Here is a 57,671-nt window from a genome sequence, read left to right as displayed (position 1 = left end):
ACACTATTTTTTTAAAAAAATTAAAATATTTGTAATTTTAGTCTATTTTAAGCATATTTAAGCACACTGAAAAATAATTTATTAAATTTTTCAAATAAACTTATCTAAAATTATTTAAAAATACTTCTTTAGATGTTCTTCAATTCAAACAAGGCCTTAATTTTTTATTCATAACATTAACTACTCAATCTATTTCTTGTTGAGTAACATTATTAAAATCCGTTCCCTTAATATACCGTTTTCTAAATTCACGGTTCATTCTTTCAATTAATGGTTTTTGTTTTGGTGAACCCGGATCACAAAAATAAATATTAGAACCAGTAATCTTTTCTATTTCTTCAAACTTACTAAATTCTTTTCCTCTATCAGTTATTATTCCTTTAATTTTTCCAACCAAACCATTAATTTTAACTAATTATTCAAGTTTTTCTAAAACCTCATTAGCAGTATGTTCTTATAATTTCATTGCAAAATAATTTTTACTATTTTGTTCAACTAATACCAAACAACTAAATTGATAGTCTTTTCCAACTACGGTATCCATTTCAAAAAAACCAACATTAGATTTTTTATTTTCAATATCTCAAATTGATTTAAATTTATTTAATTTACCACGATTATCAGGTCTTTTCTTTGTTATATTTCTTCTGCCACCATTTAATAAATTTTTCTTTAACAAACCCAAAAGACCTAAATAAATTCATTTATAAAAATTTTTAAGACAGGAAGGAAATTTGACACCAAACTTTATTAAAAATCGATGAATAATTTCCGCTGGTGAATCACCAAAAATATTAAATCGTAAATTTAAAAATTCTTGTTGTTCTTCTGTAAATGTAGGTAGTTTTTTAATAGACCTTTTTCGCTTTTGTTTATAATCTTTTTGTGCTTCAACTGGCATATATAATAGACTGCACCCAAAAAAGTAAGTAAAGAAAAAAAAGTTTAGCAAAGACTTTTTTTTCTTTACTTACTTTTTTGGGTGCAGTCTAGAATATCATATTAGTTTAGCAACTATTTCAAAATGAGTAAATCAATTTCAACAAAATAAAGAAATTCTAAAAGAACGAAAAAAGCGAAAAGATTTTGAATTAAATAAGTTTAAAAAACCCTTAGAACGTGAAAAATATTTATTAAAAAAAGAAAATGAAAGAATAAAAGCTGAGAATGAGGTTTTAAAAAAGCTTGTTGCTCTTCCAAAGATAAAAACAAAAACAAACATTAGAAAACAAATTGCTTTTATTAAATCAGAATTGCAAGTTTCAAAAATTACTTTATCATGATATTTAAAAGAATTAAGAATTTCATATGATACTTGAAATAAATATTCAAAAAATTGTGATGAATATCAACCAAATATTGATTATTCAATATATGAAATAATTAAAGCAATTCATAGAGAAAATAGTATTAAAGGACACAGACAAATTAAATTATCTTTGGAAGAGCAAAAAATTAATGTGTCGAATTCAACAGTTTATCGTTATATGAAATTAGCTAATAGAATTTCTAGTGTAAGAATTAAAACAAGAAAAAAAAATAATCATTTCTTAAAAATGACAAATGAACATATTCGACATAAATATCTATTAAAACGTAATTTTAAAGCTGAAAAAAATAATCAAAAGTGATCAATTGATATTACGTATGTTAAAACAATCACAGAATGAGTATATTTATTTGCAATAAAGGATTTATTTAGTAATTTAATAGTAAATTATTCTTTAACAACAACTCCAACAGTAAATTGAGTAAATAATTGTATCAAAGAAGCAATTATTAAAAGAAAAATAATCAAAGGTGAATTAACTATTAATTCTGATCAAGGTATTCATTTCACTTCAAAAGCTTATGAAAAATTATTAAAAAAACACGGTATAAATATAAGTATGTCAAGAAGAGGCAATTGTTTAGATAATTCACCGATTGAAAATTTATTTTCAATTCTTAAAACCGAGAACTCAGAATTATCACACTGTAAAAATATTTTAGAAGTAAAAAATATTGTAGATAATTATATAATTCATTATAATGAAAAAAGAAAAATTTTAAATTTAAAAATGCCACCACTTCAATATGAAATGAAAGCATTTTTTAATTAAAATTCTCAGTTATCTGAAACTGTGCAGGTATAAATTCCTATTTGTATTTTTTCTTTATGAATTAATTTGCAATGATTATCATAGTATCGCAAGAAGTCTATTATTTAACACAACACCCAAAACAGCTTGATATAATCGTCAAAAATTAATGCAATCAAAACAATTAGAAAATACTCAATTAAAATTTAAAAAATTAAATGGCCAAATACAAATCGATGAAACATTTATTAAAGAAATCCATAAAGGTAATTTTAAAGATAAATTTGATAAACGAAAAACTCATCTTGATCCATTTTCCACTAACACTAAATGTTGTATTCAAATGGCGGTTGATACTAATAATAATATTTTTGTTCAATCCACTAATACCAAACGATTACAAAAACAGTGAATTATTGAAAATATGAATACAAAATTAATTAACAAAAATTCCATTATTATTTCTGATATGCAACCATTATATTTATTAGTAGCAAAACAAACAAGTTCTACTTTATATGCCACTAAAACTAGGACAAATCCTGATGCCAGTTATCGAAAATTAAATAAAATTAGTAAATTACAAGCAAGTCTTAAAGAAGCCTTAATTCATTATCGTGGTTTAGGTTTTACTAACATTCAAAATTATTTAAATCTCTGAAAATGAAAATACCAACACAAAGATTTAACACCAAACCAACAAGCAACGGTATTATATTTTAACATCTAAAAAAGTTAAAGAACAATAATAATATTCCATCAAATTCGTTTTCAAATTGTTATATTGATGATTTTTTTGACTTTATTGACTTTATCAAGAGTTTTCTACAAAATTAAAGGATAAATTTTAAAATTTATCCTTACTTTTTTATTATGTCTTAATTGTTTCTGTGAGCTTTATTTATTGCGCAATTTGACCTTTATGCTTTAATGTTTTTAAAGTTCTTGTTGCAACACGTAATGTTTTAACTTCACCATTAACAACAATCCTTACTTTTTGTAAATTAATATTTCATTTACGACGGGTTGCATTTAAAGCGTGTGATCTTTTATTTCCTGATAAAGCTCTTTTACCAGTAATTTCACATTTTCTTGCCATAATTTCACTCCTTTATATCTACATACTATAAAATAATAACTAATTTTTAAATTAAAAGCAAGTAGAAATGTAATTTTTTATTTAAATTAAAAATGGGATAAAATCCCCATTTTCGATGGATTCGTCCCATTTTAATGTTATCTTGAATTTATTTCATCTTCGATTGCAAGATTTTATTGGTCTTGTTCTGTAATATTTTTTATTTGTTTATTAATTGCAATAATGCTATTTTTTTGTGAATTTGTTAATTTTGGTTTAGGAGGTAATTTTGGGGTCGTAATTTGACTTGGTCCTGCTTGTGGTTCTAAATTTGATAATTCTTGCGGATGAAATTTTGCACGTGGGGATTTTGAAATTGGATTTATCTTTGCTTTAGGAAGATATCATTGAGTATTTTTCTTTGAGTCAGCGATTGCTTGATCAGTATATCAGTATTTATTTCAAAATTATGAAACTTAGTTTCTAAATTTTGGTATGTTCCTTGTGCTGTTGTAATAATTTCTTGTCCATTTGGAATAATTTCCTCATTTTTATGTTGAAAATGGGGTAATACCACTTCAGCATATAATTGCTGAGCAATATTTTTAGTGTCTGATAATTCTTATAAATTTATTGTTTCGGTTAGTTTTTTATCTTTTTTCTTTATTTTGATATATTTGTTTTTTAATTTATCAAAGTCTTTCTTTAATTTTGTAGAAAACTCTTGATGAAGTCAAAAACCCTTATAAAATATAGAAATTTGCAATAAATACATTGGATTGGCAACCCTTTTTAGGACACTTTTTATATGGACTGTTGTTTTATAAATTCAACAGGTGTTAAATAATTTAAACTACCGTGAATTCGAATATTGTTATATCAATGCTCAAAGTCAAATAATTTGTATTTTAATTGGGTTAAATTTATAAATTTTTGCCCCTTGATAAATTCCGTTTTAAAACTTTTGTAAGTTGTTTCAGCCACAGCATTATCGTATGGACAGCCTTTATTGCTTAATGATCGTTTGATGTTAAAAGTATTTAAGATATTATCAATGATTTTATTTTTAAATTCATTACCCCGGTCAGTATGAAATAACGTAATTTGATTTAATGGTCTTGTAATTGAATAAAAGGCTTTTTGTCCTAGTTGGGCTGTTTTGTTTGTCCCGGCACTATAGCCAATTATTTCACGATTAAACAAGTCAATTAATAAACAAATATAATGTCATTTAGCACCAACTTGAACATATGTTAAATCACTAATAACAACTTCATTTGGTTGTTTATTATTAAATTCACGGTTTAAAACGTTGCTAATTTCGTCGTTATTAACCATTGACTTATGATTACGATATTTTAATTTGGTGTATTTAGATACTAACTGATTTTTAATCATAATTTGGCGAACTTTTCTTCGCGATAAGATAATATCTTTTCTGGTTAAAATAGCTTTAATTTTACGAGCTCCATAAATTTTGCGACTAGCATTAAATGCACTGATAAATTCTTGTTCATAATTATTAACATCAACCGTAGCGTATTTATTAATTTGATAGTAATATGTTGATTTTGCTATCTTTAATATTTGACCCATTTTTCGCACGAAATATTTTTCTTTATTATTGTTAATAATTTCTATTTTTTGCCGATTATCAGTGCTGCTTGCTTTAAAATGTCGTTTTCCATTCGTAATTGGATTAATTCTTTCCGCAAGGCAATCAGTTCATTTTCTTCAGCAGTGCGATTATCTTTTGCTTTAAAAGATCCAGAATTATTTAATTTTTCAATTCACTGATATACGGCTGATTTTGACATCCCATATTTCTTAAAAATTTCAAGAATGGTTTTACCATTTTGATAAAGTAAAACAATTTGTTTTTTAAATTCATCGGTGTATGAATTTATTCCCATTTTTATATTCCTACTTTCTTCATAATTATATTTTATTTGAAAGTCCACATAAATATGGTCCAACTTATTGTAACCTATTCACATTTTATCAAAAACCCAATAAAATCCTGATTTTATTAAAGTATCAAGAGTTTTCGACAAAATTAAAAGAATTTTATGAAAAAGTCAAAAAAGAAGCAGAATTAATTAAAAAACAAACGCTTAAATTAAATTAGACTGCACCCTGTTTAGTAAGTATTAATAAAAAGGTTTACAAACTTTCATTTATTATATCTTTTTCTTTTTGGTTTGAATATCATTTATTTCATTTTTTAACATCATTAATATATTCATTATGAGATTTATAATTTTTATTATGGATTGTTCCTTTTTTAAGTAATGAATGAAAACTTTCAATAATAATGTTGTCTGCACAATGATAATTTTTACCCATTGAAATTATAATTTTGTTATCTAAACATTTACTATTATAATCTTTAGATGTATATTGATATCCGTGATCTGAATGAATTATTGTTTTATTTAGATCTTTTTTTATTTGCCAAATTGTAAAGTTAAGTGCAACTAAATTATTTTTCTAACCAAATATTCGATTGGCGAAAGATAATTTAGTATTTTTCTTGGTCTTTGGTTTAAAGACAATATAAATTTATGAACTGCATTTTTAGTAGTATTTGAAAAATTAAATTTTTTAGGAAATTTTTCTCTAATTAAACCATTACTATTTTCATTAGTACCTCTTTGTCAGGGTGAATATGCATTAGCAAAATAAATTTTCACATTTAAATTTTTTTCAAGTTGTTGTCAATTAGCAAATTCTTTACCACGATCAAATGTTATAGTCTTAACAAGATTATTTGGAAGAATTGATAAATAATGGCTAATATTTTCGTTAATAACTTTAGTAGTTCTATTTTCAACTAATATTGCTAAAGTAAATCTTGATGTTCTTTCAACTAAAGTTATTAAACATGATTTACTTTTACCTCGTGATGATACTACGGTATCACCTTCTCAATGACCAAGAGTTACGCGATTATTAACATTAGCATTTCTTTCTTTAATTGATTTACCATTAAATTTACCCCGATTTTCTTGATATTTTCGTTTCTTACCTTTTCTTCTTAAATTTTTATTAGTAACTTTTTCAAGTAATCCAGAATAAATTCAATTGTAAATTGTTTTAAAACTAATAATTCATTCTTTATGAAAATTTTTAATTCTGCCATAAATTTGTTCGGGTGATCAACCTAATAATAATTTTTGTTGTACATATTTTACTAATTCTCTATTTTTAAACTTATGAAAATAAATATGTGATTGTTTTCTATTTTCTGCTTTATTTTGTGCAATTAATGAAAAATAATGATTATTATCTTTATTTATATTAACTTCTCGAATAATAGTACTAATACTTCGATTAAGATTTTTAGCTATTTCACTAATTTTTATTTTAAACTTCAATTGATTCTCAATATAAATTCTTTCATCTATGCCAAGATGTTTATATCCCATATAAAAACTCCTTGCTTTATTTTTTCTAAAATAAACTTAGCATCATAAAATTTTTATATGAGATTTTTTGCAATTTTATTTACTTGCACTTACAAGTATAATTCAGCTATTTTTTTAATTTTATTAATTGCAGCATTTAAATTATCAATTACAATTTTGTTATTATTAAATTTTTATCATTTTACATCAATAATTTCTTTAGTATATCCATCAATTATTGTTGATTGATAATGTTTTTTACCATTTCAAATTAAATAAGTTACATCAGTAAATAAAATTGAAAATCTTTCTTTAATATCATTAAAATTACGATTTACTAAATCAGGATATTTAATTATATTTTTATTTCTATTTTGTTTTATTAATATTTTTCTACGCATACGCTTTACATATTCAGCTTGAATATTATTTTCTTTCATAATTCGTAATACTTTCTTAGCATTATAAACAATGCCATAATCTTCTTTTAAATATTTGATAATTCGACGATAACCAAATTGTTTTAAATTTTCTTCATAGACTTTTACAATATTTTTTAATGATTCACTATCCTTACCATTACTTGAATAATTTTTGGTTGTATGTATTATTTAAGGGTTTTAATTAATACCTTAGAAATTGTGGAATAATATACCACTTACTTATCTAGATTATATTACTTTTAATTTTATTGTCAATATATTTTTCTATTTTTTTAAATTTGGATTGCGGGTAGCGTGTAAAATGTTGGGGAAAAGTTTTCAGCATTAAGTTCTAATAATAATTATAAACTATTTTCTTTAAAAGAGTTTTAGTATTTGATAATGTAGAAGCGGTGAATACTGGTAAGTTATATTGTTTAACTTCTGGATTATTCATCTTTTTAAATATTCATCTTCAAGTAATTTGTTCATTTTTTACTTGAAGATTTTTAATTTCTGTTAGTTCTTGAAAGGGATTAATCCCATTAGCTGTCAATTGTTTTAATAACATTACTTTGTAAATCGTTTTTTCATTAAATATTTTTGGTTTTGAACGAAACATTACTTTAATAATTCGAGCAACATAACTTTCAATGCGACAACCAATATTTTCTTGATATTCTCATTTTTGAATTGCTCCATAGTATGTTCTTAAATAATTAGATATTTCTTGTAACTTTCCTTTCGCTTCTTCGGTTTTAACAAGCTGATAAGCTCATTCAAGGTATTTTGTAACCTTGTTTCAGTTTAATTTTATAATTGCTTTTCTAATTTTATTAAATAAATAACGTTTATAATATCGTGGACCACGGAGACAATCTTTAATTTTTTTAATAACATGGAAACGATCAATGATAAATTCAACATTGATGTGTTTTTCAACCGTTGAAATATATTGTGCACCATCACCAAGCACAATAATTTTAGTTGTCTCGGGTGATTCATAATTTAAGTTAATAAATTCTTTAATTCCTTGTCAGTATTTTTTAGAATTAATTTTTTTAACTTCATTAGTCATTGTTACTAGAAATTTGACATTATGCATTGTTTTTCGTATTATTTTAGGATCTTTATAACCAGTATGAAAGACGATTAAACGGATTCTTTTCTTAATTTTTAATCGTTTTTTGATTTGATAACTAATGGCATTGCGATATGCTTCATCGGTTTCAATATAAATAACCCCATCATGTTTTAGTTTTGTATCTGGTTCATCTAGCATTAGTTCTAACAAATGTTTAATATCAAACCGTTTAATAAGGTTAAAAATTGTTTTTTTGTTATGTTAGCATTCCGATACATATTACAAATATCTTGATAACTAAAATTTATGCCTAATTTGCTGATTATTTCTAACGAAAAATCATAATCAAGTCGCTGATAACTTTCAATCCCTAATTGAATATCAAGTAAAAAGACCGTTTTTGGTTTTTTTGCCACTTGAAATTCTGGTTTTAAGATATATTTTCGTCGTTTAAAAGTAACTTCACCATTACGAAAAACCAAAGTTCGTTGATAAAATCCTTTTGGAATATAACGTGCTTTGCGTCAGTCCTTATTAAAAATATAGTTATCAATATATTCAAAAATATTTTTAAATAGTATTCAAGCTTCAGAACTAATTTCATTTTTTAAATAGGATAATAGTGCTGTAATAGGGATATTGGGGCTAATTTCATTAATTAAATCAATAAAAGAGTTATTATTTTCGTTTAAAAACTCTTGGATTCTAGTTATAATATTCATAGGATAGTTTTATTTCTAATTTTTTTCAAACTTAATTATACTGAAAACTTTCTTTTTTATTTTCCCCAACTTTGGCAACACAATCCAGATTGCGTTGCATTTGAATTTACAATATACAAAATAATAAAAAATTGATATAATTTATCTATCGATGGAATTAATATCTATGAATTTTACCAATTAGAAAGGATATAAAAAATGTTATTTTTAACAGATATAATAAAATCACAGGAAATTTGAAATAAAATTATTTCAATTGGAATGCCTTCAACAATTGTCATTATTTTTATTGTTTTAATATGTTTAATCATAAAATATCTTAAAATTAAACGCATTATTTATACTATTATTTTATTAGGAGTTATTACTTTAATTTGTATCTTGATTTGATATTTTAAAGACAACATTTTAGGAATTGTTTCAGAAATTATTCCAAAATAAACGAAGGAACCCTTTTAAAAGTGGTCGCATAAAAAAGATTGAGGTATAAAAAATATTAATTTATATTAATAGGTGCACAGTTTCAGATAACTGAGAATTTTAATTAAAAAATGCTTTAATTTCATATTGAAGTGGTGGCATTTTTAAATTTAAAATTTTTCTTTTTTTTCATTATAATGAATTATATAATTATCTACAATATTTTTTACTTCTAAAATATTTTTACAGTGTGATAATTCTGAGTTCTCGGTTTTAAGAATTGAAAATAAATTTTCAATCGGTGAATTATCTAAACAATTGCCTCTTCTTGACATACTTATATTTATACCGTGTTTTTTTAATAATTTTTCATAAGCTTTTGAAGTGAAATGAATACCTTGATCAGAATTAATAGTTAATTCACCTTTGATTATTTTTCTTTTAATAATTGCTTCTTTGATACAATTATTTACTCAATTTACTGTTGGAGTTGTTGTTAAAGAATAATTTACTATTAAATTACTAAATAAATCCTTGATTGCAAATAAATATACTCATTCTGTGATTGTTTTAACATACGTAATATCAATTGATCACTTTTGATTATTTTTTTCAGCTTTAAAATTACGTTTTAATAGATATTTATGTCGAATATGTTCATTTGTCATTTTTAAGAAATGATTATTTTTTTTTCTTGTTTTAATTCTTACACTAGAAATTCTATTAGCTAATTTCATATAACGATAAACTGTTGAATTCGACACATTAATTTTTTGCTCTTCCAAAGATAATTTAATTTGTCTGTGTCCTTTAATACTATTTTCTCTATGAATTGCTTTAATTATTTCATATATTGAATAATCAATATTTGGTTGATATTCATCACAATTTTTTGAATATTTATTTCAAGTATCATATGAAATTCTTAATTCTTTTAAATATCATGATAAAGTAATTTTTGAAACTTGCAATTCTGATTTAATAAAAGCAATTTGTTTTCTAATGTTTGTTTTTGTTTTTATCTTTGGAAGAGCAACAAGCTTTTTTAAAACCTCATTCTCAGCTTTTATTCTTTCATTTTCTTTTTTTAATAAATATTTTTCACGTTCTAAGGGTTTTTTAAACTTATTTAATTCAAAATCTTTTCGCTTTTTTCGTTCTTTTAGAATTTCTTTATTTTGTTGAAATTGATTTACTCATTTTGAAATAGTTGCTAAACTAATATGATATTCTTTTGCTATTTCACTATAAGATTTATTGTTAATTGAGTATTCATTAACAATTTTTTCTTTAAATTCAAAAGAATGATCTTTAGACCCTTTTATTTTACCTTTAGCCATATAAAAATGTTTCTCCTAACTTTATATATTAGCCAAATTGTAAAGTTAAGTGCAACTAAATTATTTTTCTAACCAAATATTCGATTGGCGAAAGATAATTTAGTATTTTTCTTGGTCTTTGGTTTAAAGACAATATAAATTTATGAACTGCATTTTTAGTAGTATTTGAAAAATTAAATTTTTTAGGAAATTTTTCTCTAATTAAACCATTAGTATTTTCATTAGTACCTCTTTGTCAGGGTGAATATGCATTAGCAAAATAAATTTTCACATTTAAATTTTTTTCAAGTTGTTGTCAATTAGCAAATTCTTTACCACGATCAAATGTTATAGTCTTAACAAGATTATTTGGAAGAATTGATAAATAATGGCTAATATTTTCGTTAATAACTTTAGTAGTTCTATTTTCAACTAATATTGCTAAAGTAAATCTTGATGTTCTTTCAACTAAAGTTATTAAACATGATTTACTTTTACCTCGTGATGATACTACGGTATCACCTTCTCAATGACCAAGAGTTACGCGATTATTAACATTAGCATTTCGTTCTTTAATTGATTTACCATTAAATTTACCCCGATTTTCTTGATATTTTCGTTTCTTACCTTTTCTTCTTAAATTTTTATTAGTAACTTTTTCAAGTAATCCAGAATAAATTCAATTGTAAATTGTTTTAAAACTAATAATTCATTCTTTATGAAAATTTTTAATTCTGCCATAAATTTGTTCGGGTGATCAACCTAATAATAATTTTTGTTGTACATATTTTACTAATTCTCTATTTTTAAACTTATGAAAATAAATATGTGATTGTTTTCTATTTTCTGCTTTATTTTGTGCAATTAATGAAAAATAATGATTATTATCTTTATTTCTATTAACTTCTCGAATAATAGTACTAATACTTCGATTAAGATTTTTAGCTATTTCACTAATTTTTATTTTAAACTTCAATTGATTCTCAATATAAATTCTTTCATCTATGCCAAGATGTTTATATCCCATATAAAAACTCCTTGCTTTATTTTTTCTAAAATAAACTTAGCATCATAAAATTTTTATATGAGATTTTTTGCAATTTTATTTACTTGCACTTACAAGTATAATTCAGCAATTGTAAAAGTCATGAAGCTTTTTTAGTAATTCATACCTAACTTTGTAATAGTTTAAATCTCTTTTTTCAAATGATTCTTTTGGACCTTTATTGGTGTTTAAAATTCCTTTCTTAAAATTTTCATACCATGAAGCAACAGTTTTTTTATTAATTGCATATTTTTTTGCAATAAAACTTATACTATTATTTTTAACCTCTTGTCCTATCCTTTTTCGAAAATCTGCTGTATATTTATTAAATTTTTGTCCTTTTCTTGCCATATAAAAATGTTTCTCCTTTAAAGTAGACTGCACCCAAAAAAGTAAGTAAAGAAAAAAAGTCTTTGCTAAACTTTAAAGGAGAAACATTTTTATATGGCAAGAAAAGGACAAAAATTTAATAAATATACAGCAGATTTTCGAAAAAGGATAGGACAAGATGGATAGGTTACAATAAGTTGGACCATATTTATGTGGACTTTCAAATAAAATATAATTATGAAGAAAGTAGGAATATAAAAATGGGAATAAATTCATACACCGATGAATTTAAAAAACAAATTGTTTTACTTTATCAAAATGGTAAAACCATTCTTGAAATTTTTAAGGAATATGGGATGTCAAAATCAGCCGTATATCAGTGAATTGAAAAATTAAATAATTCTGGATCTTTTAAAGCAAAAGATAACCGCACTGTTGAAGAAAATGAACTTGATTGCCTTGCGGAAAGAATTAATCCAATTACGAATGGAAAACGACATTTTAAAGCAAGCAGCACTGATAATCGGCAAAAAATAGAAATTATTAACAATAATAAAGAAAAATATTCCGTGCGAAAAATGGGTCAAATATTAAAGATAGAAAAATCAACATATTACTATCAAATTAATAAATACGCTACGGTTGATGTTAATAATTATGAACAAGAATTTATCAGTGCATTTAATGCTAGTCGCAAAATTTATGGAGCTCGTAAAATTAAAGCTATTTTAACCAGAAAAGATATTATCTTATCGCGAAGAAAAATTCGCCAAATTATGATTAAAAATCAGTTAATATCTAAATACACCAAATTAAAATATCGTAATCATAAGTCAATGGTTAATAACGACGAAATTAGCAACGTTTTAAACCGTGAATTTAATAATAAACAACCAAATGAAGTTGTTGTTAGTGATTTAACATATGTTCAAGTTGGTGCTAAATGACATTATATTTGTTTATTAATTGACTTGTTTAATCGTGAAATAATTGGCTATAGTGCCGGGACAAACAAAACAGCCCAACTAGAACAAAAAGCCTTTTATTCAATTACAAGACCATTAAATCAAATTACGTTGTTTCATACTGACCGGGGTAATGAATTTAAAAATAAAATCATTGATAATATCTTAAATACTTTTAACATCAAACGATCATTAAGCAATAAAGGCTGTCCATACGATAATGCTGTGGCTGAAACAACTTACAAAAGTTTTAAAACAGAATTTATCAAGGGGCAAAAATTTATAAATTTAACCCAATTAAAATACAAATTATTTGACTTTGAGCATTGATATAACAATATTCGAATTCACGGTAGTTTAAATTATTTAACACCTGTTGAATTTATAAAACAACAGTCCATATAAAAAGTGTCCTAAAAAGGGTTGCCAATCCATAATCGTAATAATTCTTTATCATTAAGAAATTTAAAGTTATCATTTTTCATAGTTTTATACTCTCCTAATTTATATTTTTTATTTTTAATTATATTTTATAGAAATATTCTTAATAAGAAAAGCCGGTATCGCAAGAAGACGATTAAAAAAGTCTTGTTAACAAAATAAAAGACGATTAAATTTCTTTCCCATAAACAAAGAAAAAACCCTTGTTAAAAGGTTTTTATTGTTTTACTTCAAAATTAAAGAATGAATTAATTAGTAAAAGCAAAATCACGAACACTATAACGAGTTTTACCAGTGAAATCATTGAAATTCTTTTTATAAGTAATAGTAATTGCTTTAAAGTTTTCAAGATCAAATTCAGCATTTAATCTTTCTGCTAAATCATTTCATACTACGCATTGCACTTCTTCACCATTATCTAAAACTCAAAATTCACATAAATCTCTTGTTTGTCCATCTTTACTAGTAACTGTTTTTAATTGTGGTTGTTTTGATGCTAGTAAGAATTTTACATCATTAATAAACTGTTCATCTTTTTTATTAAATTTGTTGTGTTGTGGTCTGTTATTATACATCCTTGCCGCCCTCCTTTCTTATTCAAATGAATACTTAAATCATACTTTAAATTTTAACTGAAAAAAAAGAAAGATTTATTAGATTGTCATATGAACAACAATATTATATCACTAAAATATTTTTTAAAAACGATTATTTTCTTTTAGTCTAGACTGCACCCCGTTTAGTAAGTATTAATAAAAAGGTTTACAAACTTTTATTTATTATATCTTTTTCTTTTTGGTTTGAATATCATTTATTTCATTTTTTAACATCATTAATATATTCATTATGAGATTTATAATTTTTATTATGGATTGTTCCTTTTTTAAGTAATGAATGAAAACTTTCAATAATAATGTTGTCTGCACAATGATAATTTTTACCCATTGAAATTATAATTTTGTTATCTAAACATTTACTATTATAATCTTTAGATGTATATTGATATCCGTGATCTGAATGAATTATTGTTTTATTTAGATCTTTTTTTATTTTTTTAATTTTATTAATTGCAGCATTTAAATTATCAATTACAAGTTTGTTATTATTAAATTTTGATCATTTTACATCAATAATTTCTTTAGTATATCCATCAATTATTGATGATTGATAATGTTTTTTACCATTTCAAATTAAATAAGTTACATCAGTAAATAAAATTGAAAATCTTTCTTTAATATCATTAAAATTACGATTTACTAAATCAGGATATTTAATTATATTTTTATTTCTATTTTGTTTTATTAATATTTTTCTACGCATACGCTTTACATATTCAGCTTGAATATTATTTTCTTTCATAATTCGTAATACTTTCTTAGCATTATAAACAATGCCATAATCTTCTTTTAAATATTTGGTAATTCGACGATAACCAAATTGTTTCAAATTTTCTTCATAGACTTTTACAATATTTTTTAATGGTTCACTATCCTTACCATTACTTGAATAATTTTTATATTTATCTCAATAACTACGCTTTAAATCTGTTATATCAAGTAATAAATTTAGTGGATATTTATTAATGTTTTCTTTGATAAAAAATACAATTTTTCTTTTATTTAATTGTAAAAGTCATGAAGCTTTTTTAGTAATTCATACCTAACTTTGTAATAGTTTAAATCTCTTTTTTCAAATGATTCTTTTGGACCTTTATTGGTGTTTAAAATTTCTTTTTTAAAATTTTCATACCATGAAGCAACAGTTTTTTTATTAATTGCATATTTTTTTGCAATAAAACTTATACTATTATTTTTAACCTCTTGTCCTATCCTTTTTCGAAAATCTGCTGTATATTTATTAAATTTTTGTCCTTTTCTTGCCATATAAAAATGTTTCTCCTTTAAAGTTTAGCAAAGACTTTTTTTCTTTACTTACTTTTTTGGGTGCAGTCTATAACAATGGAAAGAAAACTAACAATGAAAGAACAACATGAATACAAAACAATTGAAAAAATTATTAACAATAAAATATCAAAGCAAAGAGCTGCAAATATTTTACACTTATCAATTCGTCGCATTGAACAACTTATAAAACTTTATGATCCACAAAATAGTCAATCATTTGCTCACCATTCTCGTGGAAGGATAGCTCACAATAAAACAAATCCACAAATTTGCTTTAATTTTGTCGAAAACTCTTGATATTTTAACAAAACCTTGATTTTATTGGGTTTTTAATAAAATGGACTTTTTACAAATTTCTATATTTTATAAGGGTTTTCTTTAATTTTGTCGAAAAATCTTGATATTTATAAAATATATCTAAAATTAGGTATATTTTATAAATATCAAGATTTTTCGACAAAATTAAAGAAATAAAATGCCATCTTTCTTGTTTTCTTGGTATAATATACTTATGATTATTAGAAAAATGGAGAAAACTATGGCATTAAAATCTTGACTAAAATTTAGTATTATTTGATTTTTAGCAGGAATTGTAATTATTATTGCCGGGGCCGTTGTACCAACCTTAAATCAACAAGTACCGGCGCTAAAACAAGAAATTATTAATTCATTAAGTGTTAAAGATTTTATTCCCAATCCGTTAAAATCTTTGAAGGGCAATAGTGCTTATAATATTTTAAATTTTTTATTATCATATGGATCGTTTAAAGCAATTTTTATTTTAAATGGTTTTGCTCTTTTTAAATTTTGAGTAATTGATTTATATATTTTGGTCCCAATTTTTACCTTATTTGCTGTTGGAACAGCAATTTTTGTTGCTGTGTTATTAACAAATGCGACAACTGCCCATTGAAAATGAAATATTCGTTTATTAGTTGGAAAATGAATAACAACAATTGGCAGTTTTATTTTATATATTTCTTTATTTTTAGGATTATTTTTAATTGCAATTGCAGATGGGTTTTCTTTTGTCCAAGAGCAAGAAAGTCGTTGATATAATTTACCAGAGGGGCAAGGGTTAGTAACATGAATGAACAATGTCCAATTTCAACCGAATGTTTTTTCTATTTTAGGTTTAATGATTAATCAAGAAGGGTTAGGACAATTTTTTGCCCAAGCACCAGGCGTAATACACGCCGGGACTGAACTAGTTATTTTTGTGATGCCACTTGCTGTTGCTAGTGTTGTGATTGGTTTATCAATTCGCATTGCAATTGAATTGCTATTACCATCATCATCTGGTCATCGCGGTGGCTTTGATGCTAACTTTATCCAATGATTAGGATATATTAATATTTCTTCGCGTCGTGAGTTACGCCAACGATTAGAAAGTAACATTGGCATGATTGTCTTAATGATTGGTTTTGTTGTGATTATGATTTTTCCCGCTTTTACATCAACAACAAGATATGTAGCAGCAAATTGAATTATTTTAATTGTTGCAATTGTGTTAATGGTCGTTAGTTTTATTCCGTTGTATTTTATGTTATTTTGTTTAGCACATATGCAAGAATTTTCATATAATTTATTAATTTTTGTTCAAATGCTAACATGATTAGTAGTTGGTTTACTTTGACAAATTTTAATGTGAACAGTATTTAAACAACACTTTCAATATCCAGCGGTAGTCTCAGTCATTACCACGTTCTTTTTTGTTAATATTTTATTAGGTTCGTTTTATTTATTGGTGCGTGGATATCGAAAATAAGCTTTGAATAAGAACTTCTTTGAAATAAACTTTAATTTTGTCGAAAAATCTTGATAAAGTCAAAAAACCTTATAAAATATAGAAATTTGTAAAAAGTCCATTTTAGCTATAGACTGCACCCCAAAAAGTAAGTAAAGAAAAAAAGTCTTTGCTAAACTTTAAAGGAGGTGAATTTTTATATGGCAAGAAAAGGACAAAAATTTAATAAATATACAGCAGATTTTCGAAAAAGGATAGGACAAGAGGTTAAAAATAATAGTATAAGTTTTATTGCAAAAAAATATGCAATTAATAAAAAAACTGTTGCTTCATGGTATGAAAATTTTAAGAAAGGAATTTTAAACACCAATAAAGGTCCAAAAGAATCATTTGAAAAAAGAGATTTAAACTATTACAAAGTTAGGTATGAATTACTAAAAAAGCTTCATGACTTTTACAATTAAATAAAAGAAAAATTGTATTTTTTATCAAAGAAAACTAGACTGCACCCCGTTTAGTAAGTATTAATAAAAAGGTTTACAAACTTTCATTTATTATATCTTTTTCTTTTTGGTTTGAATATCATTTATTTCATTTTTTAACATCATTAATATATTCATTATGAGATTTATAATTTTTATTATGGATTGTTCCTTTTTTAAGTAATGAATGAAAACTTTCAATAATAATGTTGTCTGCACAATGATAATTTTTACCCATTGAAATTATAATTTTGTTATCTAAACATTTACTATTATAATCTTTAGATGTATATTGATATCCGTGATCTGAATGAATTATTGTTTTATTTAGATCTTTTTTTATTTTTTTAATTTTATTAATTGCAGCATTTAAATTATCAATTACAAGTTTGTTATTATTAAATTTTGATCATTTTACATCAATAATTTCTTTAGTATATCCATCAATTATTGATGATTGATAATGTTTTTTACCATTTCAAATTAAATAAGTTACATCAGTAAATAAAATTGAAAATCTTTCTTTAATATCATTAAAATTACGATTTACTAAATCAGGATATTTAATTATATTTTTATTTCTATTTTGTTTTATTAATATTTTTCTACGCATACGCTTTACATATTCAGCTTGAATATTATTTTCTTTCATAATTCGTAATACTTTCTTAGCATTATAAACAATGCCATAATCTTCTTTTAAATATTTGGTAATTCGACGATAACCAAATTGTTTCAAATTTTCTTCATAGACTTTTACAATATTCTTTAATGGTTCACTATCCTTACCATTACTTGAATAATTTTTATATTTATCTCAATAACTACGCTTTAAATTTGTTACATCAAGTAATAAATTTAGTGGATATTTATTAATGTTTTCTTTGATAAAAAATACAATTTTTATTTTATTTAATTGCCAAATTGTAAAGTTAAGTGCAACTAAATTATTTTTCTAACCAAATATTAGATTGGCGAAAGATAATTTAGTATTTTTCTTGGTCTTTGGTTTAAAGACAATATAAATTTATGAACTGCATTTTTAGTAGTATTTGAAAAATTAAATTTTTTAGGAAATTTTTCTCTAATTAAACCATTAGTATTTTCATTAGTACCTCTTTGTCAGGGTGAATATGCATTAGCAAAATAAATTTTCACATTTAAATTTTTTTCAAGTTGTTGTCAATTAGCAAATTCTTTACCACGATCAAATTTTATAGTCTTAACAAGATTATTTGGAAGAATTGATAAATAATGGCTAATATTTTCGTTAATAACTTTAGTAGTTCTATTTTCAACTAATATTGCTAAAGTAAATCTTGATGTTCTTTCAACTAAAGTTATTAAACATGATTTACTTTTACCTCGTGATGATACTATGGTATCACCTTCTCAATGACCAAGAGTTACGCGATTATTAACATTAGCATTTCGTTCTTTAATTGATTTACCATTAAATTTACCCTGATTTTCTTGATATTTTCGTTTCTTACCTTTTCTTCTTAAATTTTTATTAGTAACTTTTTCAAGTAATCAAGAATAAATTCAATTGTAAATTGTTTTAAAACTAATAATTCATTCTTTATGAAAATTTTTAATTCTGCCATAAATTTGTTCGGGTGATCAACCTAATAATAATTTTTGTTGTACATATTTTACTAATTCTCTATTTTTAAACTTATGAAAATAAATATGTGATTGTTTTCTATTTTCTGCTTTATTTTGTGCAATTAATGAAAAATAATGATTATTATCTTTATTTCTATTAACTTCTCGAATAATAGTACTAATACTTCGATTAAGATTTTTAGCTATTTCACTAATTTTTATTTTAAACTTCAATTGATTCTCAATATAAATTCTTTCATCTATGCCAAGATGTTTATATCCCATATAAAAACTCCTTGCTTTATTTTTTCTAAAATAAACTTAGCATCATAAAATTTTTATATGAGATTTTTTGCAATTTTATTTACTTGCACTTACAAGTATAATTCAGCAATTAATGGATAATTAGCTATTATTTTTATTTTTTTAATAGACTTCTTGCGATACTAACAAAAACAAATATAATTACAAATTAAAAAAGTTAAATTAAACTTTAAAATAAGTATTTTTAAAAATTTTAATTGCTTTTTAAGCATAAATAACAAGGTATCGCAAGAAGTCTATTATATCAAGTAATAATAACAAATAATTATGATATAAATTTTGATAATATTGTTCAGAAAACTCAAACAACGACATCATCTTATCTGCTAAAATAACTTTATCTTTATTGGCAAATGGATTATATTCAGTTATTCCATTTATTTCTCAAATAAAGTCGTTGGGGTCAAGTTTTTTAACTTTGTTAATCAAATCAATATCCCCTTTCCCGTCAATAATAATTGTAGTTTCACGGAATTTAACTCTTAACTCTTTTACTATTTGTAATAGCGTTGTTGTTTTACCGCTCCCAGTTGTCCCTATAAGAAGTGTGTGTTGGTTTAAATTAGATTTTATTAAACCAATATCATTGTTTAATTTAACTAGGTTATTTTGTGGAATTTGGTTAAATTCTCGTGCTATTTTCTTTTCTTTTTTCTTTTGTTCGTAAGTAAATATATCAAAGTGTCTCCATTTTTGATAACCAATAAAACCAGTAAAAATAAATATAATTATTGCCACAATAATTGTTGAAATTTTTAAGGAGATATCTTTTGCAAAAGCTTTTGCAAAATTGTTTCCAGTAACTTCTTTTAGTTTTATTACGGCATAAGCAAGGGCAACAATTATGTTAATTAAAGTAATAAAAAAGATGAAAGCTAAAATAATTGAAAAAGATAGCAAAACTATTTTTTCAAATTTATTAAGTTTTTTAAATCATTGTTTTATTTTATTTATAAATTTAGTTCCTAACTAAAAGCTTCTTGTTCAATTTCATTTGCAAAAATATTTAACAACATTCGCTTATTAGTACCAATGGAAAATAAACATGTTCCAGTTGGTGAACTAGCAATTGTTGATTTTTGATATTCATTTAACCTACCACTCGCTGAAATTAAATTATCATAATCTTGTAAATCACTTTTTGTTGCTAACAACATCATATTTATCACCCCCATTTATTTCTTTATCTAATTTCTTTTTCTTTTTAATATCACTAATGCCCTCGCAAAAACCACTTATACACCCTAAAATAAACAATATTTTCCTTAATAACCATAGTGTTGGTTTTCAAAAAATAAACGCCAGAATAATAACGGCAAAAAATATTGTTCAGTTCGTATTTATTTTCCGCCTTTTCGTTTGGCTTCTTCTTCGGCTTCATCCTTTTTCATTTGAGCGATGTCTTTTGCGGTTTTTTCAGCAAACGCTTTCGCTTTTTTCTTGCGGATTGGTTCTAAAATATAAGGAGTAACCACAAACTTTTTAAATAATCAACCAAGCAGTAGTAATCCTGATAAAGAACCAATAACAATACCAATAATTGCTCATCCCGTTAATCCTTTTTTGTTATTGTTTGGTGGGTTGCTGTTTCCAATTTGTAATGTGAAACTATTTGAGTTTTCTGAACCATATTTAACAACAATATTAACTTTGTCGTTTGGTTTAAATTCACTTTTGTTTATTTCAAACCCCACCTTGTTTACATCATAATTGCTTGTATTTACCCCATCAATTTTTATGTCATTTGCACTTGGAATTTCAGTTTTTAACTGCTCAATAACTTGCTCTTTTGTCAATGATTCTTTGGAAGCAAGTTTATCATTAGCTTTAAATCAAGCAGCAGTAGCGTCGGCAAATTGACTATCATTTGCTTGTTTAATTCATGATTTGCTTTCTTCAAATAATTTGTTTAGTTGTATAGCACTATACTCACGAATGCCATCGTGTCCATTTGCTTTCGCTCATAGTTCAAATTGTTTACCATTATCTGTATCAAAATAGTTTGTGATTGTTTGTTTTGGTGCAATTTGTAAATATATGTTGTTTGTGTGACCTAAGTTGTCATAAAGTTCAACAACATATTTACCATCCTTTGTTGCTAACTGAGAACCACCAAGTTTAATCCCACTTGTTGGGTTAATCGCGTTTGATTGTGATGTTTTATTTCATTGCTCATCACAACCATACACCACCCCTGTTACAACACGTTTTACCATAGTGATTTTACTTTCACTATTTGCATAGTAGAATGTATTAACTGGGTTTGTGATACTGTTTTTATCAATTTGGCCAACATAATCACCATCAACTTGTGTTGATGGTGATGTTGGTTTTAAATCAATTTTTAAATCAACCACTGTTGCGGGTACAACATTGTATTTAACAACAACGGAACCTTGATAACTTTTGCTGTCTTTTTTAGCAGTTAAAGTTGTCGAATGCATATCTTTTTTCTCAATTACAATTTGGGAAAAATCAACTTGACGAGAATTTTTCTGTGTAATTGCAGAGATAATAGTTCCGTTGTTGTTGTCTAAGATACTGCCTAAGTTATTCTCATCACTAAATTTAATCACATCACTTAAATTTTCTTGTTTACTTGGTGTTGGCGGATCAATTTTAGCCTGCATAGAGACCGTAATTTCAATAATATATTGTTTACCATCCAAAGTAAAAAATACTTGTAAATTATGGTCTTTTTCGCTAGTCTCGGGTTTAACATTGATATTTCATTGTTTATTTGTTTGACTTTGTTGAACATTATCAAATAAAACTTTATCAATGTTTGGGTTAGCAATATCAATATTTAATTCCCCATCAACAGTAAGTAAGTCAGGGAGAGTTCAAGTTTGCGTTTTGGTTCTATCAACTAGATTAAACTTACTTTGTTCCTTTATTCAAGATAAAGCAGTTTGCAAAATACTAAAATTAAAAAAAACAGAACCAAGGTAGACATTATCTTCACTATCAATCGCAAGGGAAGTAACACTACTTATACCATCACTTTTAGTTGAGTTTTTATCACCGTGTTTCAACACATAGACAAAGCCACCTGACCCACTTAGGACATAGTAAATATTGTCTTTACTATCAATTTTAAGAGTTCTAATTTTTTGACTTATACCATTAATTTTTGTTGGGGTGTCTGACCCCACAGACAATTTAAAAGTGCCATTGGTATCATTATCAACAAAATAAATATTGTCTTTTGTATCAACAACAATATTATTTACTGAATTAGGTATTATATCAATTTTACTTGCTGTTGGGTCACCGTGTTTCAATAAATATGTTCCCTCCATATTAGCTTTAATAAAGTAAAGATTGTCTTTTGTATCAACAGCTAGCGAATACATATCATAACTTATACCATCAATTTTGGTTGGAGTGTCTGACCCAACGGTTAATTTATATAAGCCCTTATTTGTAGCAATGTAAATATTGTCTTTTGTATCAACAGCTAGCGATTGAATATTATCTTTAATTCCATTTATTGGAGTTGGGGTTGTTCTTCCATGTTTCAACACAAATAACTTATCACGGGTAACAAAATAAATATTGTCTTTACTATCTAGTGCAGGATAAAAAATACTCTTCCCAATTCCACTAATTTTCTTTAATTGTAAATAATCACTATTTGAGTTAGATGTCAATGTACTAATATCGCGTTTTGTTTGTTCTAGTGTTGTATTGGCAAGCAATGGCGTCGGAACGATCGTTGCTAACATTGATATAGTTAATAAACTTAATAATTTTATCATTTTTGTTTATTTCCTTTCTTTTATTAAATGTTTTTGTTGTTTCAAATTTCGTAGGTGTGTTGGGCTAACTCAGTGAATTTTTCCTCCGTTAACAAGTCATTCCCGCGAATTAATTAGTTTGGTTTTGAAACGGTCGGGCGACTTTCTTGTTCGTTCAAATTCAACATAAATTTCACTATAATCACTTTTTGTGATAATTAAATCAGAATAAGCATTCAAATTGCCGTTTTCCATTTTGAGTTCGCGTTCAGTTTGATATGAAATTATATCGTTTTGTGCAACAAGTTATTTGATTAACATATCTTGGTGATCGAGTTCATAACAGTTTATTTTAATACTTTTTTTATGTTCACGACCAGCAAACGTATTTCCTTTATGACTTAATAAATAAATATTCCGATGGGTATGCTTATCAATTTTTATCAATCCTTTTTTATGTAATGTTTTTAAAAGTTCTTCGGTTGCTCGTTTCTTCTTATTAACCAACAAAGCAATTTGTTCTGTGTTTAAATATCCCCAACGATTTATCATAATTAATATTTTTTCTTGTTCTCCCATTATTACGCCAACTCCTTACTAATCATTTTTATTTGTATTTAATTTCTCCTTCTAAGTTAATTAATAATGTTGATTTACAAAAATCAATTACCTCTATCATATTTAATTGTTTAGGTTTCAATTTCCCTGTTTTATTTAAACTCATAAACTTATTTTTATACCAGTATAGTAAATTTTGATATTTTTCATTATTAAAATAATATTCTCTTATTTTATACTCTTTAAAAAATTCAAAAACTATATCATACCAACTTAAATTTATATTATATGGCATAAATTCTTTTAATTCTCACTGCAAACAACATTCTAAAAGCAAAAAGAAATCTGTTTTAATAGGACTAAATTTACTTTTTTCAGCATAAAATTTATGAAAAGAATTAACATAATTTCTTCTTTTTTTCATTTCAATAAATCATTTTTGAAAAGATAAATTAAAATAATTACGTCCTAAGTTTAAAAATGGTTGCATTGCACTATTATTTTTGTTCATATTTAAACAAAAATCATACATCCCAAATTCCTTTCGCAATGCCGTTAAACTTAAATTAGGAGTATATTTATATAATTCATATGGAATAATTCTCATTAATTAATCTCCTTATTCGTATAGGGTGGGGTTTTTTCTTTTTTTGGTTCTCTTTTTTCTTTTAAGGGCTTGAACAAAAAGAAAAAACTACCTCTGCGGAACACAACATTAAGCAAATATATTACATGTTTTTAAAAACATCAATTATGCATAAATTAATTATATAATGTTTTTTAATTTTGTCGAAAACTCTTGATAAAATAGAAAAAATCATCAATATGACAATTTGAAAACGAATTTGGTGGAAGATTATTATTGTCAATATCTAGCAAAAATTTCGAAAAATTATTTAATTGATAATGTTTGTAATGTATATTGATTATTTCAAGGATGATTTGGTTTTGGTTTATGTGCTTTAGATTTGGGAACTTTGTTTTCAATATTTTTAATAGGAACCGGAATGTATTCTAATAAATTCTATATTTGATTGTTATATTTTAAATATAATGTTTCATCAAATGCTTTAATTACTGTAATTTTTGTTTTTGAATTAAAGACTTTTAACTTTTTATTATTATAAGCCATATATTTTTTATTGTTATAACTAATTGATGAACCATTGTCTGTTTGTCGCGTTGAAGTGATTGATAAAAATAAATTAATTTTGTCATTATTAGGAGCGTCAACAAAGATAGAATTGTTATAATCAATAGGAATGGCAAATTGTTTATTGAATTTGGTTATAAATTCTTTTAAGAATGTATTTGCTTCTTCAATAGTGGTTACTCCTGCGAGAATTAATTAATTTTTCAAGCGATCTTGTAGAGTGCTTCATAAACGTTCAATTCGCCCCTTTGCTTGGGGAATTGAAGTAGTTATGATTTCGACACTTAATTCATCACAGCATCGTCTGAATTGAGTAAAGGTGTCTTTTTCTTCGGTTTTATCACTACTTTTTTGGTATGTAAAGATTGTTCGTTTATCGGTATAAAATGTCATGGGAATTCCATAATTTCGTAAAATTTGATGTAAAACATTATAATAACCTTGTAATGTTTATTGATAAGAAAAATATAATCCAACAACCGTATTTGTTGTATCATCAATTGCGCCATGTAAAAATCATTTTGGACCATTTGGTCCTAATCAATGATGTTCACTGGCATCAGCTTGTAATAGTTCGCCGAAACATTTTAGATGTTCTCTTAAAGGGTGGGTTTTATCTTTTTTCTTTATTTTTTTGCTTTCGAGGTGTTTTAATTTGATTTAAGGACATTAATTTGTATAAAACTGAATATGAAATGTTTATTCCTTCATTTTCGATTAATTTTTCTTTGAAATGAGTAAAATTAAAGCCAATATATTTAGTTTTATATAAATTTATAATCTTTTCACAAATTTGTGGATTTGTTTTATTGTGAGCTATCCTTCCACGAGAATGGTGAGCAAATGATTGACTATTTTGTGGATCATAAAGTTTTATAAGTTGTTCAATGCGACGAATTGATAAGTGTAAAATATTTGCAGCTCTTTGCTTTGATATTTTATTGTTAATAATTTTTTCAATTGTTTTGTATTTATGTTGTTCTTTCATTGTTAGTTTTCTTTCCATTGTTATCACCATTTTTAATTTTAAATGGTTGCGAAATTTTTGCTAGATAACTATTACGAAATTATCACAAGATAAGGACATATGGAAGATTATTATTGTTCTTTAACTTTTTTAGATGTTAAAATATAATACCGTTGCTTGTTGGTTTGGTGTTAAATCTTTGTGTTGGTATTTTCATTTTCAGAGATTTAAATAATTTTGAATGTTAGTAAAACCTAAACCATGATAATGAATTAAGGCTTCTTTAAGACTTGCTTGTAATTTACTAATTTTATTTAATTTTCGATAACTGGCATCAGGATTTGTCCTAGTTTTAGTGGCATATAAAGTAGAACTTGTTTGTTTTGCTACTAATAAATATAATGGTTGCATATCAGAAATAATAATGGAATTTTTGTTAATTAATTTTGTATTCATATTTTCAATAATTCACTGTTTTTGTAATCGTTTGGTATTAGTGGATTGAACAAAAATATTATTATTAGTATCAACCGCCATTTGAATACAACATTTAGTGTTATTGTAAAATGGATCAAGATGAGTTTTTCGTTTATCAAATTTATCTTTAAAATTACCTTTATGGATTTCTTTAATAAATGTTTCATCGATTTGTATTTGGCCATTTAATTTTTTAAATTTTAATTGAGTATTTTCTAATTGTTTTGATGATTGCGTTGCCAAAGTTGGGGAAAATAAAAAAGAAAGTTTTCAGTATAATTAAGTTTGAAAAAAATTAGAAAGAAAACTATCCTATGAATATTATAACTAGAATCCAAGAGTTTTTAAACGAAAATAATAACTCTTTTATTGATTTAATTAATGAAATTATCCCCAATATCCCTATTACAGCACTTATTAAACAATGAAATTAGTTCTGAAGCTTGAATACTATTTAAAAATATTTTTGAATATATTGATAACTATATTTTTAATAAGGACTGACGCAAAGCACGTTATATTACAAAAGGATTTTATCAACGAACTTTGGTTTTTCGTAATGGTGAAGTTACTTTTAAACGACGAAAATATATCTTAAAACCAGAATTTCAAGGGGCAAAAAAACCAAAAACAGTCTTTTTACTTGATGTTCAATTAGGGATTGAAAGTTATCAGCGACTTGATTATGATTTTTCGTTAGAAATAATCAGCAAATTAGGCATAAATTTTAGTTATCAAGATATTTGTAATATGTATCGGAATGCTAACATAACAAAAAAAAACAATTTTTAACCTTATTAAACGGTTTGATATTAAACATTTGTTAGAACTAATGCTATATGAACCAGATACAAAACTAAAACATGATGGGGTTATTTATATTGAAACCGATGAAGCATATCGCAATGCCATTAGTTATCAAATCAAAAAACGATTAAAAATTAAGAAAAGAATCCGTTTAACCGTCTTTCATACTGGTTATAAAGATCCTAAAACAATACGAAAAACAATGCATAATGTCAAATTTCTAGTAACAATGACTAATGAAGTTAAAAAAATTAACTCTAAAAAATACTGACAAGGAATTAAAGAATTTATTAACTTAAATTATTAATCACCCGAGACAGCTAAAATTATTGTGCTTGGTGATGGTGCACAATATATTTCAACGGTTGAAAAACACATCAATGTTGAATTTATCATTGATCGTTTCCATGTTATTAAAAAAATTAAAGATTGTCTCCGTGGTCCACGATATTATAAACGTTATTTATTTAATAAAATTAGAAAAGCAATTCTAAAATTAAACTGAAACAAGGTTACAAAATACCTTGAATGAGCTTATCAGCTTGTTAAAACCGAAGAAGCGAAAGGAAAGTTACAAGAAATATCTAATTATTTAAGAACATACTATGGAGCAATTCAAAAATGAGAATATCAAGAAAATATTGGTTGTCGCATTGAAAGTTATATTGCTCGAATTATTAAAGTAATGTTTCGTTCAAAACCAAAAATATTTAATGAAAAAACGATTTACAAAGTAATGTTATTAAAACAATTGACAGCTAATGGGATTAATCCCTTTCAAGAACTAACAGAAATTAAAAATCTTCAAGTAAAAAATGAACAAATTACTTGAAGATGAATATTTAAAAAGATGAATAATCCAGAAGTTAAACAATATAACTTACCAATATTCACCGCTTATACATTATCAAATACTAAAACTCTTTTAAAGAAAATAGTTTATAATTATTATTAGAACTTAATGCTTAAAACTTTTCCCCAACATTTTACACGCTACCTGTTTTGATTGCATTAATTTTTGACGATTATATCAAGCTGTTTTGGGTGCAGTCTAGTGCAGTCTCAGTCTACAGTCTATTTTTTATGTCGTGCCTTTTTATATTTATCCGTTTAAAGTGAAATAACTTTGTTTTGCGAAGAAAAAATGAGCGAAGCGAGTTTTTTGGGGGTAGCGTGTAAAAATGAAAGAATTTAATCCAAAAACAGCAAGTTTACGAACATTTTATCGTAAAATAGAGCAGTTTTGACGTGATAAATCAACTAATATCCCCTATACTTTGAATGATTTAACCAATAAATTAAATCTTTCTCGCCATTGAAGACAAGAAATTTATCGGAGCGATAAAATAGTTGCTTTACTTGAAAAACAAGTTGATAAAATAGAAAGTGAACTTATTAAACAAATGGTTAAAACGTCAGAAGGTACTAGGTTATATTGACAGCGTGCATTTAATTATAAATATTCACTACAAGAAAAAGAACTTGAAAAAGAATTAAACTTAAATAATCAACAACCAATAATTGTTAATTTACAAACGGATATTAGAGATATTAAAAAAGAAACTGAAAATAATGCTTAATCATTTTACTTATTTATTAGCCAAATTGTAAAGTTAAGTGCAACTAAATTATTTTTCTAACCAAATATTCGATTGGCGAAAGATAATTTAGTTGCACTTAACTTTACAATTTGGCATTATTAGATAATAGACAGTTGTTTTTTATTGTTTACGCCAGAGAATTCTCTCTCTTCATCCGCACTATTTCAAGTCAAAACGTTCAGTTTTTAAAATAAATTCACTTGCACCTTGAAGAGCCAAGTGCTGGCTTTGTGGTTTTTAAACCGCTGCCATCCTCGATGGGACAATATCTATCGCAAATTTATTTATAAAGTGGCCATCTCTATCTTTATTGTCGTTTGATGTTGATCTTGCACTTATCACGACTATCGCTTAGTTCTAATAAACCAGCGCCGATTTACATATTTCCTCATACACTATTTCAGTACTTGCCTCGGCTGGCTGTGGGAATGAGATTAAACTCATGTTCTTATGGAAGCACTTAGTTATTTAAAATAACCGTCCCACACTGCATTAAGTTGTTTTATAAAATCAAAGTTTAAAATAACCAGTTTCTCAATCAAAGATAATTTTTGAATTTTCTATTTTTTGATAAAATCGCTTTTGTTTCTTATCTTTTGTACGATTTAATAAATCTTTGTGTTTATCACAAGTTCATAAAACTTTATTTGATAAAAATTCTTCGGTAATGAATGATATTGATTTATAGCAATTATCAACATCACATATTGTTTGTTGCGTATTAATTTCCATTACTTAATCCTTTCTTTGATATTAAGTTTTTTTATTTATTAGCCAAATTAATTAACTAAAACAGAGAAAGGACAACACCTTAAATTAGGATAAAAAAACAGGTACACTTTGTAAAGATTTCTAAGATATTTAATAAATGTGTAATACAACTTTTTTCGTTAACTTAAAGTTGTGATAAAAAGTTTCTATTTTAAGAATTTAAGATGCTGCCCTTTCTCTGAATTAATTAATAATTATGGGTTTACAAATAAAAAAAACAACCCTTTTTATTTAACAAGAGTTGTTTTTTGGAGGTTCATCGTACACGATGCCATATCAAGAGTTTTCTACAAAATTAAAGAAAATATTGAATTATCTTGGATTTTATTATACAATAATTCGTAGACAACACAGAGAAGCAGCAGAATTGCATAGTAATGTTCTTAGTTTTTTATTAATTACTATTTAATGTTAAAGTAACCCTAGCTGTTAGGATGAATCAAAAAACTTCCTTTATTAGAGCAATTCAATGAATCTTTTTGTATGTCATAATGATATATAGGAGGTTTTTTTAATGGCACGTTATCGTGGAAGTATATTTAAAAAAGCAAGAAGATACGGTTTTAGTATCTTAGAAAACGACAAAGAGTTTTCAAAAGGGAAGAAAAGAACAACGGCTCCTGGTCAACATGGACAACGTCGTACAAAATTATCAAACTATGGGTTTCAATTACATGAAAAACAAAAAGTTTGTTATATGTATGGATTAACAGAACGTCAATTCCGTAATACTTACAGTAAATCAAAAAAAATGAAAGGAATTACCGGAACAAACTTCTTAATTATGTTAGAATCACGCTTAGATAACATTGTTCACCGTATGGGTCTATCGCAAACAAGAGCCGGAGCTCGTCAATTAGTTAACCATGCTCATATTCTTGTTAATTGTAAAAAAGTTGATATTCCATCATACAATTGTAAACCAGGTGATGTTATTAGTGTTAAAGAAAGTTCACAAAAAAATGTTAAAATTTTAGAAAGTTTAGATAGTCAAGTTAGCACATTAGAATTTGTTAAATTTGATAAAACTAAAATGACTGGAACATATGTTCGTTCCCCTCTTCGTGAAGAACTAAATAGTAATATTAATGAAGCTTTAATTGTTGAATGATACAACCGTTTAGTATAAAAAACATCTCATTTGAGATGTTTTTTATTTTTTGTATATTGTAAATTCAAATGACACACTTTATGAAAAATAATGCACAGTTTTAGATAACTGAGAATTTTAATTAAAAAATGCTACCACTTCATTATGAAATGAAAGCATTTTTTAATTAAAATTCTCAGTTATCTAAAACTGTGCATTATTTTTTTAACATTATTTTTTATATATAATTTTAAGATATGTTTATCAAAAATATTTAATTTAATATATTTATATTGTTTGTTTAATTTAATATATTTATATTGTTTGTTTAATTTAATATATTTATATTGTTTGTTTAATTTAATATATTTATATTGTTTGTTTAATTTAATATATTTATATTGTTTGTTTAATTTAATATATTTATATTGTTTGTTTAATTTAATATATTTATATTGTTTGTTTAATTTAATATATTTATATTGTTTGTTTAATTTAATATATTTATATTGTTTGTTTATGATAGAGATTGAAATAAATATATTATTAATACTTTTTTACTTACTTTTACTCTAATTTATTTATTAACAAATATATTAATTTTGTTATTAACTAATTATTTATGAGAGAGAGTGAGAGAAATATTAATATTTTATTTTTTATCTCTTTATCTCTCTGTCTTTTAAATAAATATATTAAATATATAGTAAAAATAAATTTTGGCACATTTAAAATATGAAAAATAGTAAAAATTGGCACACTGAAAAATACTATTAAGTTTTCAAAGATCGTATATTAAATATTAATTTTTTAATAAATAATTAAGTGTGCCAATAGAAATTAATATAAATGGAACAGAGAAAAGACAACACCTTAAATTAGGAGAAAAAACAGGTACATTTTTTATAAATACTTCTAAGATATTTAATAAATGTTCAAACAACTTAAAGAGGACATCAAAAAGTTGCTATAAAGTTTTTTATTTTGCTGAATTATACTTGTAAGTGCAAGTAAATAAAATTGCAAAAAATCTCATATAAAAATTTTATGATGCTAAGTTTATTTTAGAAAAAATAAAGCAAGGAGTTTTTATGTGGAATATAAACATCTTGGCATAGATGAAAGAATTTATATTGAGAATCAATTGAAGTTTAAAATAAAAATTAGTGAAATAGCTAAAAATCTTAATCGAAGTATTAGTACTATTATTCGAGAAGTTAATAGAAATAAAGATAATAATCATTATTTTTCATTAATTGCACAAAATAAAGCAGAAAATAGAAAACAATCACATATTTATTTTCATAAGTTTAAAAATAGAGAATTAGTAAAATATGTACAACAAAAATTATTATTAGGTTGATCACCCGAACAAATTTATGGCAGAATTAAAAATTTTCATAAAGAATGAATTATTAGTTTTAAAACAATTTACAATTGAATTTATTCTGGATTACTTGAAAAAGTTACTAATAAAAATTTAAGAAGAAAAGGTAAGAAACGAAAATATCAAGAAAATCGGGGTAAATTTAATGGTAAATCAATTAAAGAACGAAATGCTAATGTTAATAATCGCGTAACTCTTGGTCATTGAGAAGGTGATACCGTAGTATCATCACAAGGTAAAAGTAAATCATGTTTAATAACTTTAGTTGAAAGAACATCAAGATTTACTTTAGCAATATTAGTTGAAAATAGAACTACTAAAGTTATTAACGAAAATATTATCCATTATTTATCAATTATTCCAAATAATCTTGTTAAGACTATAACATTTGATCGTGGTAAAGAATTTGCTAATTGACAACAACTTGAAAAAAATTTAAATGTGAAAATTTATTTTGTTAATGCATATTCACCCTGACAAAGAGGTACTAATTAAAATACTAATGGTTTAATTAGATAAAAATTTCCTAAAAAATTTAATTTTTCAAATACTACTAAAAATGCAGTTCATAAATTTATATTGTCTTTAAACCAAAGACCAAGAAAAATACTAAATTATCTTTCGCCAATCGAATATTTGGTTAGAAAAATAATTTAGTTGCACTTAACTTTACAATTTGGCTTTTATAAATAAGATGCCGTCTTTTCTCTGTTTCAATTAAATTAATCTATAATTATGGTTTTATAAATAAATAAACCATTTACTAAAATGGTTTATTATTCTTATTCAATTTCTAAGTTTTTTCAAAACCCTTCTTTTTTCCATGCGACCGATTTTTATTTTATCAAGAGTTTTCTACAAAATTAAAGAAATTTTACTTTGTTATATTTTAAAAATAATTTATAATTAAGTAAGGTGATAATATGCAAACAAAATTAAAAAATTTATTATACTTAAATACAAAAAGAATTGCAGCAATGGCAATTGTTGTTGCTTTGTATGTGTTATTGTCATGACTAAGTAAAGTATTAAATTTAGCAGTTTTTCCAGTTGTGCCATTTTTAAAAATTGAATTAACTGATTTTTTAATGTTATTAGCTGTTCGTTTGTTTGGTATTATTTATGCTTCTTTTTTAACAATTAGTGTGAGTTGATTACGAATGATTTATTTGGGGGATAGTACAATTGATACATTTGCTCTAATGTTAGCAGATTTAATCTTTTTATTTATTTTTTGATTAGGAGATATCTTTGTTCGCGGGGGGATTAATCGTTTGATTAAAAATGGTGCTTCAAAGAAAATTGATTATTTAATTACAACAATTAATGTTACTATCGCAACAATTGTGGTGTCATTTTTAATGACTTTATTTAATTTATTATTTATTTATGATATGTATGCTCATTTCTTGCATTTTCCAAGTGAGACAGTGCAATGATTTAAAAGTATTTTAGTTCCAGTAGTTATTCCTTTTAATTTATTGAAATTTAGTTTTAATAGTGTTGTTTTTATTGCAATTTATCGGGCAGTAATCCATCTTCAAAACCAATTTGTTATTACAAGATCAACAAAAAAAACAAAAGAAGAATTACATGATTACAATATTACTGATGAAATTTATTTTTAAAAAAGCAAACTTATTTTCTTGAAAATAGAATTTAATTTGTGTTATTATTCTTATGGTATGCCCACGTAGCTCAGTAGGAGAGAGCATGCGCCTTCTAAGCGTAGGGTCGGGAGTTCGAATCTCTCCGTGGGTGCCATTTTTTAAATTGTAATTAAGTTATAAAATATTATTTAAGTCTTTAAATAAGATTTTATTTTCCTGAATTGTAAAATTAAAATTAAATGGGACAGTTAAACAAATAAAAATATTGTGTTAAAATCCAAATTTAAAAAAGGAGAAATAACACAACGTATCAAAAAAACAATTGAAAAATTAATTTCAATTCAACAATATCAAAATTTTAATTATTAGACTTCTTGCGATACCGGCTTTTCTTATTAAGAATATTTATATAAAATATAATTAAAAATAAAAAATATAAATTAGGCGGGTATAAAACTATGAAAAATGATAACTTTAAATTTCTTAATGATAAAGAATTATTACGATTAAAAGGAATAAAAAAAATACTTTTAATAAAATGTTAGATATTTTAAAAGAAGCCGAGTTAAAAAAATTAAAAAAGGCGGAAAAGCTAATAAATTATCATTAGAAAATCGTTTATTAATGACTTTATCATATTGAAGAGAATACCGCACTTATTTTCATCTTGGCAAAATTTTTGGCATTAGTGAGATTAATTGTTATCGTAATATCAAATGAATTAAAAACACTTTAATTAAACACCCTGACTTTCAACAACTTGCTGGGCAAAAAACATTAATAAATAAATATTTTAATGATAAAACAATTATTATTGATGCAACCGAAACAGCAATCCAACGCCCAAAAAAAGACAAAAAAAATACTATTCCGGAAAAAAGAAAAAGCATACTATCAAAACACAAATAATCATCGAAAAAGAAAGCAAAACTATTATTGCAACAAATTTTGCTTGTGGTAAAACCGATGATTTTTGTTTATTTAAAGAAGCAAAAATACCGCTTTTAAAAGCTAGCAAAGTAATAGTTGATACAGGTTATCAAGGCTTGCAAAAAATGCATCGGAATGTTTTGATTCCGCATAAAAAAACAAAGCAAAAACCTTTAAATAACTAACAAAAACAGCATAATAAACTAATTTCACAAATGAGAATCGTTATTGAAAATGTTTTTGCTATCCTTAAAAAATTTAAAATTATTACTGAAAAATATCGCAATCGTAGAAAAAGATTTGCTTTAAGATTTAATTTAATTGCTTCAATCTATAATTTTCAATTGTTATTATAAATAAGACAAGAAGTTGAATGAAAATTAACTTTAAATAATAAAATCATTTTTTGTTGTGTCAAAATAAAGCATCGATTATAAAGACTATAAGAATTAAATTAATAAGAGGTATAAATTCCTTTTGCAATGTTTCTTTTAACTGAGATATATAAATAAAAATTTTTCTAGATTATTATTAATATATAAAGTTAGGAGAAACATTGCAAATGAAAGTTTGTAAACCTTTTTATTAATACTTACTAAACAGGGTGCAGTCTAGTTTTGCCGCTTCATCGTACATGATACAAAATGAAAAATTATACTGTAATTATTGTTGCGGCAGGAAGATCATCCCGGTTTAATCAAAAGGATAACAAGTTATTATATCAAATTAATCATGATAAAACGATTATTGAACAAACATTAATGTTATTTTTAAGTGACCCATTTTGTACTGAAATTATTGTGGGAGTTAGTGAGGAAATTCTGTTTTTTTTATTGCAAAAGAATTACCAAACAAAAAAATTACAATTTGTGATGGGTGGTAAGGAACGGGTTGATACAATTTATCAATGTTTAATTAATCATAAAATTACTAATGATACAATAATGATTCATGATGGCGTTCGCTGTTTTACTAGTTTAGCTTTTATCAATAAGTTAAATCAAACTTTTAATCACGAAAATTATGAAGTTCTAATTCCAATAGTTCCAATTACTGAAACGTTTAAAAAAGTTAAAAATAATTTGGTTGAAAAAACATTACCACGAGAAGAATATTTTATAATTCAAACACCACAAATTTTTAAAACCCAGTTATTATCTGTCGTTTATCACGAGTATTTTCAAACGAAAAATACGATAACAATTTATGATGACAGTTATTTGGTTGAGTTATTTTCACCAAAAACAAAAATTCATACAATTTATGGTGAAAAACAAAACATTAAAATAACTTATCCGGATGATTTAAAATTATTAAAATTAGTGAAATAACTCTTACAATTATCGTTAATATACGGTATAATTAATGGCGAGTTAATAATGCTTGAATGAATAGGCTTCTTGCGATACTAACAAAAATAAAAAAATTACAAATAAAAAAAATTAAATTAAACTTTAAAATAAGTATTTTTAAAAATTTTAATTGCTTTTTAAGCATAAATAATAAGATACCGCAAGAAGTCTAATAATTATTAGCTCCTTGTCCGCATAGGACCTAGACCAAAAGAAGGAAAAAATAAAGTGCGTAAATATGAAGTTATGTATATATTAAATTCTGAAGCAACTAATTTAGATGAGTTAGAAAATAAATTACATCAAATTTTAGAAGCTAATGGAGGAAAAATTGAAGAACACGGTAAATGAGGAATTAAGGACTTATCATATCCTATTAAAAAGAAAAAAAAGGGATATTATGAAGTATTAATTGTTAATACAACATCAGAGAACATTGATGAATTTGTTCGAATTAGTCATATTGAACAAGATGTTTTACGAATCTTAGTAATTAATACCGAAAAAGAAAAAGGTTATATTCAATCAACTGTTTATGCAAAAACAGAAGTTAAGAATGATAAACCAGACAGTGATCGTAAACCAGGAAATAAAAGACCAGATTACAAACGTCATGAACAACGTTCAAAGGGTGAAGATCCAAAAGCACATAAACCAACTGAAACAAAAGAATAAGAGGAGTGAACAAAAGTTATGTTGAATCGAGTTTCATTAGTAGGAAGGCTAACACGTGATTTAGAATTAAAAAATTCTGTTAATAATAAACCATTTGTTGCTTTTACATTAGCAGTAAATAATAATTTTAACAATCAAACCTCATTTATTCCATGCTTTGCTTGGAATAAAACAGCTGAAAATATGTCCCGTTATTTAAAAAAAGGATCATTAATCGCTTTGGATGGACGTTTGCAAACTAGAACGGATAATACTAGTGGCCAAATGATAACAATTGTGCAAGTAATCACTGATATTGTTTCATTCTTAGATTCAAGAGGAACTACAATTGGTACTGACGGTGAGGGAGCGCCAATGCCAAATACTAATGATTTTAATAGCACAACTTTTGATCAACAATTGCAACCACAAGATGATAGTAATAATAATAGTATTAGTTTTGATGGTGATGATGCAATTTTATGAGATTAAAAGGAAAGGAAAACAAGAATGAATCCAAAATTTAAACGTTTTAAAAAACAATGTTATTTTACTAAAAATAAAATAAAATATATTGACTATAAAGATATTGAGTTATTAAAAAAATTCATTTCTGGTAATGGTCAAATTTTACCAAAACGACTTACAGGAACAACAGCTAAAAATCAAAGAATGTTAGCAACAGCAATTAAAAGAGCTCGTCAAATGGCGTTATTACCATTTGTTATTGATTAAAAAAATACTTACTTTCTTTAATTTTGTCGAAAACTCTTGATATTTATAAAATATACCTAATTTTAGGTATATTTTATAAATATCAAGAGTTTTCGACAAAATTAAAGATATCTATTGACATTATATATATATATATATATATATATAATGTCAATAGATATTGATAAAATTTTCAAGATTAAGAAAAGGAGAAAAACAAGTATGAAAAAATTATTCAGTTTATTAAGTGTATTAACTATTGGTGGAACTGCTGTACCAACAACAGTTGCTGTCAGTTCTTATAAAAAAGAAGAACAAAAAAGTAGTAACGTATTTTAAAAATGAAAAAATGATATAAATTTTTATAGCATGATGAATTAAAATTAAAATTATCATCAGATGCTGCTTTTAAAATTATTTATCAATTTGAACCAGATAGCAAAGCATATTTTTTAAATCAAACTATGGTATTAATATCTAATTTACCAAAATCAGATCATAGTGGTTCTGGCGGTTATATAAGTAAAGAAGATATAAAAATAATGGCAAATTTCATTTGAGAACATTTTTCTCAATTTCATGAAATTTGAAAAAATTTAAAACAAGAACAATAAATTATTATTAAAACAAATACTATTGGATATTGAGATAGTGAAAATCAAAATAATAGTATTTATATTAATTAAAGAAAGAAGATTAAATAAATATGAAAAAATTAATAAGTATTTTAGGAGCATTTACTATTACAAGTAGTGCTATACCTACTGTAATTGCCGCTGCACCATATCAATCAGAAGAAACAATATTAAAACGCAATAAAAGATGAGGCGAAGTTCAATGAATTCAAATTGCACAAGAATGACGCAATGCTGAGTTAGCATATCAAAGAGCGGGTGAAAATTTTCAAAGAAATCAAAATCACAAAGCTTTTAGTAAAGCTGAACAACGTTTTTTAGAAGCTCAACGATTATTTAATAATTCAAAAAATAAATGACAACAAGGATTAACACAATGAGCAAATCAAATAGCTCAAGAACGTAGTCAACAATGATGAAATAACAATAATAGTTCACAAGCTCATAATAATGAAAGACAGTGAGTGCATAATAAAATAAATAACTTAAATAATAAATTAGGTATATCAGTAAATTTAAATAAGGTTGATCAATTATTACAACAAAAATGAAATAAAAGAAATAAGCGAGAAATACAAAATTGTGGACCGTCTACTGGTGTTGTTGCTGCAGGTTTTGGTATAGGTGGAATTTTTAATCCTTTTTTTGCTGCTATGAGTGCAATTTTAGGTTTAGTTTCTGCTATGTGCTTTTTGGATCTTTTTTAATAATATTTATAGAAATAAATAACTGATTTATTTCTATTTTTTAATTAATAAGAGTATATATGAAAAAAATATTAAGTTTTTTAGGAACAATCACTTTAATTGGAACAATTACAACAAGCTTGGTTGCTTGTGATAAAACACAAGAATATACATCCGAAGAATTAGCAGAATTAAAAGAAAAGAATAAAATAGATACAACAAATCAAGAAATCAAAGACAATTTAGAATGAATAGCACCAAAAGAAAAACCATTTAATGAAATTGGAAATAATAAATATTATTTTATTGTATGAAAAGGTTTAAAATCAGATAAATGAACATTAAAAAAATATAAAGATGTTGGCTTAGCCAAAGATAATACTCTAATAGATACATCATATAATAATGCAAAACTTCATAGAGTGAGTCATGATTTACAAACTATTGCAGAAAGAGAATACAGTAGCTGATGTACGCCTTTCGGTTTTAATTATAAAGATGATGGAACTCATTTTAAATCAGTTTATCGTTGAAATTTATATACACAAAAACCCGATTTAGTTTTAGATGATAAAGGAAATATAAAAGTTAAGGATGAATAAAAAATAGGGATAAAACCCTATTTTTGAAATGTTTCTTTTAACTGAGATATATAAATAAAAATTTTTCTAGATTATTATTAATATATAAAGTTAGGAGAAACATTTTTATATGGCTAAAGGTAAAATAAAAGGGTCTAAAGATCATTCTTTTGAATTTAAAGAAAAAATTGTTAATGAATATTCAATTAACAATAAATCTTATAGTGAAATAGCAAAAGGAATAGACTGCACCCCGTTTAGTAAGTATTAATAAAAAGGTTTACAAACTTTTATTCATTATATCTTTTTCTTTTTGATTTGAATATCATTTATTTCATTTTTTAACATCATTAATATATTCATTATGAGATTTATAATTTTTATTATGGATTGTTCCTTTTTTAAGTAATGAATGAAAACTTTCAATAATAATGTTGTCTGCACAATGATAATTTTTACCCATTGAAATTATAATTTTGTTATCTAAACATTTTAGACTGCACCCAAAAAAGTAAGTAAAGAAAAAAAGTCTTTGCTAAACTTTTAAAGGAGGTGCATTTTTATATGGCAAGAAAAGGACAAAAATTTAATAAATATACAGCAGATTTTCGAAAAAGGATAGGACAAGAAGTTAAAAATAATAGTATAAGTTTTATTGCAAAAAAATATGCAATTAATAAAAAAACTGTTGCTTCATGGTATGAAAATTTTAAGAAAAGAATTTTAAACACCAATAAAGGTCCAAAAGAATCATTTGAAAAAAGAGATTTAAACTATTACAAAGTTAGGTATGAATTACTAAAAAAGCTTCATGACTTTTACAATTAAATAAGAGAAAAATTGTATTTTTTATCAAAGAAAACCTTAATAAATATCCACTAAATTTATTACTTGATATAACAGATTTAAAGCGTAGTTATTGAGATAAATATAAAAATTATTCAAGTAATGGTAAGGATAGTGAACCATTAAAGAATATTGTAAAAGTCTATGAAGAAAATTTAAAACAATTTGGTTATCGTCGAATTACCAAATATTTAAAAGAAGATTATGGCATTGTTTATAATGCTAAGAAAGTATTACGAATTATGAAAGAAAATAATATTCAAGCTGAATATGTAAAGCGTATGCGTAGAAAAATATTGATAAAACAAAATAGAAATAAAAATATCATTAAAATTACGATTTACTAAATCAGGATATTTAATTATATTTTTATTTGCTGAATTATACTTGTAAGTGCAAGTAAATAAAATTGCAAAAAATCTCATATAAAAATTTTATGATGCTAAGTTTATTTTAGAAAAAATAAAGCAAGGATTTTTTATATGGGATATAAACATCTTGGCATAGATGAAAGAATTTATATTGAGAATCAATTGAAGTTTAAAATAAAAATTAGTGAAATAGCTAAAAATCTTAATCGAAGTATTAGTACTATTATTCGAGAAGTTAATAGAAATAAAGATAATAATCATTATTTTTCATTAATTGCACAAAATAAAGCATAAAATAGAAAACAATCACATATTTATTTTCATAAGTTTAAAAATAGAGAATTAGTAAAATATGTACAACAAAAATTATTATTAGGTTGATCACCCGAACAAATTTATGGCAGAATTAAAAATTTTCATAAAGAATGAATTATTAGTTTTAAAACAATTTACAATTGAATTTATTCTGGATTACTTGAAAAAGTTACTAATAAAAATTTAAGAAGAAAAGGTAAGAAACGAAAATATCAAGAAAATCGGGGTAAATTTAATGGTAAATCAATTAAAGAACGAAATGCTAATGTTAATAATCGCGTAACTCTTGGTCATTGAGAAGGTGATACCGTAGTATCATCACGAGGTAAAAGTAAATCATGTTTAATAACTTTAGTTGAAAGAACATCAAGATTTACTTTAGCAATATTAGTTGAAAATAGAACTACTAAAGTTATTAACGAAAATATTAGCCATTATTTATCAATTCTTCCAAATAATCTTGTTAAGACTATAACATTTGATCGTGGTAAAGAATTTGCTAATTGACAACAACTTGAAAAAAATTTAAATGTGAAAATTTATTTTGCTAATGCATATTCACCCTGACAAAGAGGTACTAATGAAAATACTAATGGTTTAATTAGAGAAAAATTTCCTAAAAAATTTAATTTTTCAAATACTACTAAAAATGCAGTTCATAAATTTATATTGTCTTTAAACCAAAGACCAAGAAAAATACTAAATTATCTTTCGCCAATCGAATATTTGGTTAGAAAAATAATTTAGTTGCACTTAACTTTACAATTTGGCAAAAATAAAAAATATAAATTAGGAAGGTATAAAACTATGAAAAAGGATAACTTTAAATTTCTTAATGATAAAGAATTATTACGATTAACAGGAATAAAAAAAATACTTTTAATAAAATGTTAGATATTTTAAAAGAAACCGAGTTAAAAAAATTTAAAAAAGGCGGAAAAGCTAATAAATTATCATTAGAAAATCGTTTATTAATGACTTTATCATATTGAAGAGAATACCGCACTTATTTTCATCTTGGCAAAAGTTTTGGCATTAGTGTTTTAATTTTGTCGAAAACTCTTGATAAAATAAAAAAAATCATCAATATGACAATTTGAAAACGAATTTGGTGGAAGATTATTATTGTTCTTTAACTTTTTTAGATGTTAAAATATAATACCGTTGCTTGTTGGTTTGGTGTTAAACCTTTGTGTTAGTATTTTCATTTTCAGAGATTTAAATAATTTTGAATGTTAGTAAAACCTAAACCATGATAATGAACCAAGGCTTCTTTAAGACTTGCTTGTAATTTACTAATTTTATTTAATTTTCGATAACTGGCATCAGGATTTGTCCTAGTTTTAGTGGCATATAAAGTAGAACTTGTTTGTTTTGCTACTAATAAATATAATGGTTGCATATCAGAAATAATAATGGAATTTTTGTTAATTAATTTTGTATTCATATTTTCAATAATTCACTGTTTTTGTAATCGTTTGGTATTAGTAAATATTATTATTAGTATCAACCGCCATTTGAATACAACATTTAGTGTTAGTGGAAAATGGATCAAGATGAGTTTTTCGTTTATCAAATTTATATTTAAAATTACCTTTATGGATTTCTTTAATAAATGTTTCATCACTTTTATTTGGCCATTTAATTTTTTAAATTTTAATTGAGTATTTTCTAATTGTTTTGATTGCATTAATTTTTGACGATTATATCAAGCTGTTTTGGGTGTTGTTTTAATAAAACGGAAAATTACTTTACTAGATTGTCCTAACAATGAAATTTGAATTAATAAATTTCATTGTTCATAATTTAAATGACTTCAATAAGTAAAATGATGACGAAAAGCATCAAAACTAGCCCGACATTTTTTGCATAAATATTTTTATTTTCCTTCGGGATTATGGCCATTTTTAACACAATGATAAGATTTGCAATTAGGGTATTTAATACCTTTATCTCTAAATTTTTGATCAATTTCATTTAAGCGTTTTTGTTTTTTGATTAATTCTGCTTCTTTTTTAACTTTTTCATAAAATTCTAAAAATTGATCATTTGTTAAACTATTTATTAATTCTGCAAGTGTTTTTTCCATCAATTATTTACCTCTCTTTATATTAAAAATATACCTAATTTTAGATATATTTTATAAATATCAAGAGTTTTCGACAAAATTAAAGTAAAAATTAAAGAAAACTCTTGATAAAATAGATTAAAATTATGTTATATAGGAGAAAAGTGATTATGACAGATATTAAATTAATTGCTGTTGATTTGGACGGAACAGCTTTGAATTCAACTGGTGAAATGTCTCCGCGTACTTTGCGGATTTTAAAAGAATTGATTAGCAAAGATATTAAGTTAGTAATTGCTACTGGCCGACCATTATATCAAAGTAAAGATATTGCAGAAAAATTAGGATTAATTGATGATAATGATTTTACAGTTAGTTTAAATGGTTCAGTTGTAACAAATAATGCAACAAAAGAACTTTTATTTTGTGATTTTTTGAATCAACAATTATTACGAGAAATTTATTTGGATGTTATTAACTTTGATTTAGAAACCTTAATTATGTTTGATGCTGATCATTCGTCGTTTAATAAGATGTTATTGCATTGTAAAGGGTTCAAAGATAAAATAACCAAAAATTATTTAGCAACTTTTGCTGAAGCTAAAGATGAAGTAACGGCTTGTCTATATTCTACTAATTTTGATATTAATGTTAATAAGATTTATATTAGTAGCTATACTTCTGATGTGAATCGTTTTGTAGCGAAATGAAAAGGAAAGATTGAAATTTCACAAGAAATTCGTGGTGATCGCTCGTCGTTAGAAATTACTAGTCGCCAAATTAATAAAGCAACGGGAATTGCCAAGATTTGTGAAAAATATCAATTAACAACCAAGAATGTTTTAGCGTTTGGAAATGAACATAATGATGTGGCGATGTTACAGTGATCGGGCATTGGCGTAGCAATGGAAAATGCTCCGACCGATGTTAAAGCAATTGCTGATTTAGTGACCGATGATAATGACCATGATGGAATTGCGAAGGTAATTGAAAAATTATTTTAAATTAGGATAGTAATTCAGCAGTTTAGAAATCACATACATTTTGTACTTTTGGTATTTACATTTTTAAAAAATTTATTTTATTAGACTTCTTGCAATACCTTATTATTTATGCTTAAAAAGCAATTAAATTAAATCTTAAAGCAAATCTTTTTCTACGATTGCGATATTTTTCAGTAATAATTTTAAATTTTTTAAGGATAGCAAAAAAATTTTCAATAACGATTCTCATTTGTGAAATTATTTTATTATGCTGTTTTTGTTCGTTATTTAAAGTTTTTTGCTTTGTTTTTTTATGCGGAATCAAAACATTCCGATGCATTTTTTGCAAGCCTTGATAACCTGTATCAACTATTACTTTGCTAGCTTTTAAAAGCGGTATTTTTGCTTCTTTAAATAAACAAAAATCATCGGTTTTACCACAAGCAAAATTTGTTGCAATAATAGTTTTGCTTTCTTTTTCGAGGATTATTTGTGTTTTGATAGTATGCTTTTTCTTTTTTCCGAAATAGTATTTTTTTTGTTTTTTTGGGCGTTGGATGGCTGTTTCGGTTGCATCAATAATAATTGTTTTATCATTAAAATATTTATTTATTAATGTTTTTTTGCCCAGCAAGTTATTGAAAGTCAGGGTGTTTAATTAAAGTGTTTTCAATTCATTTGATATTACGATAACAATTACTCTCACTAATGCCAAAACTTTTGCCAAGATGAAAATAAGTGCGGTATTCTCTTCAATATGATAAAGTCATTAATAAACGATTTTCTAATGATAATTTATTATCTTTTCCGCCTTTTTTAAATTTTTTTAACTCGGTTTCTTTTAAAATATCTAACATTTTATTAAAAGTATTTTTTTTATTCCTGTTAATCGTAATAATTCTTTATCATTAAGAAATTTAAAGTTATCCTTTTTCATAGTTTTATACCTTCCTAATTTATATTTTTTATTTTTGCCAAATTGTAAAGTTAAGTGCAACTAAATTATTTTTCTAACCAAATATTCGATTGGCGAAAGATAATTTAGTATTTTTCTTGGTCTTTGGTTTAAAGACAATATAAATTTATGAACTGCATTTTTAGTAGTATTTGAAAAATTAAATTTTTTAGGAAATTTTTCTCTAATTAAACCATTAGTATTTTCATTAGTACCTCTTTGTCAGGGTGAATATGCATTAGCAAAATAAATTTTCACATTTAAATTTTTTTCAAGTTGTTGTCAATTAGCAAATTCTTTACCACGATCAAATGTTATAGTCTTAACAAGATTATTTGGAAGAATTGATAAATAATGGCTAATATTTTAGTTAATAACTTTAGTAGTTCTATTTTCAACTAATATTGCTAAAGTAAATCTTGATGTTCTTTCAACTAAAGTTATTAAACATGATTTACTTTTACCTCGTGATGATACTACGGTATCACCTTCTCAATGACCAAGAGTTACGCGATTATTAACATTAGCATTTCGTTCTTTAATTGATTTACCATTAAATTTACCCCGATTTTCTTGATATTTTCGTTTCTTACCTTTTCTTCTTAAATTTTTATTAGTAACTTTTTCAAGTAATCCAGAATAAATTCAATTGTAAATTGTTTTAAAACTAATAATTCATTCTTTATGAAAATTTTTAATTCTGCCATAAATTTGTTCGGGTGATCAACCTAATAATAATTTTTGTTGTACATATTTTACTAATTCTCTATTTTTAAACTTATGAAAATAAATATGTGATTGTTTTCTATTTTCTGCTTTATTTTGTGCAATTAATGAAAAATAATGATTATTATCTTTATTTCTATTAACTTCTCGAATAATAGTACTAATACTTCGATTAAGATTTTTAGCTATTTCACTAATTTTTATTTTAAACTTCAATTGATTCTCAATATAAATTCTTTCATCTATGCCAAGATGTTTATATCCCATATAAAAAATCCTTGCTTTATTTTTTCTAAAATAAACTTAGCATCATAAAATTTTTATATGAGATTTTTTGCAATTTTATTTACTTGCACTTACAAGTATAATTCAGCTTTTTAATTATATTTTATAGAAATATTCTTAATAATAAAAGCCGGTATCGCAAGAAGTCTAATAAAGATTTTAATAACATTATTAGTACCCAAGCATCATCATATTTTAGAAAAAAAGATGAATTTGGTAATACAGTTGGTCAAGTTCAATTTGAATACAATAAAATGAATGCACGTAATGTTTGAGATATTTTAAATATGAATAATTTTATTAATCGCCAAGTTACTGTTTTACCTTTAAACTATACTCAAAAATTAGTTTTTAATCCTTTTACAATTCCTGTCCTTGGTAAATTCTTAAACTATATTTCATTTGGTATTCCATGAGATTGAATTGGTAATTTTGGATAGGTTACAATAAGTTGGACCATATTTATGTGGACTTTCAAATAAATATGGTCCAACTTATTGTAACCTATTCAGATTATCATAGTATCGCAAGAACTATAATATTGAATTTAAAAGGAGAACGGATTGCTGCTAGTGAAATGCGTAAAAATTTAGCATTTTATTTTAAAGGGAAGCCAGAAGCGACCAATTATAAAATTCGGGAAACACAAATAAATACAATATTTAAGTTAAAAACGCTTGTTAATGAATATATTGCCTATTATAATAGTAATATTAGGTTTGCTAAATAATAAAAAGGAGAATTAAAATGGAGAAACGTAATTTTACAGAACAAGAGCAAATTAGACGTGATAAATTAGAAAAGCTAGTTAAGGATGGACATAATCCCTTTATAATTGCAAAGTTTGAACGAACACATACTAGTAACGACCTTAATGAACAATTTAGTCATTTATCAAAAGAGGAATTATCTACAAATAACGAGAAGACAACAATTAAAATTGCTGGGCGCATTAAAACATTCCGTGAAGCAGGAAAAGCTAGTTTTGCAACATTACAAGATCAAAATGGAATTTTTCAAATTTATGTGCGAAATGATGAAGTCGGTAATGAAAAATATCAAGAATTTATTAATTTTGATTTAGGAGATATTATCGGAGTTACTGGGATAATGATGAAAACAAATACGAGAGAATTAACAGTTCGAGTTAAAAAATTTGTTTTATTAGCAAAAGCATTACGATCATTACCAGATAAATATCATGGGATGACTGATATTGAAGAAAAATATCGACGTCGTTATGTTGATTTAATTACATCAACAGAAACAAAGGATATTTTTATTAAACGTAGTAAGATAATTGCTTTAATGCGAGTTTTTTTTAATCAAAAAGGATATTTAGAAGTTGAAACACCAGTTTTACAACCAATTCATGGGGGAGCAGCAGCGAAACCATTTGTGACTCATTATAATACTTTAGATATGAATTTTTATTTGCGTGTAGCAACAGAGTTACCACTAAAACGATTAATTGTTGGTGGGTTTGAAGGGGTTTATGAAATAGGGTGTCTATTTAGAAACGAAGGAATGGATACTCTTCATAATCCAGAATTTACAACTGTTGAAATTTATGTTGCGTATCAAGATATGAATTTTATGATGCAATTAACAGAAGATACTATTTGTCATATTGCAAAAAATATCTTAAATAAAGATGAAACAGAATACGATGGCGTAAAGATTTCATTTAAGCAACCATGAAAGCGTTGACATATGGTTGATGCAATTAAAGAATATGCGGGAGTTGATTTTTGAAAACCAATGACTTTTGCAGAGGCAAAAAAAATTGCCAAAGATAAGAAAGTTCCAATTGAAAAATTTCATAATACTGTTGGTCATATTATTAATTTATTTTTTGAAGAATTTGTGGAAGATAAATTAATTCAACCAACCTTTATTTATGGTCATCCCGTTGAAGTTTCACCCTTAGCAAAAACAAATGCTGAAGATACAAGATTTACTGATCGATTTGAATTATTTATTAAAGGACGAGAACATGCAAATGCTTATTCCGAATTAAATAATCCTGTTGAGCAATATGATCGTTTTGTTAGTCAATTAGTAGAACGTGATAATGGTAATGATGAAGCACAAGAATTAGATATTGATTTTGTTGAAGCATTAGAATATGGGATGCCACCAACTGGGGGTTTAGGAATTGGAATTGATCGGTTAGTTATGTTATTAACAAGACAAGATTCTATTAAAGATGTATTATTATTCCCTCATATGCGGCCAAGAGGAAAATAGGTGATTGTATGTATGGCATTTGGTATTGAAATTGGCTCAGTTATAACGTTACGAGAAACAGTCTCGAAGCGATTAGTTTAATCAAACGCGAATTAGTTCGTCGTTTTATTATTCAATTTAATTTATTAAAAGTTGACACGCCTTTAATTACTAGTTAAGAAAAAGGTTTGAATAATGATTTTCGGATGACAGAACGACCAATTGATTGTAATATTTCGCCAACTAAATTAGTCGGTGAAATATTACAATCACATAATAAATGACGTCGAAATGCAATTAAACAATATGAATTGTTAAAAAACGAAGGAATTCTAACAACAGCAATGGTTTTACGCCGTGATATCAAACAATCAAATAGCCAAGCAGTAACTTTTAATGAGATTGGATTTGATTTATTATTAGATGAAAAAGAAATTACCTTAGAAAAAATTAAAGAAACAATTGATAAAGCAACCAATAGACTTCTTGCTATATTAACAAAAATAAAAAAATTACAAATAAAAAAAATTAAATTAAACTTTAAAATAAGCATTTTTAAAAATTTTAATTGCTTTTTAAGCATAAACAATCAGGTATCGCAAGAAGTCTAATATTATTAGTGAAGTGGAAGATCTTTTGTTATTAAAATTTCCGCAATTAAATAAAAAATTTAAGAAGAAATTAAATTGAACAAGTCAAATGGAATTGCAAAAAGCAATGCGGTTGTTAAGTTACCAAGAACGCTTGAATCGTTATACGAGAGAAAATGGCGCGACAATTCTATATGGTTTAAAAAATATTATTACTAATAATATAATCGAAATTAGTGAATCACAAGATGTTTTTAACTGAGAATTATATGCGAAAATTTTTGTTTATGATTTTTTTTGGAAAAAGCTATTTGTATTGGCTATTGTGCTGCGAGTGTTTTTAAAAAATCAATTAGCAATAACAAAAGAAACAATTAAATTAAAAACAGAATATGATGCAAAAGTGGCAACAAATGAAGTCCCAGTTACCCTTTCTTTTGGTCTTTATAAGTCACAACTGGATTTATTTTTATTAGAAAAACAACATATTGGGGAAGTTATTGCTTCGATTTGAAGTTAAAATTTTTTAGAATATGTTAAGAAAAATGGAATCGAAATATTATAAATGAAAAATTATACTGTAATTATTGTTGCGGCAGGAAGATCATCCCGGTTTAATCAAAAGGATAACAAGTTATTATATCAAATTAATCATGATAAAACGATTATTGAACAAACATTAATGTTATTTTTAAGTGACCCATTTTGTACTGAAATTATTGTGGGAGTTAGTGAGGAAATTCTGTTTTTTTTATTACAAAAGAATTACCAAACAAAAAAATTACAATTTGTGATGGGTGGTAAGGAACGGGTTGATACAATTTATCAATGTTTAATTAATCATAAAATTACTAATGATACAATAATGATTCATGATGGCGTTCGCTGTTTTACTAGTTTAGCTTTTATCAATAAGTTAAATCAAACTTTTCATCACGAAAATTATGAAGTTCTAATTCCAATAGTTCCAATTACTGAAACGTTTAAAAAAGTTAAAAATAATTTGGTTGAAAAAACATTACCACGAGAAGAATATTTTATAATTCAAACACCACAAATTTTTAAAACCCAGTTATTATCTGTCGTTTATCACGAGTATTTTCAAACGAAAAATACGATAACAATTTATGATGACAGTTATTTGGTTGAGTTATTTTCACCAAAAACAAAAATTCATACAATTTATGGTGAAAAACAAAACATTAAAATAACTTATCCGGATGATTTAAAATTATTAAAATTAGTGAAATAACTCTTACAATTATCGTTAATATACGGTATAATTAATGGCGAGTTAATAATGCTTGAATGAATAGGCTTCTTGCGATACTAACAAAAATAAAAAAATTACAAATAAAAAAAATTAAATTAAACTTTAAAATAAGCATTTTTAAAAATTTTAATTGCTTTTTAAGCATAAATAATAAGATGCCGCAAGAAGTCTAATAATTATTAGCTCCTTGTCCGCATAGGACCTAGACCAAAAGAAGGAAAAAATAAAGTGCGTAAATATGAAGTTATGTATATATTAAATTCTGAAGCAACTAATTTAGATGAGTTAGAAAATAAATTACATCAAATTTTAGAAGCTAATGGAGGAAAAATTGAAGAACACGGTAAATGAGGAATTAAGGACTTATCATATCCTATTAAAAAGAAAAAAAAGGGATATTATGAAGTATTAATTGTTAATACAACATCAGAGAACATTGATGAATTTGTTCGAATTAGTCATATTGAACAAGATGTTTTACGAATCTTAGTAATTAATACCGAAAAAGAAAAAGGTTATATTCAATCAACTGTTTATGCAAAAACAGAAGTTAAGAATGATAAACCAGACAGTGATCGTAAACCAGGAAATAAAAGACCAGATTACAAACGTCATGAACAACGTTCAAAGGGTGAAGAGCCAAAAGCACATAAACCAACTGAAACAAAAGAATAAGAGGAGTGAACAAAAGTTATGTTGAATCGAGTTTCATTAGTAGGAAGACTAACACGTGATTTAGAATTAAAAAATTCTGTTAATAATAAACCATTTGTTGCTTTTACATTAGCAGTAAATAATAATTTTAACAATCAAACCTCATTTATTCCATGCTTTGCTTGGAATAAAACAGCTGAAAATATGTCCCGTTATTTAAAAAAAGGATCATTAATCGCTTTGGATGGACGTTTGCAAACTAGAACGGATAATACTAGTGGCCAAATGATAACAATTGTGCAAGTAATCGCTGATATTGTTTCATTCTTAGATTCAAGAGGAACTACAATTGGTACTGACGGTGAGGGAGCGCCAATGCCAAATACTAATGATTTTAATAGCACAACTTTTGATCAACAATTGCAACCACAAGATGATAGTAATAATAATAGTATTAGTTTTGATGGTGATGATGCAATTTTATGAGATTAAAAGGAAAGGAAAACAAGAATGAATCCAAAATTTAAACGTTTTAAAAAAATGTTATTTTACTAAAAACGGTCGCATGGAAAAAAGAAGGGTTTTGAAAAAACTTAGAAATTGAATAAGAATAATAAACCATTTTAGTAAATGGTTTATTTATTTATAAAACCATAATTATAGATTAATTTAATTGAAACAGAGAAAAGACAGCATCTTATTTATAAAATAAAAAACTTTATAGCAACTTTTTGATGTCCTCTTTAAGTTGTTTGAACATTTATTAAATATCTTAGAAGTATTTATAAAAAATGTACCTGTTTTTTCTCCTAATTTAAGGTGTTGTATTTTCTCTGTTCCATTTATATTAATTTCTATTGGCACACTTAATTATTTATTAAAAAATTAATATTTAATATACGATCTTTGAAAACTTAATAGTATTTTTCAGTGTGCCAATTTTTACTATTTTTCATATTTTAAATGTGCCAAAATTTATTTTTACTATATATTTAATATATTTATTTAAAAGACAGAGAGATAAAGAAATAAAAAATAAAATATTAATATTTCTCTCACTCTCTCTCATAAATAATTATTTAATAACAAAATTAATATATTTGTTAATAAATATATTAGAGTAAAAGTAAGTAAAAAAGTATTAATAATATATTTATTTCAATCTCTATCATAAACAAACAATATAAATATATTAAATTAAATATTTTTGATAAATATATCTTAAAATTATATATAAAAAATAATGTTAAAAAAATATGCACAGTTTCAGATAACTGAGAATTTTAATTAAAAAATGCTACCACTTCAATATGAAATGAAAGCATTTTTTAATTAAAATTCTCAGTTATCTGAAACTGTGCAGTGCAGTCTATTGTAGACTGCACCCAAAAAAGTAAGTAAAGAAAAAAAGTCTTTGCTAAACTTTAAAGGAGGTGCATTTTTATATGGCAAGAAAAGGACAAAAATTTAATAAATATACAGCAGATTTTCGAAAAATGATAGGACAAGAGGTTAAAAATAATAGTATAAGTTTTATTGCAAAAAAATATGCAATTAATAAAAAAACTGTTGCTTCATGGTATGAAAATTTTAAGAAAGGAATTTTAAACACCAATAAAGGTCCAAAAGAATCATTTGAAAAAAGAGATTTAAACTATTACAAAGTTAGGTATGAATTACTAAAAAAGCTTCATGACTTTTACAATTAAATAAAAGAAAAATTGTATTTTTTATCAAAGAAAACCTTAATAAATATCCACTAAATTTATTACTTGATGTAACAGATTTAAAGCGTAGTTATTGAGATAAATATAAAAATTATTCAAGTAATGGTAAGGATAGCGAATCATTAAAGAATATTGTAAAAGTCTATGAAGAAAATTTGAAACAATTTGGTTATCGTCGAATTACCAAATATTTAAAAGAAGATTATGGCATTGTTTATAATGCTAAGAAAGTATTACGAATTATGAAAGAAAATAATATTCAAGCTGAATATGTAAAGCGTATGCGTAGAAAAATATTAATAAAACAAAATAGAAATAAAAATATAATTAAATATCCTGATTTAGTAAATCGTAATTTTAATGATATTAAAGAAAGATTTTCAATTTTATTTACTGATGTAACTTATTTAATTTGAAATGGTAAAAAACATTATCAATCAACAATAATTGATGGATATACTAAAGAAATTATTGATGTAAAATGATCAAAATTTAATAATAACAAACTTGTAATTGATAATTTAAATGCTGCAATTAATAAAATTAAAAAAATAAAAAAAGATCTAAATAAAACAATAATTCATTCAGATCACGGATATCAATATACATCTAAAGATTATAATAGTAAATGTTTAGATAACAAAATTATAATTTCAATGGGTAAAAATTATCATTGTGCAGACAACATTATTATTGAAAGTTTTCATTCATTACTTAAAAAAGGAACAATCCATAATAAAAATTATAAATCTCATAATGAATATATTAATGATGTTAAAAAATGAAATAAATGATATTCAAACCAAAAAGAAAAAGATATAATAAATGAAAGTTTGTAAACCTTTTTATTAATACTTACTAAACGGGGTGCAGTCTATTGTAAACCTTTTTATTAATACTTACTAAACAGGGTGCAGTCTAGATTTTTTTATTATGGCATTGTTCACAAATCCCATGTCCTTCAATTTTAAAATGAACTGGTTCTCAATTAATATTTGTCATTACCTCTTTTAAATTAAATAATTTAATTTCTTGTAAAATATTGTTATTTTTAATATGGACAACATTTTTACAAATATCACAAACCATATGAAAGGATGGGTTCTCTGCTAAATCATATCAAATTTGCTTTCCATCAAAAGAATTAGTAAAAACAATATGCTCACTAATTAATAAATCAATTGTATTATAAACTGACATTAAATTAACATTTTTAAATTCTTTCTCTAATAATTCAACAATTTCGGTTAAATTCAAATGTTGTTTCTCAGTTAAAATTTTAATAATTGCTAACCTAATTTCAGTAATTCGATAATTTTTACTTTTTAATAACTTTACAATATCGTCATATGATAATGCCATTGGTGCCAGCTCCTTTATTTTTTAATTTCATTAATAATATCAACTAAGTCTGCTACTATTTTAATATCCATCAATTTATCATCGTGAATTTGAATACCACATTTTTTCTCCGCTTCAATGACTAAGTCCATTAAGTCTAATGAATCTAATCCTAATGATTTAAACTTCGTATTTAAGTCAATTGGTTTTGAAATCCCCTGTTCTTTTAAAACTTTTTTAATTTCATCTAACACATTCATTTAAAGTTCCTCGCATTCTCTTGTTATAATTAATATAAATTATAACAAGTTTAAGGACAAAATAATAGCACCCAATGGTCCCCAACCTTTATAAAGTAATTTTTCATGCCCGATATAATTGTTGCTGGTTATGATAATGATAAATGATAATTACTTTTGAATAATCAATTTGCTCATTATTGTAATAAAAACTAAGATAACTTGTTGGATTATCAAAAAAAGCATTTGTGGATTTAGACTACACCCTGTTTAGTAAGTATTAATAAAAAGGTTTACAAACTTTCATTTATTATATCTTTTTCTTTTTGGTTTGAATATCATTTATTTCATTTTTTAACATCATTAATATATTCATTATGAGATTTATAATTTTTATTATGGATTGTTCCTTTTTTAAGTAATGAATGAAAACTTTCAATAATAATGTTGTCTGCACAATGATAATTTTTACCCATTGAAATTATAATTTTGTTATCTAAACATTTACTATTATAATCTTTAGATGTATATTGATATCCGTGATCTGAATGAATTATTGTTTTATTTAGATCTTTTTTTATTTGCTGAATTATACTTGTAAGTGCAAGTAAATAAAATTGCAAAAAATCTCATATAAAAATTTTATGATGCTAAGTTTATTTTAGAAAAAATAAAGCAAGGGGTTTTTATATGGGATATAAACATCTTGTCATAGATGAAAGAATTTATATTGAGAATCAATTGAAGTTTAAAATAAAAATTAGTGAAATAGCTAAAAATCTTAATCGAAGTATTAGTACTATTATTCAAGAAGTTAATAGAAATAAAGATAATAATCATTATTTTTCATTAATTGCACAAAATAAAGCAGAAAATAGAAAACAATCACATATTTATTTTCATAAGTTTAAAAATAGAGAATTAGTAAAATATGTACAACAAAAATTATTATTAGGTTGATCACCCGAACAAATTTATGGCAGAATTAAAAATTTTCATAAAGAATGAATTATTAGTTTTAAAACAATTTACAATTGAATTTATTCTGGATTACTTGAAAAAGTTACTAATAAAAATTTAAGAAGAAAAGGTAAGAAACGAAAATATCAAGAAAATCGGGGTAAATTTAATGGTAAATCAATTAAAGAACGAAATGCTAATGTTAATAATCGCGTAACTCTTGGTCATTGCCGTAGTATCATCACGAGGTAAAAGTAAATCATGTTTAATAACTTTAGTTGAAAGAACATCAAGATTTACTTTAGCAATATTAGTTGAAAATAGAACTACTAAAGTTATTAACTAAAATATTAGCCATTATTTATCAATTCTTCCAAATAATCTTGTTAAGACTATAACATTTGATCGTGGTAAAGAATTTGCTAATTGACAACAACTTGAAAAAAATTTAAATGTTAAAATTTATTTTGCTAATGCATATTCACCCTGACAAAGAGGTACTAATGAAAATACTAATGGTTTAATTAGAGAAAAATTTCCTAAAAAATTTAATTTTTCAAATACTACTAAAAATGCAGTTCATAAATTTATATTGTCTTTAAACCAAAGACCAAGAAAAATACTAAATTATCTTTCGCCAATCGAATATTTGGTTAGAAAAATAATTTAGTTGCACTTAACTTTACAATTTGGCATTGTAAAAGTCATGAAGCTTTTTTAGTAATTCATACCTAACTTTGTAATAGTTTAAATCTCTTTTTTTCAAATGATTTTTTTGGACCTTTATTGGTGTTTAAAATTCCTTTCTTAAAATTTTCATACCATGAAGCAACAGTTTTTTTATTAATTGCATATTTTTTTGCAATAAAACTTATACTATTATTTTTAACTTCTTGTCCTATCCTTTTTCGAAAATCTGCTGTATATTTATTAAATTTTTGTCCTTTTCTTGCCATATAAAAATGCACCTCCTTTAAAGTTTAGCAAAGACTTTTTTTCTTTACTTACTTTTTTGGGTGCAGTCTATTCATCGTACGTGATACATTTTGCCGATTATCAGTGCCGCTTGCTTTAAAATGTCGTTTTCCATTCGTAATTGGATTAATTCTTTCCGCAAGGCAATCAGTTCATTTTCTTCAACAGTGCGGTTATCTTTTGCTTTAAAAGATCCAGAATTATTTAATTTTTCAATTCACTGATATACGGTTGATTTTGACATCCCATATTCCTTAAAAATTTCAAGAATTGTTTTACCATTTTGATAAAGTAAAACAATTTGTTTTTTAAATTCATCGGTGTATGAATTTCTTCCCATTTTTATATTCCTACTTTCTTCATAATTATATTTTATTTGAAAGTACACATAAATATGGTCCAACTTATTGTAACCTATCCAAAATTACCAATTCAATCTCATGGAATATCAAATGAAATATAGTTTAATAATTTACCAAGGACAGGAATTGTAAAAGGATTAAAAACTAATTTTTGAGTATAGTTTAAAGGTAAAACAGTAACTTGACGATTAATAAAATTATTCATATTTAAAATATCTCAAACATTACGTGCATTCATTTTATTGTATTCAAATTGAACTTGACCAACTGTATTACCAAATTCATCTTTTTTTCTAAAATATGATGATGCTTGGGTACTAATAATGTTATTAAAATCTTTATTAGACTTCTTGCGATACCGGATTTTATTTTTAATTATATTTTATAGAAATATTCTTAATAAGAAAAGCCGGTATCGCAAGAAGTCTAATGTAGAAAGAAACACATCTAATTCTGCTATTAAAATTACAATTAATCCAAGATAAAAAAATATAGGAACCATTAAGCTCCCATATGTTCTCTTCAATCAATAACTTCACCAGTATTTTTGTTTATTGTTGGTTTTTCAGGTTCATTATTGCCATTTCAGCGATAAATTACTTGATTTACATAAAGACCCCCACCAACTGCTATGTAATTATCTTCTGTTACACCAGCAAAAGATATTTTTTCTTTATCAATAGCAAATATATTTTCATTCTTATATTTAGAAAAATAAATAATAACATATCATTTATTAATTTTTTTATTAAATTCATTTTTATATTCATTTTTATTAACTAGGGATCATTTACTATTTTTTGGTGGTTTTGTTAATATTGGTGTTGGTTGTTCTTTCTCATCATAATAATATTTATATTTATTTTTATCATTTTGACAACTAACTAAACTAGTTGTACTTGTTCCCATTAAAATGATTGTTCCTAAAAAACTTAATATTTTTTTCATATTTATCCCTTCTTTTTATATAATTTTGTTTGTTAATTTAATTAAAAATGAAAATAAACAAATTTTATTTTCATTTATTTATAGTTTAATAAATTTTTTTAATTTACTTATTACTATTAAATTAATTATTTCTAATATCAATATTAATTTGTGACACATAAGAATTTTGTTTTTTTCAATATTTTCTATTGTTTTATTTATACTTTTTAAAAATTGATCTTGATCTAATGAAGTCTATTTTACAGGAATTTTTTTAAATTCATGTTTATAATTTTCTAATTCTGTTTTAAATTTATTAATTTCAGCCTTTTTTCACTAAGTTCATGTTTAAAATAATTTTTTCTCCTATTTATTTCTGCAAGAAGTGTGGCTGTTTGTGTATATGCGGCTTGCCACTCATGTGCACTTACTTTTCAATTATGTGAACAACTTTGACAATTTTTACAAACTACTCTATTGTTTCCGATTGATATTGGATTATCTATTTCATCACTATCAGTTTTCATATTTATCGGGATAAGGACTAGTAGCAATTGTTGTTGGTACAGCAGTTCCACCAATAGTTAATACACTTAATAAACTAAGTAATTTTTTCATACTTGTTTTTCTCCTTTTCTTAATCTTGAAACTTTTATCAAGATCTATTGACATTATATATATATAAGCAAAATTATGAATTATTTAATAAATTTATCTTTAAAAATAGGTCTTATTACACATTTTAAGGGCTAA

General features: G+C 24.8%; 76 protein-coding genes, 1 tRNA gene and 6 pseudogenes. 44 read left to right on the top strand and 39 right to left on the bottom strand.

Going from position 1 to position 57,671, the window contains the following annotated elements:
• Positions 1 to 100: 100 nt before the first annotated feature.
• A pseudogene (locus tag ACQH23_RS08915) lies at positions 101 to 904 on the bottom strand (IS30 family transposase); the annotation flags it as partial.
• 97 nt (positions 905 to 1,001) lie between these two features.
• Here ACQH23_RS08915 and ACQH23_RS08910 point away from each other — a divergent pair.
• Together ACQH23_RS08910 and ACQH23_RS08905 are read left to right on the top strand one after the other, a co-directional pair.
• Positions 1,002 to 2,102 carry an IS3 family transposase gene (locus ACQH23_RS08910; protein ID WP_425379334.1) on the top strand — a complete coding sequence of 367 codons (1,101 nt, stop codon included), beginning with the start codon at positions 1,002 to 1,004 and terminating at the stop codon, positions 2,100 to 2,102.
• 148 nt (positions 2,103 to 2,250) lie between these two features.
• A complete protein-coding gene (locus ACQH23_RS08905) occupies positions 2,251 to 2,811 on the top strand; it encodes a transposase (RefSeq protein ID WP_425378068.1) in 561 nt (186 codons plus the stop codon).
• Positions 2,812 to 2,982: 171 nt separating this feature from the next.
• Here the strand turns inward: ACQH23_RS08905 and rpmB are convergent, their stop codons facing one another.
• The 9 genes and pseudogenes from rpmB to ACQH23_RS08860 all read right to left on the bottom strand — a co-directional run bounded on the left by rpmB (position 2,983) and on the right by ACQH23_RS08860 (position 8,794).
• Complete coding sequence (gene rpmB / locus ACQH23_RS08900) at positions 2,983 to 3,180, bottom strand: 50S ribosomal protein L28 (RefSeq protein ID WP_425378067.1); 198 nt, start codon at positions 3,178 to 3,180, stop codon at positions 2,983 to 2,985.
• 361 nt (positions 3,181 to 3,541) lie between these two features.
• A complete protein-coding gene (locus tag ACQH23_RS08895; protein WP_425378066.1) occupies positions 3,542 to 3,736 on the bottom strand; it encodes a hypothetical protein in 195 nt (64 codons plus the stop codon).
• A 227-nt stretch (positions 3,737 to 3,963) separates the two neighbouring features.
• Positions 3,964 to 5,072, bottom strand: a protein-coding gene (locus tag ACQH23_RS08890; protein ID WP_425378065.1) for an IS3 family transposase whose coding sequence is annotated in 2 segments (ribosomal slippage) — positions 3,964 to 4,832 and positions 4,832 to 5,072 — 1,110 coding nt in all. Because the reading frame shifts where the segments join, the coding sequence is not laid out codon by codon here.
• A gap of 250 nt (positions 5,073 to 5,322) precedes the next feature.
• Positions 5,323 to 5,505 (bottom strand): hypothetical protein, encoded by a 183-nt coding sequence (locus tag ACQH23_RS08885; RefSeq protein WP_425377776.1) that lies wholly within the window; start codon positions 5,503 to 5,505, stop codon positions 5,323 to 5,325.
• A gap of 131 nt (positions 5,506 to 5,636) precedes the next feature.
• Entirely contained in the window at positions 5,637 to 6,587 is a 951-nt protein-coding gene (locus tag ACQH23_RS08880; protein WP_425378064.1) for an IS30 family transposase, read from the bottom strand.
• Positions 6,588 to 6,760: 173 nt separating this feature from the next.
• Entirely contained in the window at positions 6,761 to 7,006 is a 246-nt protein-coding gene (locus tag ACQH23_RS08875) for a hypothetical protein (protein ID WP_425378063.1), read from the bottom strand.
• A gap of 21 nt (positions 7,007 to 7,027) precedes the next feature.
• Positions 7,028 to 7,093 (bottom strand): annotated as a pseudogene (locus ACQH23_RS08870) (hypothetical protein); the annotation flags it as partial.
• Positions 7,094 to 7,340: 247 nt separating this feature from the next.
• Positions 7,341 to 8,270 carry a UPF0236 family transposase-like protein gene (locus tag ACQH23_RS08865; protein WP_425378062.1) on the bottom strand — a complete coding sequence of 310 codons (930 nt, stop codon included), beginning with the start codon at positions 8,268 to 8,270 and terminating at the stop codon, positions 7,341 to 7,343.
• A gap of 5 nt (positions 8,271 to 8,275) precedes the next feature.
• Positions 8,276 to 8,794 (bottom strand): UPF0236 family transposase-like protein, encoded by a 519-nt coding sequence (locus ACQH23_RS08860; RefSeq protein WP_425378061.1) that lies wholly within the window; start codon positions 8,792 to 8,794, stop codon positions 8,276 to 8,278.
• 198 nt (positions 8,795 to 8,992) lie between these two features.
• Between ACQH23_RS08860 and ACQH23_RS08855 the strand changes: the two genes are divergently transcribed.
• The gene (locus ACQH23_RS08855) at positions 8,993 to 9,235 is read left to right on the top strand and encodes a hypothetical protein (RefSeq protein WP_425378060.1); all 243 of its coding nucleotides are present in this window, start codon (positions 8,993 to 8,995) and stop codon (positions 9,233 to 9,235) included.
• Between the two features lie 149 nt (positions 9,236 to 9,384).
• Here the strand turns inward: ACQH23_RS08855 and ACQH23_RS08850 are convergent, their stop codons facing one another.
• The 3 genes from ACQH23_RS08850 to ACQH23_RS08840 all read right to left on the bottom strand — a co-directional run bounded on the left by ACQH23_RS08850 (position 9,385) and on the right by ACQH23_RS08840 (position 11,929).
• Positions 9,385 to 10,554 carry an IS3 family transposase gene (locus ACQH23_RS08850; protein WP_425378059.1) on the bottom strand — a complete coding sequence of 390 codons (1,170 nt, stop codon included), beginning with the start codon at positions 10,552 to 10,554 and terminating at the stop codon, positions 9,385 to 9,387.
• A 55-nt stretch (positions 10,555 to 10,609) separates the two neighbouring features.
• Positions 10,610 to 11,560, bottom strand: coding sequence for an IS30 family transposase (locus tag ACQH23_RS08845; protein WP_425377887.1), 951 nt, complete (start codon positions 11,558 to 11,560; stop codon positions 10,610 to 10,612).
• A gap of 75 nt (positions 11,561 to 11,635) precedes the next feature.
• Positions 11,636 to 11,929: a hypothetical protein gene (locus tag ACQH23_RS08840; protein WP_425378058.1), complete on the bottom strand. Its 294-nt coding sequence runs from the start codon at positions 11,927 to 11,929 to the stop codon at positions 11,636 to 11,638.
• Positions 11,930 to 12,168: 239 nt separating this feature from the next.
• On the opposite strand from ACQH23_RS08840, the gene ACQH23_RS08835 reads away from it, so the two are divergent.
• Positions 12,169 to 13,278, top strand: a complete 1,110-nt coding sequence (locus ACQH23_RS08835) for an IS3 family transposase (protein WP_425378057.1) — start codon at positions 12,169 to 12,171, stop codon at positions 13,276 to 13,278.
• 284 nt (positions 13,279 to 13,562) lie between these two features.
• Here ACQH23_RS08835 and ACQH23_RS08830 read toward each other — a convergent pair whose 3' ends face one another.
• From ACQH23_RS08830 to ACQH23_RS08820, 3 genes are all read right to left on the bottom strand, one after another.
• Positions 13,563 to 13,889 (bottom strand): hypothetical protein, encoded by a 327-nt coding sequence (locus ACQH23_RS08830; protein WP_425378056.1) that lies wholly within the window; start codon positions 13,887 to 13,889, stop codon positions 13,563 to 13,565.
• Between the two features lie 187 nt (positions 13,890 to 14,076).
• A complete protein-coding gene (locus ACQH23_RS08825) occupies positions 14,077 to 14,760 on the bottom strand; it encodes a DDE-type integrase/transposase/recombinase (protein ID WP_425378055.1) in 684 nt (227 codons plus the stop codon).
• 173 nt (positions 14,761 to 14,933) lie between these two features.
• Positions 14,934 to 15,197: a hypothetical protein gene (locus ACQH23_RS08820; RefSeq protein WP_425378054.1), complete on the bottom strand. Its 264-nt coding sequence runs from the start codon at positions 15,195 to 15,197 to the stop codon at positions 14,934 to 14,936.
• Positions 15,198 to 15,290: 93 nt separating this feature from the next.
• On the opposite strand from ACQH23_RS08820, the gene ACQH23_RS08815 reads away from it, so the two are divergent.
• From ACQH23_RS08815 to ACQH23_RS08805, 3 genes are all read left to right on the top strand, one after another.
• Positions 15,291 to 15,551, top strand: a complete 261-nt coding sequence (locus ACQH23_RS08815) for a hypothetical protein (protein ID WP_425378053.1) — start codon at positions 15,291 to 15,293, stop codon at positions 15,549 to 15,551.
• 205 nt (positions 15,552 to 15,756) lie between these two features.
• Entirely contained in the window at positions 15,757 to 16,986 is a 1,230-nt protein-coding gene (gene scm1, locus ACQH23_RS08810; RefSeq protein WP_425378052.1) for a motility-associated protein Scm1, read from the top strand.
• Between the two features lie 179 nt (positions 16,987 to 17,165).
• Positions 17,166 to 17,429, top strand: a complete 264-nt coding sequence (locus tag ACQH23_RS08805) for a hypothetical protein (RefSeq protein ID WP_425377654.1) — start codon at positions 17,166 to 17,168, stop codon at positions 17,427 to 17,429.
• A gap of 73 nt (positions 17,430 to 17,502) precedes the next feature.
• Here the strand turns inward: ACQH23_RS08805 and ACQH23_RS08800 are convergent, their stop codons facing one another.
• The 10 genes from ACQH23_RS08800 to ACQH23_RS08755 all read right to left on the bottom strand — a co-directional run bounded on the left by ACQH23_RS08800 (position 17,503) and on the right by ACQH23_RS08755 (position 26,517).
• Positions 17,503 to 18,186 (bottom strand): DDE-type integrase/transposase/recombinase, encoded by a 684-nt coding sequence (locus tag ACQH23_RS08800; protein WP_425378051.1) that lies wholly within the window; start codon positions 18,184 to 18,186, stop codon positions 17,503 to 17,505.
• A 227-nt stretch (positions 18,187 to 18,413) separates the two neighbouring features.
• Complete coding sequence (locus tag ACQH23_RS08795) at positions 18,414 to 19,340, bottom strand: IS30 family transposase (protein WP_425378050.1); 927 nt, start codon at positions 19,338 to 19,340, stop codon at positions 18,414 to 18,416.
• Positions 19,341 to 19,583: 243 nt separating this feature from the next.
• Positions 19,584 to 20,117 carry a type IV secretion system DNA-binding domain-containing protein gene (locus tag ACQH23_RS08790; protein WP_425378049.1) on the bottom strand — a complete coding sequence of 178 codons (534 nt, stop codon included), beginning with the start codon at positions 20,115 to 20,117 and terminating at the stop codon, positions 19,584 to 19,586.
• Between the two features lie 227 nt (positions 20,118 to 20,344).
• Positions 20,345 to 20,548: a hypothetical protein gene (locus ACQH23_RS08785; protein ID WP_425378048.1), complete on the bottom strand. Its 204-nt coding sequence runs from the start codon at positions 20,546 to 20,548 to the stop codon at positions 20,345 to 20,347.
• Between the two features lie 171 nt (positions 20,549 to 20,719).
• Entirely contained in the window at positions 20,720 to 23,140 is a 2,421-nt protein-coding gene (locus ACQH23_RS08780) for a hypothetical protein (protein ID WP_425378047.1), read from the bottom strand.
• Between the two features lie 285 nt (positions 23,141 to 23,425).
• Entirely contained in the window at positions 23,426 to 23,698 is a 273-nt protein-coding gene (locus ACQH23_RS08775) for a hypothetical protein (RefSeq protein WP_425378046.1), read from the bottom strand.
• Positions 23,699 to 23,726: 28 nt separating this feature from the next.
• A complete protein-coding gene (locus tag ACQH23_RS08770) occupies positions 23,727 to 24,284 on the bottom strand; it encodes a hypothetical protein (RefSeq protein WP_425378045.1) in 558 nt (185 codons plus the stop codon).
• Between the two features lie 741 nt (positions 24,285 to 25,025).
• Complete coding sequence (locus tag ACQH23_RS08765; RefSeq protein WP_425378044.1) at positions 25,026 to 25,223, bottom strand: hypothetical protein; 198 nt, start codon at positions 25,221 to 25,223, stop codon at positions 25,026 to 25,028.
• A gap of 220 nt (positions 25,224 to 25,443) precedes the next feature.
• Positions 25,444 to 25,818 (bottom strand): hypothetical protein, encoded by a 375-nt coding sequence (locus ACQH23_RS08760; protein ID WP_425378043.1) that lies wholly within the window; start codon positions 25,816 to 25,818, stop codon positions 25,444 to 25,446.
• 129 nt (positions 25,819 to 25,947) lie between these two features.
• Complete coding sequence (locus tag ACQH23_RS08755) at positions 25,948 to 26,517, bottom strand: transposase (protein ID WP_425378042.1); 570 nt, start codon at positions 26,515 to 26,517, stop codon at positions 25,948 to 25,950.
• A 138-nt stretch (positions 26,518 to 26,655) separates the two neighbouring features.
• Here ACQH23_RS08755 and ACQH23_RS08750 point away from each other — a divergent pair, with 138 nt between their 5' ends.
• The 4 genes from ACQH23_RS08750 (at position 26,656) to ACQH23_RS08735 (ending at position 28,661) form a co-directional block, all read left to right on the top strand.
• A complete protein-coding gene (locus ACQH23_RS08750; protein ID WP_425378041.1) occupies positions 26,656 to 27,066 on the top strand; it encodes a UPF0236 family transposase-like protein in 411 nt (136 codons plus the stop codon).
• Between the two features lie 40 nt (positions 27,067 to 27,106).
• Complete coding sequence (locus ACQH23_RS08745) at positions 27,107 to 27,388, top strand: hypothetical protein (RefSeq protein WP_425378040.1); 282 nt, start codon at positions 27,107 to 27,109, stop codon at positions 27,386 to 27,388.
• A 24-nt stretch (positions 27,389 to 27,412) separates the two neighbouring features.
• Positions 27,413 to 28,036, top strand: coding sequence for a UPF0236 family transposase-like protein (locus ACQH23_RS08740; protein WP_425378039.1), 624 nt, complete (start codon positions 27,413 to 27,415; stop codon positions 28,034 to 28,036).
• 226 nt (positions 28,037 to 28,262) lie between these two features.
• The gene (locus ACQH23_RS08735) at positions 28,263 to 28,661 is read left to right on the top strand and encodes a hypothetical protein (protein ID WP_425378038.1); all 399 of its coding nucleotides are present in this window, start codon (positions 28,263 to 28,265) and stop codon (positions 28,659 to 28,661) included.
• Positions 28,662 to 29,174: 513 nt separating this feature from the next.
• Here ACQH23_RS08735 and ACQH23_RS08730 read toward each other — a convergent pair.
• Positions 29,175 to 29,414 carry a hypothetical protein gene (locus ACQH23_RS08730; protein WP_338955090.1) on the bottom strand — a complete coding sequence of 80 codons (240 nt, stop codon included), beginning with the start codon at positions 29,412 to 29,414 and terminating at the stop codon, positions 29,175 to 29,177.
• A gap of 280 nt (positions 29,415 to 29,694) precedes the next feature.
• On the opposite strand from ACQH23_RS08730, the gene ACQH23_RS08725 reads away from it, so the two are divergent.
• The 14 genes and pseudogenes from ACQH23_RS08725 to ACQH23_RS08660 all read left to right on the top strand — a co-directional run bounded on the left by ACQH23_RS08725 (position 29,695) and on the right by ACQH23_RS08660 (position 39,363).
• The gene (locus ACQH23_RS08725) at positions 29,695 to 29,862 is read left to right on the top strand and encodes a hypothetical protein (RefSeq protein ID WP_425378037.1); all 168 of its coding nucleotides are present in this window, start codon (positions 29,695 to 29,697) and stop codon (positions 29,860 to 29,862) included.
• 105 nt (positions 29,863 to 29,967) lie between these two features.
• Complete coding sequence (gene rpsD / locus ACQH23_RS08720; RefSeq protein ID WP_425378036.1) at positions 29,968 to 30,582, top strand: 30S ribosomal protein S4; 615 nt, start codon at positions 29,968 to 29,970, stop codon at positions 30,580 to 30,582.
• A 1,054-nt stretch (positions 30,583 to 31,636) separates the two neighbouring features.
• Positions 31,637 to 32,425: an IS30 family transposase gene (locus ACQH23_RS08715; protein ID WP_425378035.1), complete on the top strand. Its 789-nt coding sequence runs from the start codon at positions 31,637 to 31,639 to the stop codon at positions 32,423 to 32,425.
• A gap of 428 nt (positions 32,426 to 32,853) precedes the next feature.
• A complete protein-coding gene (locus ACQH23_RS08710) occupies positions 32,854 to 33,558 on the top strand; it encodes an ECF transporter S component (RefSeq protein ID WP_425378034.1) in 705 nt (234 codons plus the stop codon).
• 59 nt (positions 33,559 to 33,617) lie between these two features.
• A tRNA-Arg gene (locus tag ACQH23_RS08705) sits at positions 33,618 to 33,694 on the top strand.
• Positions 33,695 to 33,998: 304 nt separating this feature from the next.
• Positions 33,999 to 34,826, top strand: a pseudogene (locus ACQH23_RS08700) (IS5 family transposase).
• Positions 34,827 to 35,114: 288 nt separating this feature from the next.
• Positions 35,115 to 35,801, top strand: coding sequence for an IspD/TarI family cytidylyltransferase (locus tag ACQH23_RS08695; RefSeq protein ID WP_425378033.1), 687 nt, complete (start codon positions 35,115 to 35,117; stop codon positions 35,799 to 35,801).
• Positions 35,802 to 36,050: 249 nt separating this feature from the next.
• Positions 36,051 to 36,497: a 30S ribosomal protein S6 gene (gene rpsF / locus ACQH23_RS08690; RefSeq protein WP_425378032.1), complete on the top strand. Its 447-nt coding sequence runs from the start codon at positions 36,051 to 36,053 to the stop codon at positions 36,495 to 36,497.
• A gap of 18 nt (positions 36,498 to 36,515) precedes the next feature.
• The gene (locus ACQH23_RS08685; RefSeq protein WP_425378031.1) at positions 36,516 to 36,968 is read left to right on the top strand and encodes a single-stranded DNA-binding protein; all 453 of its coding nucleotides are present in this window, start codon (positions 36,516 to 36,518) and stop codon (positions 36,966 to 36,968) included.
• An 18-nt stretch (positions 36,969 to 36,986) separates the two neighbouring features.
• On the top strand, positions 36,987 to 37,211 hold the full coding sequence (gene rpsR / locus ACQH23_RS08680; protein WP_425378030.1) for a 30S ribosomal protein S18: 225 nt from the start codon (positions 36,987 to 36,989) through the stop codon (positions 37,209 to 37,211).
• Positions 37,212 to 37,654: 443 nt separating this feature from the next.
• Positions 37,655 to 37,804 (top strand): hypothetical protein, encoded by a 150-nt coding sequence (locus tag ACQH23_RS08675; protein ID WP_425378029.1) that lies wholly within the window; start codon positions 37,655 to 37,657, stop codon positions 37,802 to 37,804.
• A gap of 92 nt (positions 37,805 to 37,896) precedes the next feature.
• Positions 37,897 to 38,532, top strand: coding sequence for a lipoprotein (locus tag ACQH23_RS08670; protein WP_425378028.1), 636 nt, complete (start codon positions 37,897 to 37,899; stop codon positions 38,530 to 38,532).
• A gap of 59 nt (positions 38,533 to 38,591) precedes the next feature.
• On the top strand, positions 38,592 to 39,113 hold the full coding sequence (locus tag ACQH23_RS08665) for a lipoprotein (RefSeq protein ID WP_425378027.1): 522 nt from the start codon (positions 38,592 to 38,594) through the stop codon (positions 39,111 to 39,113).
• Between the two features lie 109 nt (positions 39,114 to 39,222).
• Entirely contained in the window at positions 39,223 to 39,363 is a 141-nt protein-coding gene (locus tag ACQH23_RS08660; protein ID WP_425378026.1) for a hypothetical protein, read from the top strand.
• A gap of 9 nt (positions 39,364 to 39,372) precedes the next feature.
• On the opposite strand, the gene ACQH23_RS08655 is transcribed toward ACQH23_RS08660, so the two are convergent.
• Entirely contained in the window at positions 39,373 to 39,555 is a 183-nt protein-coding gene (locus tag ACQH23_RS08655) for a hypothetical protein (protein WP_425378025.1), read from the bottom strand.
• A 101-nt stretch (positions 39,556 to 39,656) separates the two neighbouring features.
• On the opposite strand from ACQH23_RS08655, the gene ACQH23_RS08650 reads away from it, so the two are divergent.
• The 5 genes and pseudogenes from ACQH23_RS08650 to ACQH23_RS08630 all read left to right on the top strand — a co-directional run bounded on the left by ACQH23_RS08650 (position 39,657) and on the right by ACQH23_RS08630 (position 41,760).
• The gene (locus tag ACQH23_RS08650) at positions 39,657 to 39,920 is read left to right on the top strand and encodes a hypothetical protein (protein WP_425378024.1); all 264 of its coding nucleotides are present in this window, start codon (positions 39,657 to 39,659) and stop codon (positions 39,918 to 39,920) included.
• A pseudogene (locus ACQH23_RS08645) lies at positions 39,887 to 40,159 on the top strand (hypothetical protein); the annotation flags it as partial. The gene ACQH23_RS08650 and the pseudogene ACQH23_RS08645, both read left to right, overlap by 34 nt.
• Before the next feature lie 261 nt (positions 40,160 to 40,420).
• The gene (locus ACQH23_RS08640) at positions 40,421 to 40,603 is read left to right on the top strand and encodes a helix-turn-helix domain-containing protein (RefSeq protein WP_425377829.1); all 183 of its coding nucleotides are present in this window, start codon (positions 40,421 to 40,423) and stop codon (positions 40,601 to 40,603) included.
• Positions 40,604 to 40,621: 18 nt separating this feature from the next.
• On the top strand, positions 40,622 to 41,371 hold the full coding sequence (locus ACQH23_RS08635) for an IS30 family transposase (RefSeq protein WP_425379325.1): 750 nt from the start codon (positions 40,622 to 40,624) through the stop codon (positions 41,369 to 41,371).
• 140 nt (positions 41,372 to 41,511) lie between these two features.
• Positions 41,512 to 41,760 carry a helix-turn-helix domain-containing protein gene (locus ACQH23_RS08630; RefSeq protein WP_425378023.1) on the top strand — a complete coding sequence of 83 codons (249 nt, stop codon included), beginning with the start codon at positions 41,512 to 41,514 and terminating at the stop codon, positions 41,758 to 41,760.
• 59 nt (positions 41,761 to 41,819) lie between these two features.
• On the opposite strand, the gene ACQH23_RS08625 is transcribed toward ACQH23_RS08630, so the two are convergent.
• A complete protein-coding gene (locus ACQH23_RS08625) occupies positions 41,820 to 42,134 on the bottom strand; it encodes a hypothetical protein (RefSeq protein WP_425378022.1) in 315 nt (104 codons plus the stop codon).
• Positions 42,135 to 42,503: 369 nt separating this feature from the next.
• A complete protein-coding gene (locus ACQH23_RS08620; RefSeq protein WP_425378021.1) occupies positions 42,504 to 42,713 on the bottom strand; it encodes a hypothetical protein in 210 nt (69 codons plus the stop codon).
• 149 nt (positions 42,714 to 42,862) lie between these two features.
• Between ACQH23_RS08620 and ACQH23_RS08615 the strand changes: the two genes are divergently transcribed.
• A complete protein-coding gene (locus ACQH23_RS08615) occupies positions 42,863 to 43,696 on the top strand; it encodes a Cof-type HAD-IIB family hydrolase (protein WP_425378020.1) in 834 nt (277 codons plus the stop codon).
• Positions 43,697 to 43,808: 112 nt separating this feature from the next.
• On the opposite strand, the pseudogene ACQH23_RS08610 reads toward ACQH23_RS08615, so the two are convergent.
• Together ACQH23_RS08610 and ACQH23_RS08605 are read right to left on the bottom strand one after the other, a co-directional pair.
• Positions 43,809 to 44,612: pseudogene (locus tag ACQH23_RS08610) on the bottom strand (IS5 family transposase).
• A 60-nt stretch (positions 44,613 to 44,672) separates the two neighbouring features.
• Positions 44,673 to 45,623: pseudogene (locus tag ACQH23_RS08605) on the bottom strand (IS30 family transposase).
• A gap of 272 nt (positions 45,624 to 45,895) precedes the next feature.
• On the opposite strand from ACQH23_RS08605, the gene ACQH23_RS08600 reads away from it, so the two are divergent.
• The 10 genes from ACQH23_RS08600 (at position 45,896) to ACQH23_RS08555 (ending at position 52,953) form a co-directional block, all read left to right on the top strand.
• Positions 45,896 to 46,081 carry a hypothetical protein gene (locus tag ACQH23_RS08600; protein WP_425378019.1) on the top strand — a complete coding sequence of 62 codons (186 nt, stop codon included), beginning with the start codon at positions 45,896 to 45,898 and terminating at the stop codon, positions 46,079 to 46,081.
• Between the two features lie 101 nt (positions 46,082 to 46,182).
• Entirely contained in the window at positions 46,183 to 46,371 is a 189-nt protein-coding gene (locus ACQH23_RS08595) for a hypothetical protein (protein ID WP_425378018.1), read from the top strand.
• Between the two features lie 17 nt (positions 46,372 to 46,388).
• Complete coding sequence (lysS, locus tag ACQH23_RS08590) at positions 46,389 to 47,891, top strand: lysine--tRNA ligase (protein WP_425378017.1); 1,503 nt, start codon at positions 46,389 to 46,391, stop codon at positions 47,889 to 47,891.
• 185 nt (positions 47,892 to 48,076) lie between these two features.
• Positions 48,077 to 48,481 (top strand): hypothetical protein, encoded by a 405-nt coding sequence (locus ACQH23_RS08585; protein ID WP_425378016.1) that lies wholly within the window; start codon positions 48,077 to 48,079, stop codon positions 48,479 to 48,481.
• 133 nt (positions 48,482 to 48,614) lie between these two features.
• Positions 48,615 to 48,980: a hypothetical protein gene (locus ACQH23_RS08580; RefSeq protein WP_425378015.1), complete on the top strand. Its 366-nt coding sequence runs from the start codon at positions 48,615 to 48,617 to the stop codon at positions 48,978 to 48,980.
• Positions 48,981 to 49,025: 45 nt separating this feature from the next.
• Entirely contained in the window at positions 49,026 to 49,712 is a 687-nt protein-coding gene (locus ACQH23_RS08575; RefSeq protein WP_425378014.1) for an IspD/TarI family cytidylyltransferase, read from the top strand.
• Positions 49,713 to 49,961: 249 nt separating this feature from the next.
• On the top strand, positions 49,962 to 50,408 hold the full coding sequence (rpsF, locus tag ACQH23_RS08570) for a 30S ribosomal protein S6 (RefSeq protein WP_425378013.1): 447 nt from the start codon (positions 49,962 to 49,964) through the stop codon (positions 50,406 to 50,408).
• Positions 50,409 to 50,426: 18 nt separating this feature from the next.
• A complete protein-coding gene (locus ACQH23_RS08565; RefSeq protein WP_425378012.1) occupies positions 50,427 to 50,879 on the top strand; it encodes a single-stranded DNA-binding protein in 453 nt (150 codons plus the stop codon).
• A 953-nt stretch (positions 50,880 to 51,832) separates the two neighbouring features.
• Positions 51,833 to 52,096, top strand: a complete 264-nt coding sequence (locus ACQH23_RS08560) for a transposase family protein (protein ID WP_425377767.1) — start codon at positions 51,833 to 51,835, stop codon at positions 52,094 to 52,096.
• A gap of 173 nt (positions 52,097 to 52,269) precedes the next feature.
• Positions 52,270 to 52,953, top strand: coding sequence for an IS3 family transposase (locus tag ACQH23_RS08555; protein WP_425378011.1), 684 nt, complete (start codon positions 52,270 to 52,272; stop codon positions 52,951 to 52,953).
• Between the two features lie 79 nt (positions 52,954 to 53,032).
• On the opposite strand, the gene ACQH23_RS08550 is transcribed toward ACQH23_RS08555, so the two are convergent.
• The 3 genes from ACQH23_RS08550 to ACQH23_RS08540 form a co-directional block, all read right to left on the bottom strand.
• Positions 53,033 to 53,476 (bottom strand): Fur family transcriptional regulator, encoded by a 444-nt coding sequence (locus ACQH23_RS08550; protein ID WP_425378010.1) that lies wholly within the window; start codon positions 53,474 to 53,476, stop codon positions 53,033 to 53,035.
• Positions 53,477 to 53,490: 14 nt separating this feature from the next.
• Complete coding sequence (locus tag ACQH23_RS08545; RefSeq protein WP_425378009.1) at positions 53,491 to 53,715, bottom strand: acyl carrier protein; 225 nt, start codon at positions 53,713 to 53,715, stop codon at positions 53,491 to 53,493.
• A gap of 272 nt (positions 53,716 to 53,987) precedes the next feature.
• Positions 53,988 to 54,317, bottom strand: coding sequence for a hypothetical protein (locus ACQH23_RS08540; RefSeq protein WP_425378008.1), 330 nt, complete (start codon positions 54,315 to 54,317; stop codon positions 53,988 to 53,990).
• Between the two features lie 67 nt (positions 54,318 to 54,384).
• On the opposite strand from ACQH23_RS08540, the gene ACQH23_RS08535 reads away from it, so the two are divergent.
• From ACQH23_RS08535 to ACQH23_RS08525, 3 genes are read left to right on the top strand one after another with little or no spacing between them, the layout of a single operon-like run.
• On the top strand, positions 54,385 to 54,906 hold the full coding sequence (locus ACQH23_RS08535; protein ID WP_425378007.1) for an IS30 family transposase: 522 nt from the start codon (positions 54,385 to 54,387) through the stop codon (positions 54,904 to 54,906).
• Positions 54,875 to 55,000, top strand: a complete 126-nt coding sequence (locus tag ACQH23_RS08530; protein WP_425378006.1) for a hypothetical protein — start codon at positions 54,875 to 54,877, stop codon at positions 54,998 to 55,000. Before ACQH23_RS08535 ends, ACQH23_RS08530 begins: the two co-directional genes overlap by 32 nt.
• A 3-nt stretch (positions 55,001 to 55,003) precedes the next feature.
• Positions 55,004 to 55,324, top strand: a complete 321-nt coding sequence (locus ACQH23_RS08525; protein WP_425379333.1) for an IS30 family transposase — start codon at positions 55,004 to 55,006, stop codon at positions 55,322 to 55,324.
• Positions 55,325 to 55,385: 61 nt separating this feature from the next.
• On the opposite strand, the gene ACQH23_RS08520 is transcribed toward ACQH23_RS08525, so the two are convergent.
• From ACQH23_RS08520 to ACQH23_RS08505, 4 genes are all read right to left on the bottom strand, one after another.
• Positions 55,386 to 55,610 (bottom strand): hypothetical protein, encoded by a 225-nt coding sequence (locus tag ACQH23_RS08520; protein WP_425378005.1) that lies wholly within the window; start codon positions 55,608 to 55,610, stop codon positions 55,386 to 55,388.
• 44 nt (positions 55,611 to 55,654) lie between these two features.
• Complete coding sequence (locus tag ACQH23_RS08515; protein ID WP_425378004.1) at positions 55,655 to 55,969, bottom strand: transposase; 315 nt, start codon at positions 55,967 to 55,969, stop codon at positions 55,655 to 55,657.
• A 74-nt stretch (positions 55,970 to 56,043) separates the two neighbouring features.
• Positions 56,044 to 56,229, bottom strand: coding sequence for a hypothetical protein (locus ACQH23_RS08510; protein ID WP_425378003.1), 186 nt, complete (start codon positions 56,227 to 56,229; stop codon positions 56,044 to 56,046).
• A gap of 263 nt (positions 56,230 to 56,492) precedes the next feature.
• Complete coding sequence (locus tag ACQH23_RS08505; protein ID WP_425378002.1) at positions 56,493 to 56,939, bottom strand: lipoprotein; 447 nt, start codon at positions 56,937 to 56,939, stop codon at positions 56,493 to 56,495.
• Between the last annotated feature and the right edge of the window lie 732 nt (positions 56,940 to 57,671).

It is taken from the genome of Spiroplasma endosymbiont of Polydrusus pterygomalis (assembly GCF_964030635.1).
GTDB lineage: Bacteria > Bacillota_I > Bacilli_A > Mycoplasmatales > Mycoplasmataceae > Spiroplasma.
Note: the sequence above shows the minus strand (reverse complement) of the source record. Positions and strands in the feature narration are given on the sequence as shown.